General features: G+C 72.7%; 41 protein-coding genes and 1 pseudogene (1 of these 42 running past the window's edge). 18 read left to right on the top strand and 24 right to left on the bottom strand.

Annotated features, from left to right (window positions below; translation table 11 throughout):
* Together AB0F62_RS26055 and AB0F62_RS26050 are read right to left on the bottom strand one after the other, a co-directional pair.
* Positions 1-1,214, bottom strand: partial view of a M4 family metallopeptidase gene (locus AB0F62_RS26055; protein ID WP_361803812.1) — the 5' portion only. 1,057 nt of this gene lie to the left of the window's left edge; the window shows 1,214 of its 2,271 coding nt (coding positions 1-1,214); the start codon lies at positions 1,212-1,214; its stop codon lies off the left edge, out of view.
* 1,147 nt (positions 1,215-2,361) lie between these two features.
* Positions 2,362-4,149, bottom strand: coding sequence for an FAD-binding dehydrogenase (locus AB0F62_RS26050; RefSeq protein WP_361803809.1), 1,788 nt, complete (start codon positions 4,147-4,149; stop codon positions 2,362-2,364).
* A gap of 183 nt (positions 4,150-4,332) precedes the next feature.
* Between AB0F62_RS26050 and AB0F62_RS26045 the strand changes: the two genes are divergently transcribed.
* On the top strand, positions 4,333-5,523 hold the full coding sequence (locus AB0F62_RS26045) for a helix-turn-helix domain-containing protein (protein ID WP_361803806.1): 1,191 nt from the start codon (positions 4,333-4,335) through the stop codon (positions 5,521-5,523).
* A 33-nt stretch (positions 5,524-5,556) separates the two neighbouring features.
* On the opposite strand, the gene AB0F62_RS26040 is transcribed toward AB0F62_RS26045, so the two are convergent.
* From AB0F62_RS26040 to AB0F62_RS26030, 3 genes are all read right to left on the bottom strand, one after another.
* Entirely contained in the window at positions 5,557-5,772 is a 216-nt protein-coding gene (locus AB0F62_RS26040) for a DUF1427 family protein (RefSeq protein WP_361803803.1), read from the bottom strand.
* Positions 5,769-5,918 (bottom strand): DUF1427 family protein, encoded by a 150-nt coding sequence (locus tag AB0F62_RS26035; protein WP_361803800.1) that lies wholly within the window; start codon positions 5,916-5,918, stop codon positions 5,769-5,771. The genes AB0F62_RS26040 and AB0F62_RS26035 overlap by 4 nt, the downstream gene beginning before the upstream one ends.
* An 82-nt stretch (positions 5,919-6,000) precedes the next feature.
* Complete coding sequence (locus AB0F62_RS26030) at positions 6,001-6,732, bottom strand: NAD(P)H-binding protein (RefSeq protein WP_361803797.1); 732 nt, start codon at positions 6,730-6,732, stop codon at positions 6,001-6,003.
* Positions 6,733-8,266: 1,534 nt separating this feature from the next.
* On the opposite strand from AB0F62_RS26030, the gene AB0F62_RS26025 reads away from it, so the two are divergent.
* A complete protein-coding gene (locus AB0F62_RS26025; protein ID WP_361803794.1) occupies positions 8,267-11,923 on the top strand; it encodes a S8 family serine peptidase in 3,657 nt (1,218 codons plus the stop codon).
* A 180-nt stretch (positions 11,924-12,103) separates the two neighbouring features.
* Here the strand turns inward: AB0F62_RS26025 and AB0F62_RS26020 are convergent, their stop codons facing one another.
* Positions 12,104-12,661, bottom strand: coding sequence for an NADPH-dependent FMN reductase (locus tag AB0F62_RS26020; RefSeq protein ID WP_361803791.1), 558 nt, complete (start codon positions 12,659-12,661; stop codon positions 12,104-12,106).
* Between the two features lie 103 nt (positions 12,662-12,764).
* On the opposite strand from AB0F62_RS26020, the gene AB0F62_RS26015 reads away from it, so the two are divergent.
* Positions 12,765-13,415 (top strand): helix-turn-helix domain-containing protein, encoded by a 651-nt coding sequence (locus AB0F62_RS26015; RefSeq protein WP_361803788.1) that lies wholly within the window; start codon positions 12,765-12,767, stop codon positions 13,413-13,415.
* Positions 13,416-13,608: 193 nt separating this feature from the next.
* Here the strand turns inward: AB0F62_RS26015 and AB0F62_RS26010 are convergent, their stop codons facing one another.
* Complete coding sequence (locus AB0F62_RS26010) at positions 13,609-14,952, bottom strand: putative Ig domain-containing protein (protein ID WP_361803785.1); 1,344 nt, start codon at positions 14,950-14,952, stop codon at positions 13,609-13,611.
* A 571-nt stretch (positions 14,953-15,523) separates the two neighbouring features.
* On the opposite strand from AB0F62_RS26010, the gene AB0F62_RS26005 reads away from it, so the two are divergent.
* Both AB0F62_RS26005 and AB0F62_RS26000 read left to right on the top strand, forming a co-directional pair.
* Positions 15,524-19,291: a S8 family serine peptidase gene (locus AB0F62_RS26005; RefSeq protein WP_361803782.1), complete on the top strand. Its 3,768-nt coding sequence runs from the start codon at positions 15,524-15,526 to the stop codon at positions 19,289-19,291.
* 193 nt (positions 19,292-19,484) lie between these two features.
* Positions 19,485-20,216, top strand: a complete 732-nt coding sequence (locus AB0F62_RS26000; RefSeq protein WP_361803779.1) for a hypothetical protein — start codon at positions 19,485-19,487, stop codon at positions 20,214-20,216.
* A 179-nt stretch (positions 20,217-20,395) separates the two neighbouring features.
* Here the strand turns inward: AB0F62_RS26000 and AB0F62_RS25995 are convergent, their stop codons facing one another.
* On the bottom strand, positions 20,396-20,551 hold the full coding sequence (locus AB0F62_RS25995; RefSeq protein ID WP_361803776.1) for a S8 family serine peptidase: 156 nt from the start codon (positions 20,549-20,551) through the stop codon (positions 20,396-20,398).
* 163 nt (positions 20,552-20,714) lie between these two features.
* Here AB0F62_RS25995 and AB0F62_RS25990 point away from each other — a divergent pair, with 163 nt between their 5' ends.
* Together AB0F62_RS25990 and AB0F62_RS25985 are read left to right on the top strand one after the other, a co-directional pair.
* Positions 20,715-21,338 (top strand): hypothetical protein, encoded by a 624-nt coding sequence (locus AB0F62_RS25990; RefSeq protein WP_361803773.1) that lies wholly within the window; start codon positions 20,715-20,717, stop codon positions 21,336-21,338.
* 39 nt (positions 21,339-21,377) lie between these two features.
* Positions 21,378-22,016: a hypothetical protein gene (locus AB0F62_RS25985; RefSeq protein ID WP_361803770.1), complete on the top strand. Its 639-nt coding sequence runs from the start codon at positions 21,378-21,380 to the stop codon at positions 22,014-22,016.
* 30 nt (positions 22,017-22,046) lie between these two features.
* On the opposite strand, the gene AB0F62_RS25980 is transcribed toward AB0F62_RS25985, so the two are convergent.
* From AB0F62_RS25980 to AB0F62_RS25950, 7 genes are all read right to left on the bottom strand, one after another.
* Complete coding sequence (locus tag AB0F62_RS25980) at positions 22,047-24,227, bottom strand: alpha-galactosidase (RefSeq protein ID WP_361803767.1); 2,181 nt, start codon at positions 24,225-24,227, stop codon at positions 22,047-22,049.
* An 86-nt stretch (positions 24,228-24,313) separates the two neighbouring features.
* Positions 24,314-25,663, bottom strand: coding sequence for a sugar ABC transporter substrate-binding protein (locus tag AB0F62_RS25975; protein ID WP_361803764.1), 1,350 nt, complete (start codon positions 25,661-25,663; stop codon positions 24,314-24,316).
* Positions 25,660-26,673 (bottom strand): acetylxylan esterase, encoded by a 1,014-nt coding sequence (locus AB0F62_RS25970; RefSeq protein ID WP_361803761.1) that lies wholly within the window; start codon positions 26,671-26,673, stop codon positions 25,660-25,662. Before AB0F62_RS25970 ends, AB0F62_RS25975 begins: the two co-directional genes overlap by 4 nt.
* Positions 26,667-29,090 carry a glycoside hydrolase N-terminal domain-containing protein gene (locus AB0F62_RS25965; RefSeq protein ID WP_361803758.1) on the bottom strand — a complete coding sequence of 808 codons (2,424 nt, stop codon included), beginning with the start codon at positions 29,088-29,090 and terminating at the stop codon, positions 26,667-26,669. Before AB0F62_RS25965 ends, AB0F62_RS25970 begins: the two co-directional genes overlap by 7 nt.
* Positions 29,091-29,119: 29 nt before the next feature.
* Positions 29,120-30,046 (bottom strand): carbohydrate ABC transporter permease, encoded by a 927-nt coding sequence (locus AB0F62_RS25960; RefSeq protein ID WP_361803755.1) that lies wholly within the window; start codon positions 30,044-30,046, stop codon positions 29,120-29,122.
* Positions 30,047-30,058: 12 nt separating this feature from the next.
* A complete protein-coding gene (locus AB0F62_RS25955; RefSeq protein WP_361803752.1) occupies positions 30,059-31,102 on the bottom strand; it encodes a sugar ABC transporter permease in 1,044 nt (347 codons plus the stop codon).
* A gap of 68 nt (positions 31,103-31,170) precedes the next feature.
* Positions 31,171-33,249, bottom strand: coding sequence for a CBM35 domain-containing protein (locus AB0F62_RS25950; protein ID WP_361803749.1), 2,079 nt, complete (start codon positions 33,247-33,249; stop codon positions 31,171-31,173).
* 399 nt (positions 33,250-33,648) lie between these two features.
* Here AB0F62_RS25950 and AB0F62_RS25945 point away from each other — a divergent pair, with 399 nt between their 5' ends.
* Together AB0F62_RS25945 and AB0F62_RS25940 are read left to right on the top strand one after the other, a co-directional pair.
* The gene (locus AB0F62_RS25945) at positions 33,649-34,803 is read left to right on the top strand and encodes an ROK family transcriptional regulator (protein WP_361803746.1); all 1,155 of its coding nucleotides are present in this window, start codon (positions 33,649-33,651) and stop codon (positions 34,801-34,803) included.
* A 206-nt stretch (positions 34,804-35,009) separates the two neighbouring features.
* The gene (locus AB0F62_RS25940) at positions 35,010-35,648 is read left to right on the top strand and encodes a hypothetical protein (RefSeq protein WP_361803743.1); all 639 of its coding nucleotides are present in this window, start codon (positions 35,010-35,012) and stop codon (positions 35,646-35,648) included.
* Positions 35,649-35,654: 6 nt separating this feature from the next.
* On the opposite strand, the pseudogene AB0F62_RS25935 reads toward AB0F62_RS25940, so the two are convergent.
* A pseudogene (locus tag AB0F62_RS25935) lies at positions 35,655-35,831 on the bottom strand (EamA family transporter); the annotation flags it as partial.
* Between the two features lie 306 nt (positions 35,832-36,137).
* Positions 36,138-36,830, bottom strand: coding sequence for a hypothetical protein (locus AB0F62_RS25930; RefSeq protein ID WP_361803740.1), 693 nt, complete (start codon positions 36,828-36,830; stop codon positions 36,138-36,140).
* 110 nt (positions 36,831-36,940) lie between these two features.
* Here AB0F62_RS25930 and AB0F62_RS25925 point away from each other — a divergent pair, with 110 nt between their 5' ends.
* The 4 genes from AB0F62_RS25925 to AB0F62_RS25910 all read left to right on the top strand — a co-directional run bounded on the left by AB0F62_RS25925 (position 36,941) and on the right by AB0F62_RS25910 (position 40,280).
* Positions 36,941-37,912 carry an aminoglycoside phosphotransferase family protein gene (locus AB0F62_RS25925; protein WP_361803854.1) on the top strand — a complete coding sequence of 324 codons (972 nt, stop codon included), beginning with the start codon at positions 36,941-36,943 and terminating at the stop codon, positions 37,910-37,912.
* 89 nt (positions 37,913-38,001) lie between these two features.
* Positions 38,002-38,376: a hypothetical protein gene (locus AB0F62_RS25920; RefSeq protein WP_361803737.1), complete on the top strand. Its 375-nt coding sequence runs from the start codon at positions 38,002-38,004 to the stop codon at positions 38,374-38,376.
* A 197-nt stretch (positions 38,377-38,573) separates the two neighbouring features.
* The gene (locus AB0F62_RS25915; protein WP_361803734.1) at positions 38,574-38,948 is read left to right on the top strand and encodes a metalloregulator ArsR/SmtB family transcription factor; all 375 of its coding nucleotides are present in this window, start codon (positions 38,574-38,576) and stop codon (positions 38,946-38,948) included.
* 45 nt (positions 38,949-38,993) lie between these two features.
* Positions 38,994-40,280: a GNAT family N-acetyltransferase gene (locus AB0F62_RS25910; protein WP_361803731.1), complete on the top strand. Its 1,287-nt coding sequence runs from the start codon at positions 38,994-38,996 to the stop codon at positions 40,278-40,280.
* Between the two features lie 279 nt (positions 40,281-40,559).
* On the opposite strand, the gene AB0F62_RS25905 is transcribed toward AB0F62_RS25910, so the two are convergent.
* From AB0F62_RS25905 to AB0F62_RS25885, 5 genes are all read right to left on the bottom strand, one after another.
* Positions 40,560-42,398, bottom strand: coding sequence for a CBM35 domain-containing protein (locus tag AB0F62_RS25905; protein WP_361803728.1), 1,839 nt, complete (start codon positions 42,396-42,398; stop codon positions 40,560-40,562).
* Positions 42,399-42,461: 63 nt separating this feature from the next.
* Complete coding sequence (locus tag AB0F62_RS25900) at positions 42,462-43,388, bottom strand: carbohydrate ABC transporter permease (RefSeq protein ID WP_361803725.1); 927 nt, start codon at positions 43,386-43,388, stop codon at positions 42,462-42,464.
* Complete coding sequence (locus AB0F62_RS25895; RefSeq protein ID WP_361803722.1) at positions 43,385-44,368, bottom strand: sugar ABC transporter permease; 984 nt, start codon at positions 44,366-44,368, stop codon at positions 43,385-43,387. The genes AB0F62_RS25900 and AB0F62_RS25895 overlap by 4 nt, the downstream gene beginning before the upstream one ends.
* Before the next feature lie 20 nt (positions 44,369-44,388).
* The gene (locus tag AB0F62_RS25890) at positions 44,389-45,705 is read right to left on the bottom strand and encodes an ABC transporter substrate-binding protein (RefSeq protein ID WP_361803719.1); all 1,317 of its coding nucleotides are present in this window, start codon (positions 45,703-45,705) and stop codon (positions 44,389-44,391) included.
* 8 nt (positions 45,706-45,713) lie between these two features.
* On the bottom strand, positions 45,714-46,889 hold the full coding sequence (locus AB0F62_RS25885) for an ROK family transcriptional regulator (protein WP_361803716.1): 1,176 nt from the start codon (positions 46,887-46,889) through the stop codon (positions 45,714-45,716).
* A 179-nt stretch (positions 46,890-47,068) separates the two neighbouring features.
* Here AB0F62_RS25885 and AB0F62_RS25880 point away from each other — a divergent pair, with 179 nt between their 5' ends.
* Positions 47,069-49,207, top strand: a complete 2,139-nt coding sequence (locus AB0F62_RS25880) for an alpha-galactosidase (protein WP_361803713.1) — start codon at positions 47,069-47,071, stop codon at positions 49,205-49,207.
* A 169-nt stretch (positions 49,208-49,376) separates the two neighbouring features.
* On the top strand, positions 49,377-53,357 hold the full coding sequence (locus AB0F62_RS25875; RefSeq protein WP_361803710.1) for a S8 family serine peptidase: 3,981 nt from the start codon (positions 49,377-49,379) through the stop codon (positions 53,355-53,357).
* A gap of 67 nt (positions 53,358-53,424) precedes the next feature.
* On the opposite strand, the gene AB0F62_RS25870 is transcribed toward AB0F62_RS25875, so the two are convergent.
* Entirely contained in the window at positions 53,425-55,443 is a 2,019-nt protein-coding gene (locus tag AB0F62_RS25870; protein ID WP_361803707.1) for a BTAD domain-containing putative transcriptional regulator, read from the bottom strand.
* 134 nt (positions 55,444-55,577) lie between these two features.
* Between AB0F62_RS25870 and AB0F62_RS25865 the strand changes: the two genes are divergently transcribed.
* Positions 55,578-56,456: an alpha/beta hydrolase gene (locus AB0F62_RS25865; protein ID WP_361803704.1), complete on the top strand. Its 879-nt coding sequence runs from the start codon at positions 55,578-55,580 to the stop codon at positions 56,454-56,456.
* Positions 56,457-56,583: 127 nt separating this feature from the next.
* On the top strand, positions 56,584-57,231 hold the full coding sequence (locus AB0F62_RS25860; protein WP_361803701.1) for a DsbA family protein: 648 nt from the start codon (positions 56,584-56,586) through the stop codon (positions 57,229-57,231).
* A gap of 26 nt (positions 57,232-57,257) precedes the next feature.
* On the opposite strand, the gene AB0F62_RS25855 is transcribed toward AB0F62_RS25860, so the two are convergent.
* Positions 57,258-57,419: a bleomycin resistance protein gene (locus AB0F62_RS25855; RefSeq protein ID WP_361803698.1), complete on the bottom strand. Its 162-nt coding sequence runs from the start codon at positions 57,417-57,419 to the stop codon at positions 57,258-57,260.
* 29 nt (positions 57,420-57,448) lie between these two features.
* Between AB0F62_RS25855 and AB0F62_RS25850 the strand changes: the two genes are divergently transcribed.
* Entirely contained in the window at positions 57,449-57,601 is a 153-nt protein-coding gene (locus tag AB0F62_RS25850; protein ID WP_361803695.1) for a hypothetical protein, read from the top strand.
* Positions 57,602-57,671: the final 70 nt, after the last annotated feature.

Here is a 57,671-nt window from a genome sequence, read left to right as displayed (position 1 = left end):
TTCGCGTGGAACTCGACCATGGTGCCGAAGATGTCGGAGGTGGCCTCGTTCAGGCCGCCGGACTCACCGCTGTAGTTGAGGTCGGCGGTGGCGCTGGTGACGCCGTGGCTCATCTCGTGTCCGGCCACGTCGACGGCGGTGAGGGGGTGGGTGTTGCCCGAGCCGTCGCCGTAGGTCATGCAGCGGCAGGTGTCGCTCCAGTAGGCGTTGACGTAGTTGCTGCCGTAGTGGGTGCGGCTGTAGCGGCCGTCGCCGTCGTTGTAGATGCCGTTCCGGCCGAAGGTGTCCTTGTAGTAGTCCCAGGTGGCTCCGGCGCCGAAGTGCGCGTCCACGCCGGCCGACTGGCGGTTGGCCACGGTGCCGTCGCCCCAGACGTCGTCGGCGTCGGTGAAGAGGGTGCCGGTCCCGGAGGAGGTCGTGTTGTTGAGGTCGGTGGTGTAGTGGCCGCCGCGGGTGCCGTCCCGCAGTTCGTAGCCGCTGCCGGACTGCGTGGTGCCGAGGGGCACGGTGCCGACGAACGCCCCGGTGCCGGTGCCGGTCTTGACGCCTTCGGAGCGGGACAGCTCCTTGCCGCTGCGGGCGTCGGTGACGACGTGCAGTTCACTGGGGGTGCCGTCGGCCTGGGTGGCGGTGACCACGGTCTCCCAGGCCAGCGAGGGCCGGCCGGTCTCGGCCCAGACGACCAAGCGCGGATCTCCGGCGGCACGGGGCGTGCCCTTCCCGCGCGCGGTCGCGGCGAGGGCCTTCTTCTCGGCCGCGGCTGCCGTGACCGCGGGGTGCGTGCCGGGCACGGACAGGGGCGCGTCGGTGGCCCGGTCCTGTGTGAGGCGGCCGCCGGCGCGGTGGACGACGAGGTCGCCGCCGAGCACGGGCAGTCCCGCGTAGGTGCGTTCGTACCGCGTGTGCACGGTGCCGTCGGCGTCCTTGACGACGTCCTTGACGACGAGCTTCTCCTTCTGCCCCAGGCGCAGCGTCCTGGCGGTCGCGGGCGCCGCGGAGGCCGCCTCGCGGATCAGGGACGCTCGGGCGGACGGGGAGAGGCGCGCGGGGAGCGCGCCGGTGTGGGGGGATGCGACGATCGTTGTCGTGCCCCGCTCCGGGCCGGTGGCGATCGCGGTTCCCGACGGAAGCGCCGCGCCGAGCAGTGCGGCGGCGCCCGTCAGGGCGACGGCTGTGGCCCGGGTGTGACGGGGCAGGGTGCGTAAGAAGGACAAGGGGGTTCTCCTCCTGCGATGGTCGGCTGACGGTGGCCGTGCGGTCCCGCGGGCGGGGTGGGCCGGGCGGGGCGGGGTTCGCAGTGCGGGGACGACGCTGTCCGTGCGCGGGTGCGTGCACAGCGTGACATCGGGCGGTGACTCTTGTCATGGCAGCAACAAATCTTGTCCGAAAGTGATCAGCGTTCCCGCCGCGTACCGGACATCGCCGGCGGGACGCCACAGCGGCACGCCGGTCCGTGCCGGTCTGCCGCGGGACCCGCCCCCGGAGGTACACGGCTGGGAGGCGCCGGTGGGTGGGCGGGTGGGTGAGTGCGGGTTCGTCTCGCTCCCTTCGGTCGCAAAGCGGCGGGCTGCGGATGGGAGGGTGGGGGCGGGGCCCTTGTGGCGGTGTGCGGGTGGGGGCGGGGCGAGTGTTCAGGCTCCGGAGCGGGGTGCGTTGTTCATGGGCGCGGGTCTCGTTGCCGTCCGCGGGTAGAGATGACCGCTTCCACGCCATCGGTGCGTGGTGGGCGCGCCCGCCGTAACCGGCGTCTGCGGCTGCTTCGGTGTGCTGTTGAGCCGTTGACGGAACATCGGGCTCGCTTTCGCCGATATGTTCGGCGGAACAGAGCCCGATCTTTGGGCCGGGCAAGATCGGGTCCGCTTTCGCCGACTATGTCTGCGAAACAGAGCCCGATCTCGGAAATCGACCCGCCGAACCCGTTGCCTACAGGGGAATTACCCGCAGACGCCGGTTACGGCGGGCGCGCCACCCACGGAGGGTGGGCGTGGCCACCGGCCATCTCTACCCGCGGACGGCAACGAGACCCACGCCACCGGAGAGGGAACCCGCTCCGGCGCCTGAACCCCGCCGACCGCCAACCCGCACAGCGGCGACGGCCCGACACCCCCACCCTCCCCATCCGCAGCCCGCCGCTTTGCGACCGAAGGGAGCGAGACGGCGGGACAGCCGACCACCGGCATCCCCCGCCCCGGCCTTCGGACCCGGCATGACTGGTGCCCCTACGACCCTCACGCGGCCGGGCGCACGATCGACGCCCGGCAGCGGTCCGCTCGACAACCGACAGTCCACGCCGACGGGGCGCGACAACCACGCCGGAGGCGGCCTCATCGGCATGGGCCGTGGAGACCATCGGTCCGGCCCTCAGGTGGCCGTGGCGGCCGCCGCCGCGCGCCCGGCCTGGCGGCCCGAGAAGAGGCAGCCGCCCAGGAACGTCCCCTCCAGGGAGCGGTAGCCGTGGACGCCGCCGCCGCCGAAGCCGGACACCTCACCGGCCGCGTACAGGCCCGGGACCGGATTCCCGTCCGCGTCCAGGACCCGGCCCGACAGGTCGGTCTGGAGGCCGCCGAGCGTCTTGCGGGTGAGGATGTTGAGGCGCACCGCGATCAGGGGCCCGGCGGAGGGGTCCATGAGTTTGTGGGCCGAGGCGGTGCGGCTGAGGAAGTCACCGGGATACGCGAGTGCGTTGCGGATCCCCATGACCTGGGCGTCCTTGCTGTAAGGGTTGTCGATCTCACGGTCCCGGGCGTCGATCTGCCGCTTGAGGTCGGCCAGGTCGATCAGTTCCTCGCCGGTCAGTCGGTTCATGCCGGCGACGAGCGCGGGCAGCGAGGAGGAGACGATGAAATCGGCTCCGTTCTTCTTGAACCGCTCGATCGGCTCCGGGGTCTGCCACAGGCGGGACAGGGTGAGTGGGATGTCCTTGTTGGTGAGGTCCGGGTTCTGCTCCGAGCCGGAGAGGGCGAACTCCTTGGCCAGGATCTTCTGGGTGGTGACGAACCACGAGTAGTCGTATCCGGTCGCGGTGATCGCCCCGAGCGTGCTGAGGGTGTCGTACCCGGGGAGGTCGGGCGCGGAGAAGCGTTTGCCGGTGGCGTCCAGCCAGAGCGAGGAGGGGCCGGGGAGGATGCGGATGCCGTGCTTGGCCCAGATCGGGGCGTAGTTCTGCAGGCCCTCGGTGTAGTGCCACATGCGGTCCGGGTTGACGATCCGCCCGCCGGCCCGCTCGGTGATGGCGAGCATGCGGCCGTCCACGTGCTCGGGCACCCCGGAGATCATGTTCCTGGGCGGAGCGCCGAGCCGGGCGGGCCAGTTCTGGCGCACCAGGTCGTGGTTGGCGCCGATGCCGCCCGAGGTCACGATCACGACCGGGGCGCGCAGCTCGAAGTCACCGACGACGGTGCGTGAACTACGGGTGCCCCGCGGTGCGTTGCTCGGCTCGAGCACGGCTCCGCGCACCCCCGTGACGGCGCCGCCGGTGCGCACGAGCTCGTCGACGCGGTGCCGGAACCTGAAGCTCACCAACCCCCGCGCGGCGGCGGCGCGCACCCGCTTCTCGAAGGGCTCGACCACGGCGGGCCCGGTCCCCCAGGTGACATGGAAGCGGGGCACCGAGTTGCCGTGCCCGTCCGCGAGGCCGCCGCCCCGTTCGGCCCAGCCGACGATCGGGAACCAGCGCACGCCCTGCTGGTAGAGCCAGGACCGCTTCTCCCCCGCAGCGAAGTCGACATAGGCCTCCGCCCACTTGTACGCCCAGTGGTCCTGGCCGCGGGGGTCGGCGACGCCGCGGTCGAAGCCGGCCGCGCCCTGCCAGTCCTGCCACGCCAGGTCGCGGGAGTCCTTGATGCCCATCAGCCGCTGCTCCGCGGAGTCGACGAGGAACAGCCCGCCGAAGGACCAGAACGCCTGGCCGCCCAGGTTGGTCTCCGGCTCCTGGTCGAGCAGAAGCACCTTGCGCCCCTTGTCCGCCAGTTCCGCGGTCGCGACCAGGCCCGCCAGGCCGTGGCCGATGACGATCACGTCGGCGTCCTGGGCCGCCGCGGCGTGGGCGGGGACCGCCTGGGCGAAGGCGGTCGCGCCCGCGAGCACACCGCCCGCCGCCGTCAGGACGCGGCGGCGGCTGGGCATGACGGGGTCGGTCTCTCTCTCCATGGCGTGCCTTCCGGAGGCTGCGGGGGGATGCGCGAAGGGTGTTGCCGGGATGACCTTGCTGTTACCTTCGGTAGCCGACAGGTAATCAGGTGGTCATGACAATGCGGTAGTGGCCGGCCGCCAATGCGCGCGCGGCTCGTTGTAGCCCGGCCACAGCGCGCGAACACCGAAGGAGCGGAGCTCTTGACGGTCACTCACCAGCCCGAACCCGTGGCCGGGATCCTCCGGGGCATGGCCGGCGACGCGGACGTACGGGGTGAGCTCGTGCACGCCGCCCGGACCCACTCCCCCGACGTGGCCCGGCTCGGCGAGGCGGAGACCCGGCGGCACGTCACCGCCATCGTGGCCGCGGCCGGCCCGTGGCTCGGCACCTTCGACCGGGTCGAGGGACAGGACTTCGCCGCCGCCCTGCTGCTGGGCACCGACCGGGCGGAACAGGGCGTCCCGATGACCTCGGTGCTCCGCGGCGTCCAGGCCGCCCTCACCCGCACCGTCGAGATCACCGTCGACCGCAGCAGGTCCGCCGGGGTGCCCGACGGCGCGCTGCTCTCCGCGGTCCTGCGGCTCAAGGAGTACGGCGATGCCGTCGAACGCAGCGTGATCAACGGATACCGCGCCGCCGAGCGGGACGCGCCGCCCGCGCCCGACGGCATACGGGCGCGGCTCCTGCGCCGGCTCCTGGTGGGAGGCGCGCCCCCGGCCGCCGACGACCTCGCACCGGCCGGACTCGCGCGCGGCGGGGTCCACCACTGCCTCGTCTCCGACGTGCGGGACGGCGCGCACGCCCGCCTCCTCGCGGACCGGATCGCCGCGCTGCGCGGGATCGCCGCGCGGATCGAGGGCCGCCAAGTGGGACTGCTGCCGCGGATGCCGTCGGGCGGGGAACTCGGGCCGGCCGGCGCGGCCGGGCTCGTCGTGCTCTCACCGGCCGTTCCCCTCGACCGGTTGCGCCCGGTCTACCGGCTCTGCGTCCGCGCGCTGGACGCCGGAGGGCGGCGCGGACGGCTCGGGGTGCGGGAGCTGACCGACTTCGCCGGTGAGATCGCCACCGGGGAGCAGCCGCTGCTGGGCTCGTTCCTGGCCGCCCGGCTCCTCGGCCGCCTCGACCGTTCGGACGCCTTCCACCGCCAACTCGCCCTCACGGCACTGGCGTTCCTGGAGCACGGGCGACGTCTGGACCAGACATCGGCGGCGCTGTTCACCCACCCCAACACCGTCCGCTACCGGCTCGGCCGGCTGCAGCAGATCACCGGCGAGCCGCCCGTCGACGGCGCGTCCGGGCCGCTGGCCACGCTCCACTGGTGGTGGGCGCTGACGACATGGCTCGGGCCCGACCGCGTACCGCCCTTCGCGGGTGATGGGCCGCGCGGATAGCCGCGATGCCGTCCCGCCTGTCCGCGCGGCCTCTCAGCCCGAAGCCGGATCCTGCGCCGTGTCGGCGTCGCCCTTCCGGCGGCGGGCCAGGAGGTGCCGCGTAGCGGCCTCCCCGGCGAGGATGCCGAGCAGGCCGACGAGGGAGATCCAGGGCGGGGCCGGGGATCTGACGCCCATGAGCCAGTACAGGACGCCCGCCAGGAGACCGACACCGAAGGACAGAAGGCAGTTGGTGAGCAGGCTCCTCACGCGACCCACTCCAGCACGGCGTAGCCGATCAGCATCCCGGCCAGGCCGATGAGGCAGATGAACGGCGGCGCGGGAGAGGTGACCCTCAGCAGCCCGTACAGGATGCCGACGACCAGGCCGGCTCCGAAGGACGCGGCGTAGCCCACGCCGACCCCTTTCCTTTTGCCAGATTCGGGAATTTCATCCCTTTCTAGCAGCAAGGACCTCGGCTGAGCGCGCCGCGCGGCGTCAGGTGAGCCAGTCCGTGTAGTGGGTACCGCCGATGCGCGCGTCGGCCGGGGCCGTGATCGCGTCCTCGGGGACGGCGGCGAAGATACCCGCGGACTCGTCGACGACGACGTGACGGTCGTCGTGGTGGGCCCGCAGGGTCAGCCTGCCGATCTCGTCCAGGGTGTAGACGTCGGGACCCGCGACGTTGAGGGTGCCGTTCAGCGGGGGGCCGGTCGCGACACCCGCGAGCGCATCGACCACCTCCGCGACCGCGATCGGCTGGATCCGGGTCGTCGGCAGGCGGACCGTGTCGCCCTCGCTGGTCCAGTCCATGATCCTCTCGATGAACTCCATGAACTGGGTGGCACGGACGATGGAGTACGGAATCGGGCCGTTCGCCAGCAGATCCTCCTGGAGGATCTTTGCGGTGTAGTAGTCCACGTCGGTGACGCGGTCGATGCCGACGATCGAGAGCAACACGATGTGACCGACACCGGCATCCGCGGCGGCTCGCAGGAGGTTCTCCGTCGTGGAGTGGAAGAAGGGCCCGGCCTCCGCGTCAAAACTCGGCGCGTCGATGGTGTTGACCACGACGTCTGCGTCCTCCAGTGCGCCCCGCAGCCCATTTCCCGTCAAAAGGTCGACGCCGGAGGACCTGTCGTGCGCGCCGACCTCGTGGCCCATCGCCGTGAGCCGGTCCACGAGCCTGGATCCGACGAAGCCCCTGCCACCGATGACCGCGATCTTCATGGCTGTGGTTCCTTCCGGTGCTGTGCCGGGTGTGGGTCGCCGCCGGGCGCCGGACCCGAGTGCTGGTACGGCGGGGCCCGGGACGTCACCGGGGGCGCTCCGGGACGGGGACAGGTGCCGCCCGCCGGGCGGCGAACCGAAGGGGGCGCCCCAGTCCCTGTGTGCCCCGCGCCGCGGGTCCTTGAGGGTGTCCCGTCGGCGTGCCAGTGGCTCCCGGTCCACGCACGTACGTTCGTACGCGGGAGGCCTCTCCCGCTCCGCAGGCGGCGCCCACCCGTTCGCGGCGGGCCCGTTGCCGTCCTCATTCCATGCTAGCCCGGTGACCGAAGGGACCGCGCGGCGTGCCGTCGTCGGGCGTCGCGATGCAGCCCGGGGTCGCCCTCAGCCCTCGTGACCCGGAGGAAGGCGGCGGGGCCGTGGTCGGGTGCGGGTTCGTCTCGCTCCCTTCGGTCGCAAAGCGGCCGGCTGCGGATGGGGAGGGTGGGGGCTCGGGGCCGGTTGGCGCTGTGCGGGTGGGTGCGTGGCGGGGGTTCAGGCGCCGGAGCGGGTTCCCTCTCCGGTGGCGTGGGTCTCGTTGCCGTCCGCGCGTATAGATGGCCGGTTGCCACGCCCACCCTTCGTGCGTGGCGCGCCCGCCGTAACCGGCGTCTGCGGGTAATTCCCCTACAGGGATCGGGTTCGGATTTCCGAGATCGGGCTCTGTTTCGCCGACATAGTCGGCGAAAGCGGACCCGATCTTGCCCGGCCCAGAGATCGGGCTCTGTTCCGCCGAACATATCGGCGAAAGCGAGCCCGATGTCCCGTCAACGGCTCAACAGCACACCGAAGCAGCCGCAGACGCCGGTTACGGCGGGCGCGCCCACCATCCACCGATGGCGTGGAAGCGGCCATCTATACCCGCGGACGGCAACGAGACCCGCGCCCATGAACAACGCACCCCGCTCCGGAGCCTGAACCCCCGCCACGCACCCACCCGCACACCGCCACAAGGGCCCCGCCCCCACCCTCCCCTCCGCAGCCCGCCGCTTTGCGACCGAAGGGAGCGAGACGACGCGACAGCCGAAAACCCGCAGTGCCGCCCGTCCACCCACCGAGACCCACCCACCCACCGGCGCTTCCCAGCCGCACACCCGGGGTCCGCTCGAGGACCCACAGCCCGCGCCGGCAGGGCGCGACAACCACGCCGCAGGCGGCCTCATCGGCGAGGGCCCGCCGCGACCGTCGGTTCCGGCCCGGTCCCGGGCGGCGCCCCTCCCGCCGTCCGCGCCCCGACTTCCGCACGTTAACGCGTGGTTGACGAATCCAAACCCGTCAGGCCGCGGTACGGGCGTGGGAAAGATCACCTCGCGTGCCCGCACTCCACGCGCGGGATTCGGGCCAGGATGCCAGCCGCCCCCACCCGGGCAGCCAGGAACCGTCCGCGGGCCGACCCGGCCCCACGGAAGAGCCAGGGAATTCCTTGAGACCATCACCCAGACGCCGGGGCGTGTTCGTCGCCGGAGTCGTCCTCCTGTCGTTGGCACAACCCACCGTCGTGTCCGCAGCCCACGCCGCGGCGCCCGCGGCCACCGGCTCCGCCGCCCCGGCCGCGCAGCGCAACGTGCCGCCGGGCGTCCACTCGATCACCCTGATCACGGGTGACATCGTTATCACCCGTCAGTCCGGTGCGTCCGGAGGCACCGTCGAGGTACGCGGCGCCGGCGGCACCAAGGCACGCGCGCACATCATGGAGTCGGGCGGCGACCTGTACGTCTATCCCGAATCCGCCCTCCCCTATGTCGCGGCGGGCACGCTGGACAGGCGCCTGTTCAACATCAGCGAGCTCGTGGCGGACGGCTACGACGACGCGCACCGCGACCAGCTGCCGCTGATCGTCTCGTATGGCACGCAAGCCTCCGGGCTGCGATCGGCGACGCCCGCCGGTGCCACCCGGGTCCGGGACCTCGACAGCGTCCGGGGTGCCGCCCTCACCGAGGACCGGGACCGGTCGGCCGACTTCTGGCGGTCCGTCACCACGCCGTCCGGCGCGGCATCGAAGGCCGTGGCAGGTGCCTCCGACGGCGGTCCCGCCTTCGGCTCCGGCATCGCCCGCATCTGGCTGGACGGCAAGGTCGAGGCCGATCTCGCCGACACCACCGCCCAGATCGGCGCACCGCGGGCGTGGTCGGCCGGCGACACCGGAAAGGGCGTCGACGTAGCCGTCCTCGACACCGGCGTCGACGCCGGGCACCCCGACCTGACCGGCCGGATAGCGGCCACGCGCAGTTTCGTCCCGGACGAGGACGTGACGGACCGCAACGGCCACGGCACCCATGTCGCCTCCACCATCGCCGGCACCGGTGCCGCCTCGGACGGCAGGGAGAAGGGCGTCGCCCCCGGCGCGGACCTCCGCATCGGCAAGGTGCTCTCCGACGCGGGCTCGGGCCAGGACTCCTGGGTGCTGGCCGGCATGGAGTGGGCCGCGGTCGACCAGGACGCGGACATCGTCAGCATGAGCCTCGGTTCCGAGAATCCGTCCGACGGCACCGACCCCCTCAGCGCGGCGGTCGACCGCCTGAGCGCGCAGACCGGCGCGCTGTTCGTGATCGCCGCCGGCAACACGGGCACCCCGGGCGGCATCGGCGGCCCGGGCGCGGCCGACGCCGCGCTCACCGTGGGGGCGGTCGACTCCTCGGACGACGTCGCCTGGTTCTCCAGCCAGGGCCCGCGCGTCGGCGACGGCGGGCTCAAGCCGGAGATCACCGCCCCCGGTGTCGACGTCCTGGCGGCCCGCTCGCAGTACGCGCCGGAGGGCGAGGGCAGCTACCAGACCCTGAGCGGCACCTCGATGGCCACCCCGCACGTCGCGGGCGCGGCGGCCCTGCTCGCGGCCGCCCGTCCCGGGCTGAGCGGCGCCCAGTTGAAGGACCTGCTGGTCAGCAGCTCGAAGCAGACCCCGCAGTACGACGCCTTCCAAGCGGGCAGCGGCCGGGTGGACGTACCGTCGGCGCTGGACGCCGGCGTCTTCGCCTCCGCGACGGCTTTCGCCGGACAGGCGGAGGCGAGCGGCGGCGCCGCCGCGGTCCGGCGCCCGGTCACCTACACCAACACCGGCGGCTCCCCGGTGACGCTCGCCCTGTCCGTCCAGGCCCCGAACGCCCCTGCCGGACTCTTCTCGTTGTCCGCGTCCCAGGTCGTGGTGCCCGCGCACGGCACCGCCGAGGTCACGGTCTCGATCGACGGCTCGAAGGCGACGGGGAACGGCCGCTGGTCCGGCCAGGTCGTCGCGGCCGACACGGCGGGGAAGACGGTCACCCACACCGCGGTGTCGCTCGGCGACGCCGCCCACAAGCTGACGCTGGTCCTGAAGGACAGCCAGGGCCGGCCCATGTCCGGGGTCGTCGAGGTGCTGCGCTCCGGTGACTTCGACCCCGGGTTCTACATCGTCGACCAGACCGGGCGGCTGGAGACCTGGCTCCCCGACGACGTCTACTCGGTGCTGTCCTTCAAGGACGTGCAGGGTGTCCACGGTCCGCACTCGATGGGGATGGCCCTGCTCGGTGACCCCGAGGTCGTCATGGACCGGGACCGGACGGTGAACCTGGACGCGTCGAAGCTGAAGCGGGTCGAGATGACCACGCCGCAGCCGACGGAGGCGACCTACCAGCGCCTGGAGTACAACCGCTCGATGGGCGGCGGCACCTGGCGCGACTACATGGAGACGCAGACCAGCTACGACAGCCTGTGGGCCCAGCCCACCACGCACAAGGTCACCCACGGCGACTTCCACCTGGGCGCCCGCTGGCGCAAGGAACAGCCCGCGCTCTCCGTCAGCGCCGGGAACGACGCCTTCACCGACGTCCTGCGGCAGGAGGACGTCACCCCGCTCCCGCAGGGCCGCCACTCGCTCCGGCTGCTGGCCGCGGGTGACGGCGCGAGCGCGGACTACGCCGGACGCGACGCCCGGGGCAAGGCGGTGGTCGTCCGCCGCAACAGCGCGGTCGGCGACGCCGAACAGGCCGCCGCGGCGGTCGCGGCGGGGGCCCGGCTCCTGCTGGTCGTGAACGACCAGCCGGGACGCCGGTTGCGGAGCTACACCGACGACCCCTTCACGCCCGCACGGATCGACGTGGCGCTGCTCAGCACGGACGAGGGCGAACGGCTGATGCGCCGCGCCTCGGCACGTGGCGCCGTGCTGAAGGTGGACTCGCAGCCGGTCAGCCCCTACGTCTACGACCTCATGTGGACGTGGCACAACGAGATCCCGGGCGACCTCGTCGTCAAGGGCGGCCCGAAGAACCTGGCCCGGGTGGACGTCACCTTCGACAGCCCGGACCCGGCGACCGGCGGCGGTGAGTTCCGCTTCGACTGGCCCGTGTACTCCAACTGGGGCATCGGCCTCACGATGCGGGAGCCGGTGAACTCGCGGCGGATCGACTGGGTCTCCACCGGACCCGGCTACTCCTGGGGCCAGGAGGCGTACATCGACGGCCTGCTCTACGAGATCGAGCCGCGCACCACGTACCGGCCGGGCAGCACGCACGAGCAGGAGTGGTTCAAGCCCGTCGAGCGGCCGCACCTCAACAACAACTACAAGCTGCCGACCCGCAGCGGGAGTTGGCTGGCCTTCGACATCCCCGCCTGGGGCGGCTCGGACCACGTCGGCATGTCGATGGACTACCAGCGCAGCCGTCAGACGCTCACGCTCTACCAGGGCGGAACGCGTCTGGGCCAGAGCACGACCAACACCAGCATGGGGGGCACCGCCCCCGGTGCGGGCCGGCTGCCCTACCGCCTGGTGCTGGACGCGAGCCGGGACGCCTCGGTGAGCCCGTACTCCTCCACCACGCACACCGAGTGGGAGTTCACGTCCAAGGCGCCGGAGGGCGACGACGCGGCGGTGCTGCCGCTGCCGCAGATCGACTACGGCATCGCCACGGACACGGAGGGCCGGGCGCCGCGGACCGCCTCGCTGTCCGCGACCGCCGCGCATCTCCCGGGGGCCGTCGGCGCGGGCACCCTCTCACCCGTCACCCTGGAGGTCTCCTACGACGACGGACGCACCTGGCGGAAGACCGCCTGCGGGCACGACGGCCGCTTCAGGCTGTCCGCCCCGAAGGGGGCCCGGTTCGTCTCGCTGCGCGCCCGGGCGCACGACTCGGCCGGCAACACGGTCACGCAGACCGTGAACCGGGCTTTCGGGCTCCGCTGAGGCGGAACGGGTTCTGATCGCCGCCGGTGGGGGCGGGCCGCTCCGGGCCCGCCCCCACCGGCGTCATCGGGGCCCCTACACTCCCGCACCGGTCACCGCCCGGTCCCGGCGGTGGTGCCGGGAACACCGGGACCCCGTGGGCGAAGGCTCACGGGGTCCCGGGGCGCCGGCGGAAGGGGGTCAGGCGGCGGCGGTGCCGGCCAGGGTGAGCTGCTCGATGACCTGGGTCAGCCCCTCGACGACCTCGGAGTCGTCGGCCGGGTGGGTCTCGGCGAAGCGGCTCACGGAGCCCGGGATGGAGAGCTTGGCGTCCGCGAGGACCGCGGCACCGGCGATACCCGCCGCCTTGCGGGCCTCGTCCTGCGCCCAGACGCCGCCGTACTGGCCGTAGGCGGTGCCGACCACGGCGACCGGCCTGCCGGACAGCGCGCCGGCGCCGTACGGGCGGGACAGCCAGTCGATGGCGTTCTTCAGGACGGCCGGGATGGTGCCGTTGTACTCGGGCGAGAAGAGCAGGAAGGCGTCGGCCGCGCCGGCAGCGGCCCGCAGGCGCGCGGCGGCCTCGGGGACGGAGCCCTCGACGTCGATGTCCTCGTTGTAGAAGGGCACCTCGGCCAGGCCCTCGTAGAGCGTGATCTCGACGCCCTCGGGCGCGTGCTTGACGGCGGCCTCGGCGAGCTGGCGGTTGTGCGAACCGGCGCGGAGGCTGCCGACGAGGGCGAGGATGCGGACGGACATGGGTGATCTCCCTGGTTGGCAACAAGCGGACCGTGGTCCGGTTACATGTCTACCAGCCAAACGGACCACGGTCCACTTTCATTCCCACCGCTAGGCTGTGGCCATGACCGAGCCGCCCCGCGCGACCTTCCCCGCGCGTGACGCAGCCGCCGGACCGGCGGACCTCACGCTCACACCGATCGGCGAGCCGACCCGGCTCCGCGCCGACGCCGCGCGGAACCGGCGCCGCCTTCTGGAGGTGGCGGCCGAGCTCGCCGCCGAGTACGGCGTCGCGAACGTGACCATGGAGGCCGTCGCCACCGCGGCCGAGGTCGGCAAGGGGACGGTCTTCCGGCGCTTCGGCGACCGGGCGGGACTGATGCTGTCGCTGCTCGACCACATCGAGCAGCAGCTCCAGGCGGCCTTCCTCACCGGCCCGCCGCCCCTGGGCCCCGACGCCCCGGCCGCCGAGCGGCTGCGCGCCTTCGGGCCCGCCGTGCTCCGCCACGAGCACGCCCACCGCGATCTGTACATCGCCGCGCGCAAGGAACAGACCCGCCGCTTCAACCCGTCGTACCAGCTCAGGCTCACCCACCTCACGCTGCTGCTGCGCGCCGTGGGCGCCCCGGGCGACGTCGATCTCGTCGCGCACACCCTCCTCGGCTACCTCGACACCACGCTCGCCGACCATCTGCTCACGGCCCAAAGGCTGCCCATGGAACGGCTGGACGCCTGCTGGCACGACCTCGTCGACCGCCTGGGCGCGCCGGCGTAGCGAACGCCGCGCGGTCCGGGGTACGCGTATCCCGGTCGATCCCGGTCACTGCAGGGGGCCGCGCCGCGAGGCCGCGACCGCGGTGCCCACCCCGCGCCACGGTGCGGTTCCCGGACCGGTCGACCCCGTTGAGCCGCGCGCCGTACTCGCGGATGTCCGGCCCGCCGCCGTGGCGGCGGGCCGGTGCGCGCGGTCAGGGATTGCAGCCGGGACCGGCGGCCGGATTGGTGCAGACGTCGATGCCGGTTCCGCCGTCGTTGGTGTTGACGCCGGAACCGCCGGACAGGACGTCGTTGCCGGCATTGCCGAAGAGGGCGTCGTTGCCGTCGCCACCGGTCAGGACGTCGTTGCCGTCGCCGCCTTCGACGCGGTCGTTGCCGACGCCGCCGGCCAGGGTGTCGTTTCCGGCCCCGCCGCAGATCAGGTCGTTGCCGCCGCGGCCGTCCACGACGTCGTTGCCGCCCAGGGCGAAGATCACGTCATCGCCAGGGGTGCCGAAGATGACATTGGCGCTGTTGGTCCCGGTGATGGTCGGGGTGCCGGTGGCACACGTCGCGGCGGAGACCGTCAGCGTGAAGGTCTGTGCGGCCGTTTGCGCGGGGTCGGTCTGGGAGGCGGTCACGGTGAAGGTGAACGCGCCGGACGCGGTGGGGGTCCCGCTGATCTGCCCCGTGCCCGGGTTCAGGGTGAGGCCGGGAGGCAGCGCGCCCGAGGTCACCGCGAAGGTGGGCGCGCCGACGCCGCCGGAGGTGGCGATCGTGGCCGAGTAGGGGGCACCGGTCACGCCACCGGGGAGCGAGGTGGTCGTGATCACCAGGTCGGGTACCTGGTAGGTGATCGTCACCGATGCGGGGCCGGACGCCGTCGCGGACGTCCCGCCCGCCGGGACCCGGTTGGAGCCGCCCCCGCCGCCGGCGGCGCCCAACGAGTCCGAGCCGCTGACCGCGCAGCTCCCTCCGCCGCCCCCGCCGAACCACCCGCCGCCGCCCCCGCCGCCGCCGAATCCGATACCGCCTCCGGCACCGCCGAGCCCGGCCGTACCCGGGCTCCCGGTGCCGCCGTTGACGCCGACGCATGCCGCACCGCCCACCCCGCCCGCGGCCGCGGTTCCCCCGCCGCCGCCTCCGGCGGCATTGACGACCGCCCTGGTCACGCCGGGCTCGCCACTGTCGCCACCGGCGCCGCCGGCTGCCCCGCCGCCGGAGACGGCCGCGCGTCCGCCGCCTCCGGCGGCCACGATCAGGCGGGGATCGGTGGCCGGATCACCGGTCAGGACGCACCCGGCGCCGGCCGAACCGCAGGTGGCCACATCGCTCGCGCCACCACCCGCTCCGCCGCCCGCGGTGGACGCCGCGCCGCCCGTCGCAACGTTGGCGTAGAGAGTGCTTCCGCCCGTCACGGCGACGGACCCGGTCACCGTGGCTCCCGATCCTCCCGCGTTGCCTCCGCGGGCTCCGACGGCGGTGATCGTCACGGTGGTCACCCCCGTGGGGACGGTGAAGGCGTGCTCCCCCGGGGAGGTGAACGTGATCGTCACCGGCACGCTTGCGGCGGCTTCCCCACCGGGGACGAACAACGGACCGGCGGCCAGGAGCCCCGCGACCGCGAGCCACCCGTACCGGCGGGAGCGGCCCCCCTGCCGTATTCGGCCGCTCGGACCCCAAGGGCCTTGATCCCTGGGCGAGGACGGATGGAATCCACGGTCACGAGACAAGGAAAGTGCGAACAAGTGTGCTCCCGGTGATCGGAGGGCAGTGACCGCGGCTCACAATCCAGCCGATCCGGTCATTTCGGGAAAATCGTAACTACGCGCGAGGGCGGCGACCTTCGGCCGATCCGCTCGTTGGGCCGTCCGTGGCTTCGCGCACGCGGTCGCCGCCCCTCGCACGCCGACCTCCACGAGCCGACGGAAGGGCGGCACCGGCCGACCGCGCCGGCGAAGACGGCGACAGTGGCGGCGAACCGGTCACGCGCGATCCTCGCGCTGGCGTGATCGCGACAAGCGGCAGAAAGACGCCACCGTTCGACCCCTGTTTCCCCACCCGTTGAAACGTTTAACTCGCTAGCATGCGGCGGACATTGGATGGATCTAACGTGAAGGATCCCCTGTGAGACCGCTCTTCCCGGGCCGAACCGGCCTGCCGATCGTCGCGGGTGTCGCGGCAATGCTGATGGCGATCCCACCGGCGTCTGCCAGTGACCACGCCACCACCTCCTCCTCGACGGACAGCGTGGTCGTGACCGGCCGGGCCCACTCGGGCTCCACCCCGCGCACCGTCACCCTCATCACCGGCGACCGGGTCACGGTCACGCCGGGCGGCGACGGCCGCTCCTCCGTCACCGTGCAGGGCCCCGGCGGCCACCGCGCGGACGCCCGCATCACCACGCGGGACGGCGACACCTACGTCTACCCGTTCGCCGCCGAGCGGTACGTGGCGGCAGGGCTGCTCGACACCGACCTCTTCAACGTCACGCGGCTCATAGCCGACGGCTACGACGACGACCGGTCCAAGGGCCTGCCCGTCATCCTGACCTACTCCTCCGACGCCCGGCGGAAGCTCGCGGCGCCGTCCCTCCCCGAGGGGGCCACCGGCGCACGGGCACTGACCAGCATCGACAGCACCGCCACCACCCAGGACCACGACCAGGCGGCGGAGTTCTGGGCCGACCTGACCCGCCAGGCCGCCCCGCAGACGGCCGCGAGGGCCAAGGCGAGCGGCCTCGCGCTGAGCGGCGGCATACGCAAGGTGTGGCTCGACGGCAAGGTCAAGGCCGACCTGGCGGACAGCGTCGCGCAGATCGGCGCCCCCGAGGTGTGGAAGGGCGGCAACACCGGCAAGGACGTGGACGTCGCCGTCCTCGACACCGGTTACGACACCGGCCACCCCGACCTCGACGGCATCGTCACCGACTCCCGCAGCTTCGTGCCCGGCGAGGAGGTCGACGACCACCACGGCCACGGCACGCACGTGGCGTCGACCATCGCGGGCAACGGCGCCGCGTCCGGCGGCAAGGAGAAGGGCGTCGCCCCCGGCGTGCGGCTGCACGTCGGCAAGGTCCTCAGCAACGCGGGCAGCGGTTCCGACTCCTGGATCATCAGCGGCATGGAGTGGGCCGCCCGCGACGCCAAGGCCCGCGTGGTCAGCATGAGCCTCGGCAGCGACCAGCCCACCGACGGCACCGACCCGATGAGCCAGGCGGTCAACGAACTCAGCGCCGAGACGGGCGCGTTGTTCACCATCGCCGCCGGCAACTCCGGCCCGTACGAGGGCACCGTGGCCGCGGCCGGCGCCGCGGACGCCGCGCTCACCGTCGGCGCCGTCGACTCCTCCGACGCCATCGCCGACTTCTCCAGCCGCGGCCCCCGCTTCCGGGACGACGCGATGAAGCCGGAGATCACCGCCCCCGGCGTCGACATCCTGGCGGCCCGCTCGCAGTGGGCGCCCTTCGGGACCGGCTCGTACGCCACCCTCAGCGGCACCTCGATGGCCACCCCGCACGTCGCGGGCGTCGCCGCCCTGGTGGCGGCGGAGCACCCGGACTGGGACGGGGCCCGGATCAAGGACGCCCTGGTCTCCACGTCCGTCGCGACCCCGGACATCCCCGCGGACTCGGGCGGCAACGGACGCGTGGACGCGGTGGCCGCCACCAGCAGCACGCTCGTGGCCTCCGCCAAGGCCGACGCCGGCATCCACCCCCCGGGCGGCGCTTCCGGCGGTACCGTGACCCGGACCGTGGAGTGGGCCAACTCCGCTGACACCGCCGTCACCGTGACCCCGCGGGTGGACGCACCGGGCGCTCCCGAGGGCCTGTTCACCGTGGCGGACGCCCCGCTCACCGTGCCCGCCCACGGCACCGCCTCCACGACCGTGACCACCACGCTCGACAAGGCCCCCGCGGGCTCCCGCTTCACCGGGCACGTCGAGGGCGTCGTCGGCGGCAAGGCCGTCACCCGCACCCTGCTCGCGGTCAGCACCCGGGACGAGTACCACCACCTGCGCGTCCACGTCACCGACCGGGCCGGCGACCCGATGGTCGGCATGGTGATGTACCAGCGCAAGGGCGACGAGTTCGCACAGTCCCTCTACACCGACCTCGACGGCGTGCTCGACACCGTCGTCCCGCCGGGCACGTACACCGTGTGGACCTGGGGCGCCGTCCGCGGCGTCCACGGCGAGTCCTCCTTCGGGCGGGCGCTGCTGGCCCGCACCGGCGTCGTGGTCGCGGACGCCGACACCGACACCACGCTGGACGGGACGAAGCTGCGCAGGACCCGGGTCGTGACGCCGAAGACGTCCACGGACAGCGACATCCGCATGGACTTCTCCCAGTCCTTCAAGGACGGCTCCCCGGCCATCACGGACACCGCGACCGTCGGCGACGGCTTCGACAGCGTGTGGGCGCTGCCCATGCCGAAGGCGTCCGGTGGCGACCTGGCGTACACGGTGCGCTGGCGCATGCAGCAGCCGCTGCTGGCGCTGTCCTCCGGCGACCAGGTCTTCGACGACCTGTGGCTCCAGCCCGGTTCCGGCCGCCCGGCCGAGGGCACCAAGACCCTGCCCGCCGTCTTCGCGGGCAACGGCACCGCGGCGGAGTACGCCGCCGCCGGCGCCAAGGGCAAGGTGGCGGTGGTCCGCTTCGTGGCGGACGACGACGACCGGGTCGCCGCGGCGGCGGCCGACGACCAGTTCACCGCCGCGCAGAAGGCCGGCGTCGCGCTGCTGGTCGTGGTGAACGACCAGAACGGCCGGCTGCGGGAGCCCGTCCGCCGCACCGACCTGGTCATCGCGGGCGTCTCCCGCACCGAGGGCGAGACCCTGATCGGCCGCATCCAGGCCAGCCGTACCGGCTCGGTGCCGATGCGTGTCGTCGGCCACGCCGAGACGGACTACCTGTACGACCTGGTGCACACCTGGCACGGCACGATCCCGCAGACGCAGACCTACGCGCCCGCCGAACACCGCCTCGCCCGCGTCGACGTCGGCTTCCGCAACGAATCCGGCACGGCGGTCGACGAGTTCCGCTACGACATCCAGCCCTACCTCGGGGTCAAGGTCGGCGGCACCCGGCTGTCGACGGCGGGCGCCGAGCGCACCGACTGGGTCACCCCGGCCGGTGAGGCGACCTGGATGGAGGAGGCCGCCAACGGCATCCGATCCATCCAGTTCTCCGGGCTGGTCGACTACCCGGCGGGGCGCACCACCGACGTCCAGTGGTTCGGGCCCGTCGAGCACCCGCGGATGAACGAGAGCCAGTGGCTGCCCCAGCGCAGCGGTGACGTCCTCGACGTGACCATCCCGGCCTGGGGCGACGGCGGCCGCGACCACGCGGGTGTGGTCGGCCCGGGCACCACCTCCCAGGTGAACGAGCTGTACCGGGGCGGCGATCTGGTCACCCGCACCGAGGGCGGCTGGCTGGGCGGGGACGTCCCGGCGGCCTCGGGCCGGTACCGGCTGGTGACGTCCACCGAGCGGACGGAGGGGTACCCGTACTCCACCGCGACCCGCACCGAGTGGGGCTTCACCTCCGGGACCCCGCGTTCGGACGACCCGCAGGTGCTGCCGCTCCTGCAGCTCGACTACGGGATCCGCACCGACGCGGGCGGTGCCGCGCGACGCGACGCCGAACTCACGGTCGGCGCGTCCCCGTTGCGGGGTTCCTCGGCCGGGCGGGCCGGCACGGACGCGGTCGAGGTCTCGTACGACGACGGCCGGACGTGGCACAAGCTCGCGCTGCGCGGCGCGGACGACGGCGCCGCCCGGGTCCGTCTGGACGCGCCGCGGCGGGCCGAGTTCCTGTCGCTGCGCGTGCGTGCCTCCGACAAGCGCGGCAACACGGTGACGCAGACGGTGATCCGGGCGACCGGTCTGTCCTGATCCGCCTCCGCACCAAGCGCGGCCGGTCCCTCCGCACGGAGGGGCCGGCCGCGTCGCCGTTCCACCGGTGTCCCCTCCTTGCCTTGATCCGGCAAGCCGGCGCGTCCCACGCTGCCGGCCGCGGGCCTGGGCGGCCCTCGGCACGACATGATCGGATGGTCGTCGCGGGGGCGCACGGGGGTGAGGAGACGCGGTGGGATCGGCGGAACAGAGGTCACGGGCCGGGATATGGCTGCTGATCGCCGTGGCGGCGCTGGCCATAGGGGTGGCGATGGTCTTCCTGACGCGCGGTGCGCTAGAGCGGGAGCGGGAGTTCCGTGCGGCGCCGCCGTGCGTCTCCGTACCCGTCGAGGTGTCGGACTGCCGGTGGGAGCAGTCGTTCACCGTGCGGTCGGTGGACACGCACAGCGGCGAGCGGGAGTCGCCCGAGGCAGAGTTGTCGCTGCCGTCCGGCAAGCCGTGGCATCTGACCTTCCGTTGGCCCGGTCCCGTGCTGTCGCAGTTGGAGCCGGGCGACAAGGTCGTCGGCCTGATCTGGCGGGGGCAGGTCGTCGAGGTGCGGAACGCCGCGGGGACGTGGCAGGAGACGAGCGACGGGCCTCTGGAGTGGCCCGAGGACCGCCTCGGCGGCGCGCTCGCCGGCCTCTCGTTCGGCCTGGTGGGGCTCGTCGGGGCGCTGTGGTCGCTCTTCGCGCCGGGGCCGCGTCACGCGAACGCCGCGAAGGCCGTGCGGTGGCACGGCGTCGCCATGGGCGTCACGGCGATCGTGACGCTCTGGGTGCAGTCGGCCAACGACTGGCCGATGTGGTCGATCCCGGCGGTCTGGGGGCCGCTGGCGCTGGCGCTGCTGGCCTCCGCGGTGGCCTTCGCCCGGGCAGGGCTCCGCGGCGAACTCGACGGCGGCGCCGTTCCGTCCACCACGTGACCGCCCCTGAGATCGAAGGGCCTGCCGGGCGGGCCCTCGGGGCCGGGGGTCGTACGCCCAGTACGTACCCGAACCGGACGGCGCCCGGAACGGACCGGTGCCGGCTCCTCCCTCGTGACGAGGGGGCCGGTACCGTTGCGCGGGGCCGGCCCGGCTCGAACATCCCGGTCGGCCGCACCTCACCGGCGCCCTGCGCGCAGAGGCCGGGACCAGGTGGGGTGCTCGGCCAGGTAGAGCGCCGCGGGACCGGCGATGTGCGGGGTCGCCATCGACGTGCCGGTCATGAAGTCGTAGTCGTGGCCGAAGTTGGAGGCGGGCGCGACGGCCGCGAGCATGCCGACGCCAGGGGCCGCCTCGACGCGAAGACCCGTTTCCAGGCCGGTGTGGAAGCGGGTGCGCGTGGCTGGATCTGATCCTTCCTGACGGCACATCGCACCGGATCCGATCACAAGCGGTCAAGTGCACACGGAGCGGACCGTGGCGGGCCACCATCGGGGCATGACTGCATCCGCGACCGCCGCCCTCACCCCGCTCCCCGACGGAGTCTGGTCCACCCTGTCCGCCGCGCGCGACGCCTACCGCGCCGCCGTACCGGCCGCGTACGACGAGGTGCTGACGGAGATCGCGGAGCGCGCCCGGGAGCACGGCAGTCTCGGCAAGGCCGACATCGCCGCGCTGGTGGTGTGGAAGCGCCTGCAGGCGAGCACCGCGTGGGTCGTCGAGCTGATGAACCTGCCCGACACGGAGGTCCGGGCCGTCACGGCCGGGGCGGTGCGCGCGGTCCGCGACACGGATGCACCGCGCGGCGCGGCCGCCCGCGAGGGCCGCAGGGCCCTGCTCCCCCTGCCCGGTTGCCGCCACGGCGACGCGCTGGCCTCGGCGCTCCTCACGGCCGCCGCCCCGGACCGGATGGCCGTCTACGACCGGCGGGCCCAGTTCGGCCTCGAGCAACTGGGCTACCAGCTCTCCGCGGCCCCCGGGCGCTACGGGCGGTACATGGACCTCCTCGACGACCTCCTCGTCCGTTCCGGCCCCGGCGCGGACGGCTGGACCGCCCGCGACGTCGACACCGCCCTGTACTGGCTGGGCCGTCAGGCGCCGGTGGACGCCGAGGAGGAGTAGCGGGCCCGTCCGTCGGTTCCCGGCCCTACGGTGTACCGGGTGAAGACCACCTCGTCCATTCTCGGGCAGTTCGACCTGTGCGCGGATCAGGCCACCTTCCCCGACCTGCTGAACGGCTACTACTACCCGGTCGACACCCGGATCCACCTGTTCGGTGACTCGACTCGCTGGGCGATGGTGGCCGAACTGCTGGGGTACTGCCCTCGCGTCGGCAACCTCATCGACGTCGTGCACCGGTTCGGCAACTGCCTGACCCATGGCGAACCGGGGTTCGGCGAATTCCTCGACCGGGTGGACAACATGGGGGAGATCGTCCTCGGCGACGACGAGGTCTACGCCGGAGGGGTTCCGGTGGTGGTCCGCGGACAGGCCCTTCCTGTCGCCGACCCCGGCGGAACACCGCTGGAGGAGGTGTTCCGCCGGCTGGTGCCCGCGCACCGCGTGCTCTTCCTGGCCGACGGCGCCGAACTGCGCGCCGGTGTCCCCGCCGACCTGCCGGTGCTGCTGCGGCTGGACGAATGGCACCAGCCGGAGGACCTCGGAGACGTCACTCCCGGAGGATGCGAGGCGTTCCGGATGATGGCCGAGGTCCTGGACTCCGGGGACCCGTCCCGCTACCGGCCGACGCTTCCTCCCAACACCCATTGGTCGCACTGGCCCGATGCAGGAACGCTGTAGGCCGGCCCACGGAACCGGGGCACGGACGGGTCAGTCGGCCTGGCGCACCTCGATCAGGAGGGCCTGTTCGGGGTTGAGCTGCGGCATCGGCACACCGGCGGTGGCCAGCACCATGCCGGGGAGGGTGAGCCGGCCGTCGATCGCCTCGGTGAGCCAGGCGGGACCGCTCGTCTGGTGGAAGGACGGCAGCCCGAGCTCGGTGCGGACGCGTACCCGGTAGCGGAGGCCGGGCTCCAACCCGGGGAAGGGCACCCGGCCCGGCTGGCCCTCCGGGGAGGTCGCCACCCGGGCCCAGCAGTACAGCGCGGCCGTGCCGTCGTGGGCGACGACGCCGTGCAGCAGGGTCGCGTCGCCGGGGAGGTCGGCGCGGACGGTGCGCCCGCCGTGCAGCAGTGGGCGCAGCTCCCGGTACAGGGCCGTCCAGGCGGTGAGCCGGGCCAGTTCCTCCGGGGTGCAGCGGGTGATGTCCTGCTCGATGCCGGGGTGTCCGAAGAGCGCGGTGGCCAGGCGGAAGCTGTCCGGGCTGACCCGTGCGGTGGTGTGACTGGGCGTGGGACCCACATGGGCGCCGACGAGTTCCGGCGGGAGCAGCTGACCCGTCCACCGCTGGATGGACTGCCGCTCCACCGGGTCGTTGCAGTCGGAGGCCCAGACCCGGTCGGTCCTGGCGAGGATGCCGAGGTCGACCCGGCCGCCGCCGCTGGCGCAGCTCTCGATCTCCAGGGCGGGGTGGCGCTCCTTGAGGGAGTCCAGCAGGCGGTAGAGCGCCTCGACCTGGGCGCGCGCCGCCGGGCGGTCCGCCGGGCCGCTCACGGCCTCGTGCACCTCGCGGTTGTGGTCCCACTTGAGGTACGCGATGCCGTACTCCTTGACGAGCGCGTCCAGGGCTCCCAGCAGATACGCGCCGACGCCGGGGTGGGAGAGGTCGAGGACGTGCTGGTGGCGGGCGGAGGGGCCGACGCCGCCCGCGGGGGCGAGAACCCAGTCCGGGTGCTCGCGGGCGAGCTCCGAGTCGAGGTTGACCATCTCGGGCTCGACCCACAGGCCGAACTCCATGCCCAGGGAGCGCACATGGTCGGCGAGCGGCGCCAGCCCGGCGGGCCACACCAGCGGATCGACCGTCCAGTCGCCGAGCCCCGCCCGGTCGGAGCGGCGGCCGCGGAACCATCCGTCGTCCAGGACGAAGCGCTCCACGCCGACCTCGGCGGCGCGGTCGGCGAGCCGCAGCAGGCGGTCCGGGTCGTGGTCGAAGTACACCGCCTCCCAGCTGTTGAGGATGACCGGGCGCGGGCGGCGCGGGTGGGCGGGGCGGTCCCGCAGCAGGGTGTGGAAGCGGTCGGCGAGCCCGTCGAGGCCGGCGCCGGACCACGCGTAGTGGCAGACCGGGGTGCGGTGGGTGTCACCGGGTGCGAGCCGGACCTCGCCCGCGCGCAGCAGCTCGCCGCCGCCGAGTACGGAGGCGTGGACACCTGCGCCCTCGGGCAGTTGCTCCACGAGGTACCGCTGGTCGCCGCTCCAGGCGACGTGCAGGCCCCACACCTCGCCCTCACGGAAGCCAAAGCCGGGTACGCCGACGGCGACGAGGTACGGCGAGTCCAGACCGGGCTTGCCGCGCCGGACGTCGCGGGCGTAGGTGCCGTGGGCGAGGGGCCGGCGTTGCGGGGAGCGTTCACGGCTCCACTTGCCGGTGAAGTCGAGGATCTCGCCCGCCCGCCGGGGCAGCGGGAGCAGGGCGGTGACCTGCGCGAGGTCGTACGGGGCCGGGTCCGCCGTCGGCTGCCGGGTGATCTCGCTGTGGACGGCGAGCACACCGGAGGGCTCCAGCCGGTAGGTGATCGTGATGTCGAGGCCCGCGGCGGCGTCGGTGAGGAAGACGGCCAGTTCACCGCCCTCGGCGTCGCCGCGGAACGCGGTGCCGGTCGTGACCGGGCGCGGGGCGGCGGCGGCACCGTCGAGGTGCCCGTGGTGCGCGGGGGTGCCGGCCCAGCCGTCCGCCTCGGTGGGCCAGACGGTGAACCGGCGCGGCACGTCGATGGAGTTGTTGAGCACCGCGGGCTCGGCGGTCAGGACGAGGGCGGCCAGGTCGTCGTCGGACAGCGGGCCGAGGTCGGCCCCCCAGTGGAGGACCCGGGGCACCGGTTCGGTGAGCTCCACGACGAACGCGGTGCCGGCCGCGCGCAACGAGACGACCCGCGCGGTGGTGTCGGCCATGGAAGTCCTTTCGATGTGCCCCGCCGCCGGAGCGGCCCCGGTCGGGGGCCGCTCCGGCGGCGAGGGCTCGGTTCGCTGTCGGTGGCTCAGTTCTTCGCGAGCAGGGTCTTGCTCTGGTTCTGCATGTCCGCGAAGACGGAGTCGTCCTTCTGGCCGGCGAAGTACCCCTCGAAGAGCGGGTTCAGCGCGTCCTGGACGGCGGCTCCGTTGCCGTAGACCGGGGACGGGTAGAGGACCTTGTTCTTCAGCATGTCCGTGAAGACCGTCAGGTCGACGCCGTCGGCGGACAGCGCCTTCGCCGAGGCCTCCATGGAGGCGGGGATGGACGGGAAGAACGTGCCCGTGCGCGAGGCCTTGGTCTGGCAGTCCTCGGAGCCCATGTAGGAGACCCACTTCCAGGCCAGCTCGGGGTTCTTGGTGCCCGCCCAGATGTTGTTGCCGTTGGAGTTGCTCATCACGGCCCGGGTCTTGCCGTCGGGGCCGTACGGGGGCGCCGCGATGCCGGTCTTGACACCGGGGATCTTGGCGAAGGTGGAGGCGGACCAGGAACCGCCCAGCTCCATGGCCACCTTGTGGGAGGAGAGCAGGTCGACGTCGCTGACGCTGGAGGTGAACTCGCCGATCTTCGGCGCGTACCCCTTCTCCGTCAGGGAGCGAGCCCACGAGAGCGTCTTCACCAGGCGCGGATCGCCGTAGTTGAAGACCGTCGGCCAGCTCTCCTTGTCACCGAGCCGCCATCCGGTGCTGGAGGCGAACGGGCTCCAGGAGGTCTGGCCGATGAAGTCCTTGGCCGCGATCTGGCCGAAGCCGAAGGTCTTGACGTGGGCCTTGTCGAAGCCGCGCTCGTCGCCGCGGCGGCCCTTCTCGTCGATCGTGAGGTGGGCGATCATCTTGCCGAACTCGCCGCCGTCGTCGGGGTTCCAGGTCACGGACTCGACGTCGCTCTTGCTGTAGCCGGCCTTGGTCAGGGCGTCCTGGTCGTAGTAGAGGCCGGCCGCGGCCCAGTCCAGCGGCAGCGCGTACTGCTTGCCGTCGGTGAACTTCCAGGCGCTCACGCCGACGGAGAAGCGGGACAGGTCGAACTTGTCCTTGGCGATGTAGTCGTCCATCGCCAGCAGCTGGTGCTGGCTCGCGTACGCCTGGAAGAACTGGACGCTGTTCTGGAAAGCGTCCGGTGCGTTGCCCGCCACGAAGCCGGCGGTCAGCTTGGTGAAGTAGTCGTCGACGTTGTACTGCGAGATCTTCACCGTCGTGCCGGGGTTGGCCTTCTCGAAGTCCGCGGCGCAGGTCTTGTACGCGGCGGCCTGCTTGTCGTCCCAGGTCCACCAGTTGACGGTCTGCGAACCGCCCGCGGAGTCCGAGCCGGAGGAGCAGGCGGACAGCACCGCGGCGAGGGTGAGCGTGGCCCCCAGCGCGACGACTCTGCGAATTCTCATGATTCCTTCTTTCGGGACGGTTCCTGGTGAGGGTGGTGGGACGACGTCTTGAGGAGCGCGCGGAAGGCGCTCAGGGAGATGGCCAGGTCCTCGGGGCCCCCGGCGTCGTGGCCGTTGAACTCCCACAGCCGCATCTGCTTGGGCCCTCCGTAGGCGTGGTAGGCGGCGAGGGTGGTGGCGGGCGGGCAGACCTCGTCGCGCAGCCCGGCGGAGAACCAGGCGGGCGCGGTGGCCCGGCGGGCGAAGGCGAGCCCGTCGAAGTAGCCGAGGGTCCGGAAGGTCTGCTCGACCCGGTCCCGGCGGGCGGCGAGATAGCCGATGAGCTCCGCGTACGGCTGCTCGCCGGTGAGCCGGGTGGCCTGCCGGACGTCGCACAGGAACGGCGCCTGGAAGTGCGCGGCGCGCAGCCCCGGGACGAGTCCGGCGACCGCCAGCGCGATGCCGCCGCCCTGGCTGGGTCCGGTCACCGCGATGCGGTCGGGGTCGGCGTGCGGTGAGGTGCGCAGGGCCTCGACGGCCCTGACGGCGTCGGTGAAGACCCGTCGGTAGACGTAGGAGTCCTTGTCCTCGATGCCGCGGGTGAGGAACCCGGGGTGCGAGGGCCCGCTGCCGACCGGGTCGGCGGTGGCGCCGCCGCCCGCCCAGGCGCCGCCCTGGCCGCGGGTGTCCACGAGCAGGTGGGCGTAGCCGGCGGAGGCCCACAGCAGGTCCTCGATGGGGGCGCCGCGTCCGCTGCCGTAGCCGTGGAACTGCACGACCGCGGGCAGGGGGCCGCCGCGGTGGCGCGGCAGGCGGAGCCAGCCGCGGACCGGGTGGCCGTCGAAACCGGGGAAGACGGCGTCGTAGACGTCCACGGTCTCCAGGCCGGTGTCCACCGCGGTGAGCTCCAGCCGCGGCCGGTGCGCGCGGGCGGCGTCGAGGGTGTCCTTCCAGAAGGCGTCGAAGTCGGCGGGCTCGCGATAGGCGCTGCGGTAGGCCCACAGTTCGGGCACGTCGTTCTCGGTCAGCACGGCGGGGCCTCCTCGCGCGTGATGAGGTCGGCGTCGAGGGTGACGGCAGAGCCGGTGGCGACGCGTACCCGCACGACGCGATCGCGGTGGCGGAGGGCCACCGGTTCGGCGTCGTCCCCGGCGTGCCGGCGCAGGGTCACGGAGGTGAGGGCACCGTCGCGCCAGGCGAAGTCGGCCGCCAGGCCGCCGCGGCAACGCAGGTCGGTGGCCTCGCCTTCGGGCCATTGCGGGGGCAGCGCGGGCAGCAGGTGGATCGCCCCGCTGTGGCTCTGCAGCACCATTTCGGTGAGCGCGGCCATGAAGCCGTAGTTGCCGTCGATCTGGAACGGCGGGTGGGTGGAGAAGAGGTTGGGGAGCAGTCCGCCCCACTCCGAGCCGTCGACGGGCGCGTCGGTGTCCGGGTCTCCGTCGTACGGGCGGGTCGCCTCGAGAAGGAGCGTACGGGCCGTGGCGGCGTCGCGCAGCCGGGCGCGCAGGGCGATCTTCCAGGCCCAGGACCAGCCCATCGCGCCGGGTCCGCGCCGGTCCAGCAGGGCGGTGGCGGCGACCGAGAGTTCCGGGGCGGTGTCCGGGTCGACCTGGCCGAGCGGGTGAACGGCGACCAACTGCGAGAGGTGGCGGTGGTGGGGGTCCTGCTCGGGGAGGTCGTCGGCCCACTCCTGGAGCCAGCCGCCCGCGGCGATCCGGAGCGGGTGCAGTCGCGGCAGCGTGTCGGCGATGCGGCCGCTGAGCGGGGTGCCGAGGCCGAGCAGCTCCGCGGCCCGCAGGGTGCGTTCGAGGACGGCCCGGGTGAGTGCGGTGTCCATCGCGGCGGAGCGGGTGAGGGAGGCCATGGAGCCGTCGGGGGTGAGGAAGTGGTTCTCCGGCGAGGTGGAGGGGAGGGTGCCGAGGTGTCCGGTGCCGTCGTCCACCAGCCAGTCGAGCAGGAACTCCGCGCAGCCGCTCAGCAGGGGCCAGGCGCGCTCGCGCAGGAAGGCGGTGTCCTGGGTGAACTCCCAGTGGTCCCACAGGTGCTGGACCAGCCAGGCGCCGCCCATCTGCCAGATCGCCCAGGACGCGGCGCCGTGGCCCATGCCGACGGGCAGCGCCCATCCCCACATGTCGGTGTTGTGGTGGGCGACCCAGCCGCGGGCGCCGTACAGCTCCGCGGCAACGCCCCTGCCGTGCGCGGCGACACGGTCCAGGAGGTCGAACAGCGGCTCGTGGCAGGGACCGAGACCGGCGGCCTCCGCGCCCCAGTAGTTCATCTGGGTGTTGATGTTGATCGTGTAGTTGGACGACCAGGCCGGTCGGAGGTCGGCGTTCCAGATGCCCTGGAGGTTGGCCGGCGGGCCGGCGTGCGGGCGGGAGGCGGAGGCCAGGAGGTAGCGGCCGAGCTGGAACATCACCGTGGCGGTGAGGAGTTCGTCGTCGCCGCCGAGGATGTCGCGGGCCACGTCATAGGTGCCCGAGCGGCGTGGTCCGATGCGCAGGGAGGTACCGCCGAGCAAGGCCCGCAAATCGGTCTCGTGGGCCTTGAGCAGTTCCCCGGTGCCGCGTTCCGCCGCCCGGGCCGCGTCGCCCGCCGCGGTGTCGAGGTGGGCGGCGCGGTCGGCCGGTTCCGTGCGGCCCTGCCAGTGGCGGCGGGCCTCGGTGGAGCTCGCCACGACGGCGAGGAGCCGGGTGGCGCCGGTGACCAGGAGGGCGTCGCCGTCCGCGGTCACCTCGCCGTCGGTGGCCACACGCAGGGCGAGCGCGCCGAAGGGGTCGTGGCCGTCGACGGGCCCGTCCGCGTAGCGCAGCGGTTCCTCGACACCGGGTTCGTGCGCGGGCGCCCCGTCGACGGGGATCTCCACGCCGATGACGACACCGTCCCGGCCGGCGCTGCGGTGGACCTCCCGGAGGGGGGTGGTGAGCTCCAGGCGCAGGTCGACGCGGCCGCCGTGCGTGGCGAGGTCGGTGCACAGCGTCCCGGAGGTGGCGTCGGCCCAGGTACGGCGGCGGACCGAGGTCGCCGAGGGCAGTTCGAAGGCGTCCTCGGCGATCCCGCTGTCGAGGTTGAGGGTCCGGCCCCGATAGACGGCGTCCCGCGCCCCGGACACCGTGAGCCACAGGTCGGCGTAGGGCAGGTACTCCTGGCTGTACGGGCCCTCGAAGGCCATCAGGAGTTCCTCGGCGCGGTGCGGGTCTCCGGCCCGGAGCGCGTCGCGGACCTCCGCGAGCCGGCCCGGGCCGGCGCCGGCGGCCACGACGTCGGCGAGCGCCTTCGCCGGCCCGCCGGGGGTTCCGGACCACACGGTGGAGTCGTTGATCTGGATCCGGGCGCGGTGGGTGCCGCCGAAGACCATGGCGCCCAGGCGGCCGTTGCCGACCGGGGCCGCCTCGTTCCAGTCGGCCGCGGGCGCGGGCCAGCCGAGCAGCAGGTCAGTGGAGTTCATGAGGGTGCCGTCCAGGTGCGCGGGCGCGGTCACTTGAGCCCGGAGAAGCCGATGGAGTTGACGATCCGCTTGCCGAAGGCGAGGAAGAGCAGCAGCATCGGCAGTGCCGCGATGAGGGCGGCGGCCATCAGCCCGGCCCAGTCGGGGGCGGCCTGCGGCGAGGACTGCTTGAACACGCCGAGCGCGAGCGTCAGCGGCTGCACACTGGAGTCGTTGGTGACCAGCAGCGGCCACATGTAGTCGTTCCAGGCGTTGACGAACATCAGCAGCGACACGGTGGCGATCGGCGCCGCCGACATCGGCAGGATGATGCGGTAGAAGATCCGCAGCGGTCCCGCGCCGTCGATGATCGCGGCCTCCTCGATCTCGCTGCTCAGACCGAGCATGAACTGCCGCAGGAAGAACACCGTGAACGCCTGGAACAGCCCGCCGGGCAGGATGAGTCCGGCGAAGGTGTTGGTGAGGCCGGCGTCCTTGACGAAGACGAAGTTGGGCAGCAGCGTGAAGACGCTCGGCACCATCAGCGCGCTGATGAGGATGCCGAACACGAGGTTGCGGCCGCGCCAGTGCAGTCGTGAGAAGGCGTAGGCCGCGCAGGCCGAGAACAGCACGATGAGCACCGTCTGCACCGACGCGTAGATGACCGAGTTGCGCAGGTAGAGCGCGATGTCGAGGGAGGCGCCCGAACCCCCCTGGGCCTGGGCCTCGGCGAGGGAGGCCAGGCCCAGCGCCCGCTTGAAGGCACCGAAGGTGAAGCCGACGGGCAGGGGCGAGGAGGGGTTGGTGGCCAGCTGGTAGTTGTTGGACAGCGCGGTGCGCAGGATCCAGTAGAAGGGGAACAGGGTGATCAGGGAGACGAGGCCCAGGTAGCACCAGGCCACGATCCGGCCGGGCGTGGTCTTGCGGGTGCGGGGGCGCCGCTCGGTCGTCGAGCGGGGCGCGAGGGTTGCCGCCATCGGGGGCCTCCTTCAGTTCAGGTCGGATTCGTCGGCCCGGGCGAGCCGCAACTGGGTGAAGGTGACCGTGATGAGCAGGACGAACAGGGCCAGCGACATGGTCGCCGCGTAGCCGAAGTCGAACTGGCGGAAGGCCTTGTCGTAGATGTACATCTGCAGCACGTTCGAGGCGTTGGCGGGTCCGCCCTTGGTGGTGACGGCGACGATGTCGAAGACCTGGAAGGCGTTGATCACCGTCAGGACGACCACCATCACGAGGATCGGCCGCAGCAGCGGCACGGTCAGGCGGCGGAACATCTGGAACTCGCTCGCGCCGTCCACCCGGCCGGCCTCGTAGATGGTGGACGGGATGGTCTGGAGTCCGGCGAAGATCAGCAGCGCGTAGTAGCCCATCCACTTCCACACGCTGATCGCGGCGAGCGAGGGGATGGCCCACGGGCCGCTGCCGAGGAAGAGGACCGGGTGGCCGATGACGTGGTCGAGCACGATGTTGATGACGCCGAGGTGCGGGTCGAGCATCCACTGCCACACCAGTGCGGCGATCACGTTGGAGATCAGGAACGGCAGCAGCATCACGCCGCGAAGGGCGGAGGAGTCGGTGACGCGGTGCAGAACGACCGCGGTCACCAGGGAGATCAGGGTGCCGAAGACGACGGAGAGGACCACGAACCAGAGGGTGACGAGGAGGGAGTGCCAGAAGACCCCGTCGCCGAACATCTCGCGGAAGTTGGCGAGTCCCGCCCAGCGCGGCGGGGTGAGGACGTGGAACTCGGTGAAGCCCAGGTAGATGCCGCGCAGGGTCGGGTAGGCGTAGAAGATCGCGAATCCGACCACGGCGGGCAGGATCAGCAGCAGCGCGACCGGCAGGTCCCGCCGCCGGGCCGCCGCGGACCGGGTCACGGTCACGCGCCGAGGGCGGCGGCCCGCGGTGTTCTCACGGACCTTCAGGGGTCCGCGGGTCTTGGGGGTGGAAGAGGCCGTGGCGGCCCCCGCGCCGGCTGCGCCGGACGGTGGTGTCACCGGCGTCGTGTGGTTGTCCTGCGATGTGACCACCACGGCACTCTCCTTTGCGTGTGTCGGGTCGGACGGGTGGGGCGGTGTCCCGCTGCCGGGCCGGCCGTCGGTCAGACGGTGATCCGGTCGACGTCGGACACGTAGTCGGACGGGTTGCCGAAGGCGATCGTGTTGGCGCCGGCCTTCAGGTGGACGGGCACGGTGACGGACCGCGGGCGGCCCCAGTCGTTGTCGTTGCCGCCGTGCAGCGGGAGCTGGAAGGCGGTGCCGTTGACGGTGACCACGGCCGTACGCCCCGAGGAGCCGTCGGTGAAGTCCAGGGTCATCAGGTAGGTGCCGTCCTTCGGCGCCGTCACGTCCTTGATGGTCACGGAGGCGTCGCCGCCCAGGTTGCCGACCTTCTTGCCGCCGGAGCACCGGGAGCAGTCACCGACGCTCGCGTTGCCGGTGCGGGGGTTGCCTGAGGCCTCGGCCTCGTAGGCGGTGGGCCCGCCGGCAGCGGGGGTGGTCAGGGAGACGGCGTTGCCCGGTGCGGACTGCCGGCCCCTGGCGTCGTGGGCGACCACGGTGAACGAGTAGCCGGTGCCGGCCTGCAGTCCGGTGACGGTGGCGGAGGTGCCGTCGACCACGGCGACCTTGGCCTCGCCCGCGTAGACGTCGTAACCGGTGGTGGCGGTGCCGGTGTTCACCGCGTCCCAGGCGAGCGAGACGCTGCCGGCCGTGGAGGCGGTGGCGCGCACGCCGAGCGGGACGCCGGGCCTGCCGGTCACGTTCGCCGGGGTGACGCGCAGCAGCCGGGAGCCGTGCGGGGGCAGGTTGTCGGTGAACCCTTCGGCCACCTTGCCGAGGTTCTTGCGGCTCCACAGGTCGCGGACGGCGGGCTTGCCGGCGATGCCCAGCTCGCTCCAGTCGGCGGTGACGTCGGAGTAGCCCTTGCCGAGGTTGAACAGGGCCACCGTGTAGCTGCCGTCGGCGTTGCGGGCGTACCAGACCTGCTGCGGGGTGTCCTGGCTGAGCGGCTTGGCGGGGTTGCCCGCCTGGTCCACCGCGATGACCTCGTCGTTGGTCAGCAGGGACAGCCCGTACGGGTCGAGCTTGGTGAGGTCGTCACCGATGTACAGCGGGGCGCTCTCGATCGCCCAGAGCGTCATGTAACTCTGCCGCTCGACCTCGTTGAGGCCGTCGAGCGGTCCGGCGCCGACGTCGAGGGAGTCGAGGTTGTTCCAGTGCCCCGGTCCGGCGTCGTCGATCCACGGGACGACGTCGTTCCACCGCTGCTTGACCGAGTTGTTCCAGGTCACCAGGGTGTCGCAGTAGCACTCGACGTCGGTGTCCACACGCCAGCCGTTTGAGTTCTCCTTCCAGACGTCGACCTTGTCGTGGCTGAGCGACCAGGACAGGATGAACTCGATGGGGCGGCCGGTCCGCTGCAGCGCGGCGTGCCAGGTCTTGATGTCGGGGACGTTGTCGTGCGCGGCGTCACCCTGGTTGGAGCCGGGGCCGACACCGTCGATCTTCAGGAAGTCCACCCCCCAGCCGGCCAGCTGGTCCGCGACGGACTGGATGTACTTCTCGGTGCACGGGCTGGCGAAATTGAGCTGGTAGGAGACGTTGTCCCAGCCGCTGGTCTTGCGGAGGTCGGGGTAGACGATGTCCTTGGTCGTGCAGCCGGGTGCGCCGTGGATCGGGGTCTTGCCGTCGTTGTACGTGTCGATGTAGAGGCCGACCGCCAGGTAGAGGCCGAACTTCAGTCCCTTGGCGTGCAGTTGGTCGCCGAGGTACTTCATCCCGTGCGGGAACTTGACGGGGTCCGCGACGGGCCGGCCGTACTCGTCGGAGAGGCTCTTGTTCGTCTCGCTGCCGACGTTCCAGCCGGCGTCGACGTTGACGTACTCGTAGCCGTGCCGCTTCAGCTTCGAGGCCAGGATGTCGGCCTGCTGCAGCACGTGCGACTCGGTGAGCCAGGAGCCGCCGTAGCCGGGGAAGTTGGTGGACTCCAGGCTCCAGCTGCTCCACCCCATGTAGGGCTTGGCGGCCACCGCCGGAGCGGGCTTGGATCCGGCCGCGCCGGAGGGCGACGCCGGTGCCGCCGGCGACGCGGCGGCGGGGACGGCGAGGGCCGTCGCGAGCGCGCCGGCGACGAGCGCGGGCAGGGCAGCCCTGCGCAGGCCGCCGCCGGTTCGTGTCACGGGCCATCCGAGACGTGCGAGTAGAGCTGAACGAGCCATGGGGGCACTCCATCCCGGCGCGACGGCGTCCGCTTCGAGTGGGCAGGGGTACGAAAGGCAGGGCGTCCCTCGGTGGCGGTCGTCCCGGAACACCACCGAGGGCGGGCGTGCTGCGACCGGGGGGAGGCTCCGGTCGCGCTCCTCGGCCGGGGGCGCTTCGTCCGCTCCGGGCGAGGAGTGCGGCGAATGTAGCCAGGGTTTCCTTCCAGCGTCAACATAATCGGAGGCAAAAATCGGATGTCTGCCTTGCTGCGTTGCGGAACGAGCCGGAAAAGCGTGCTCAGATGCCATGTCATGCACCGAAAGATGGGATGAGTAGGCCCCTTCCTTACTTTCCCTTGGAAAGGTATGGTCCGGGGCATGAGCCTCGCCGACCAGCCCCCCGCCGCCGTCCTGGTTTTCCAGACCCTGCTCGCCCACGGCCCCCTCACCCGGGCCGAGATCGGCAGGCGCACGAGGCTGTCGGCGGGCGCGGTGACGAAGGCGGCCACTCCCCTGCTGGCGGACGGCTGGATCACGGAACTCGGCAGACCGGCCGGTGAGCGGGCCAGCGGCCGTCCCGCGACGCCGATGGCCGTCCGCGCCGACCGCGCGCGATTCGTCGGCGTGAAGGTGACCGGCGACGAACTCATCGGCGTGCTCACCGATCTGACCGCCCGGCCGCTGGCCTCCCGGCGCGCGGCCCTGGACTCCCGCGACGTCGGGACCGTGGTGCTGGCGATCGCCCGGCTCATCACGCAACTGCGCGCCGCCGCGGGAGCGGAGGAGGACGACGCCGTTCACAGCGTCGGCGTCACGATCTCCGGCGACGTGGACGGACAGACCGGCACGGTGCAGTTCTCGCCGTTCCTCAATTGGCGCCGGGTGCCGCTCGCCCAGCTGGTCGAGTCGGCGTCCGGCATCCCCACGGTGATCGAGAACGACGTGCGCGCGCTGACCGTCGCCGAGCAGTGGTTCGGCGCCGGGGTGGGGCTGTCCTCGTTCGCCCTGGTCACGGTGGGCGCCGGCATCGGCTGCGGGCTCTCCATCGGTGGCCGGGTGGTGTCGGGGGCGCACGGCGTGTCCGGAGAGGTCGGACACCTCCCGGTCGGCGGCACCGACCGCGTCTGCACCTGCGGCAACACCGGCTGCGTGGAGACCATGGCCTCCACCCACGCCATCACCGAGCAGGCCCGCCAGGCCACCGGCGAGCCGGCGCTCACCATGGAGGAGGCGGTGCGGCTCGCCCATGCCGACAACGCCGCCGTCCGCGCGGTCTTCTCCCGCGCCGGACATGTGATGGGCCTGGCCATGGCGTCGGTCGCCAACCTCATCGGCCCGGAGCGCATCATCATCTCCGGCGAGGGCGTGGCCTCCTACGACCTGTTCGCCGACCAGATCCGGCAGACCTTCGCCGACCACGCTTTCGGGGCCGCGGCCGACTGCGACCTCGTCGTGCGTCCGCTGCCCTTCGAGGAGTGGGCGCGCGGCGGCGCGGCGGTCGCCGCCCAGCGGGTGTTCGCCCCCGCCAAGTGACTCCCCCCGTCTGAGCGTCCGCCGGGAAGGCCGGTCGCCGCCATGAGCCGGATTACGCAGGCCGCCCCCGCGGGGCGTGCCCCGGTGGGCGAGCACGACGAACTCGGGCGAGGGTCAACCCCGTTCGGCCCGACCGGCCCCAGACCGGACGGCGGACCGCCGGAAAAGGGGAGCGGCGCGGCGGCGCGGCGGTGCAGACTCGGGCGGTGATCGTCGTACAGCCCGTGCTGGACATCGGAACCCGGGACGGCTTCGCCCTCTGGCCGGTGGCCGAGAGAGAGCCGTTCACCTTCATGCCGCTCCACGGCACGCTGTCGGCGGCCGAGATCGGCACGGCCGTGATGACCGTCGCCGCGTACAACAACGTGCGGCCGGACGCCGAGGACGCCGAGTGCCCGCCCGCCCGGCCCGGCGACCCGGTCGAGGACTTCCTGCGGGGGTTGCTGACCGAGGAGGACGTCCAGGCCCCGGGCGGCCTGCGGGTCACCGACACGGCACGGGACATGGCGTTGCTGCCCGGCTGCTGCAACGGCCTGGAGGAATGGCGCGATTGGCTGGACGTCCTCGACGGTGCCGGTCACGCGGGGTTCGGGCACGACCCCTCATCTTTCGCCGAACGGCACGGTGACGTCGTTCGGTTGACCGTCGACGCGCAGCGGGACGACAGCCCGGTGCTCGAGGTTCCCGTCGACGTGCTGCGGACGGGGATCGCCCGCGCCGAGCGGGACCTGGCCGGATTCCTGCGTGCGGCCGCCGGCTGGGCCGCCGTGCGTCTGCCCGCACACGCCCCCGCAGTGGCCACCGCCCTCGCGCGCAGCCTGGACATGCCGCCGCCAGGGGCGTAGCCGGACGGCGCCCGACCGCGTGAGCCCGACCCCGACGAGGCCGACCGGCTTGCCCGCCACCACCCGGGCACCCACCGACTCGTCCAGGACGAGCGCGCCGAGCCGCACCGACCCGACGGGGAGGAGGCAGCCGACGGTTGCCGCATGCGTCGGGCCCTCGGCGGCGATGACGCGCACCGTCAGGAGGCCCGCGCGGCGGCCGGGTTCGACCCGGACGTGGTGCACAGCGAGGACTGCGCCACCGCGAAGGGGTTCGCGGCCGCCGGGCTCGGGGTGAGCCTGCTGCCGCCGGCCGCCCTGGCGCGCCACCACCCCGGGGTCGCCGTACGGAGTGTGCGGGGCCCCCCGAGCCGGTCCGGGCGATCCATGCCGCGGTGCGGGAGACCTCGTTGCCGCAGCCGGCCCTGCGAGGGCTGCTCGACGCGCTGCGGGACGTGGCGCGGGGCACCACCGTCGGCGCGACGAAACCCGCGCGTCGTTGACGGACCGTCAGGCAGGGCTCTGCGGGTAGCCGATGCCCGCGATGTCCTCGGCCAGCCGCCCGAGCGTGACCTCCCCGTTCAGCGTCGCGACGATCTCCGGGGTGAGCGGCCGCAGCGCGTACACATGGCGTACGGCCTCCAGGTCGACCGGCACTTCGTAGTAGTCCTCGGCGAAGGCCCGGAACGCCTCGGGGGAACGGTCGGTCAGCAGCTCGAACAGATACGACGCGCCGTCGGCGTCCTCACGGCCCTCCGGCAGGGCGACGGAACCGTGCCGCCACGCCTCGTCCCCGGCGCCGCGCCACAGGCAGACGGTCGCGACCGGCACGCCGTCCTCGTCACAGAAGGCCGGCTCCTCGAGGTACGGCCGGAAGGCCTCGGGAACCTCGTCGACCACACCCGGCCAGGGCTCGTGGTCCTCCGACGCGTAGGGGCTCATGGACGACTCGTGGTCGAAGCCGCGGACGAAGGCCCCGGCGGCGGAGAACACGATCGCGTACTCGTCGCCCGAGCCGTTGCGCAGGGAGCCCATCTCCTCGCCCGTGTCCCATGCGGCGTCGAAGGAGTGATACCGCATCTCCCATTCGGGGCTGAGGATCGCGTCGAGCATCGCCAGGGCGCGGCAGTGGTCGCGCAGTTCGGCGATCGAGGGCAGTCGGGGGGCAACGTCTTGAACGGTCACGCGCACATCCAAGCCCATGGCCCGGACACCCGCTCACCCCGGGGCTCCGGGCGCACGGAAAACCCGCTGCCCCGCACGCTCCCGGTGCTGCTAAGCATGGTCCGGTGAGCTCACTTCGAAAGGCGGACATGCCCCCACGCACCCTGCATCCCGACGAGCCCGAGATCGACGTGGCGCTGGTCCGCCGGTTGCTGCGCGAGCAGTTCCCCCAGTGGGCGGACCTCGCTCTCGCCGCCACCGGATCGGCGGGCACCGCGAACGTCATGTACCGCCTGGGCGCGGACATGGTCGTACGGCTGCCCAGGGTCGCGGGCGCCGCGAGCGACGTCGAGAAGGAGCACGCCTGGCTGCCGCGGCTCGCCCCGCGGCTCCCGGCGTCCGTCCCCGTGCCCCTCGGCAAGGGGGTTCCGACCGACCGCTACCCCTGGCCCTGGTCGGTGTACGGATGGCTCGACGGCGAGAACCCGTCCGCGGGCCGGGTCGCCGATCCCGGGCCGCTCGCCCGCGACTTGGCGGAGTTCGTCGCCGCCCTCCACCGGATCGACACAGCCGGAGCGCCGCCCGCGTACCGCAGCGAGCCCCTTCCGGATCGCGACTCCGCGACGCGCTCCGCGATCGACGCGCTGCGCGCGGAGGTGGACGCGGCGGCGGCCACGGCGGTGTGGGAGGCCGCGCTGCGAGCCCCGCGGTGGCCGGGGGCACCGGTGTGGATCCACGCCGACCTCCAGCCGGGCAACCTGCTGGTGGCGGCGGGACGGCTCGGCGGGGTCATCGACTTCGGGTGCATGGGCCTGGGCGATCCCGCCGTCGACACCATCGCCGCGTGGTACGTGCTGCCCGCCGCGGCGCGGGGGGCCTTCCGCGCCGCGCTGGGGTACGACGAGGCGACCTGGGTACGCGGCCGCGGCTGGGCGCTGTCGATCGCCCTCATGGAACTGCGGCACTACCGCGGCACCCACGAGCGGATGGCGGGGATCGCACGGCACGTCCTCGGCGAGCTGCTCGCCGACGGGGAACGCCGACCCGAGGGAGCGGCGCATCCTACCCGGGGCCGACCGGAGCGCTCCCCCGCATCGGTGATTCCCCCACCGCGGCGGTGACGTTCAGTAGCTTCTGCGTCACCGACCGGGACGGCGACGTGCGGACGCGCGGACGCCGGCGACGAAGCGACGGCAAGGAGCGAGCGCCGATGGCGAATGTGGAGACCTCCCTGAAGGAGACGATGACATCGATCGAGGGCAGCGTGGGTGCCGCCCTGGTCGACTACACCAGTGGCATGGCGCTGGGCACGATCGGCGGCGGCAAGGACCTCGATCTGACCGTCGCGGCCGCCGGCAACACCGACGTGATCCGGGCCAAGGCCCGCACCATGAAGGAACTCGGCCTCAAGGAGGAGATCGAGGACGTCCTGATCACCATGGGCACCCAATACCACCTCATCCGGCTGCTCAAGAGCCGTGACGGCAACGGGCTGTTCCTGTACCTGGTCCTCGACCGGCGCAACGCGAACCTCGCGATGGCCCGTCATCGCCTCAGGCAGATCGAGGCCGATCTCGAGCTGTAGCCGTCCGCCCGCCCTCGGGGCTCCGTGCGCCGGTGAATTGAAGAATCCTTCAATTCGGCACATCCTGATCAGGACAAGCACGGCGGTGCACGGGCCCCGGAGGGGGAAGGATTGGACCGCAGCGTCGCGCCGGCGGCGGGGGCGGCGACCGCCGGCGCAGGAAAGGGCCGTCGAATCCGGGCAGGAGCGATCACACGATGCAGGTACCCCTGTACCAGGCCAAGGCGGAGTTCTTCCGCATGCTCGGGCACCCGGTGCGGATCAGGGTCCTCGAGCTGCTCCAGAACGGCCCGGTGCCCGTGCGGGACCTGCTGAACGAGATCGAGATCGAGCCCTCCAACCTGTCCCAGCAGCTCGCGGTGCTGCGCCGCTCCGGCATCGTGGTGTCGATCCGCGAGGGCTCCACGGTCAGCTACGCCCTCGCCGGAGGGGATGTCGCCGAACTGCTGCGCGCGGCCCGCCGAATCCTCACCGAACTCCTCGCGGGGCAGACCGAACTGCTCGCCGAACTCCGTCAGGCGGACGCCCCGGCCGCCCACGCGGAGGAGCACATCACCCACCCAGCCGGCTGAGCGCCCCGGCGCCACCTGGGCCAGAATGGTCGGGAGGTGACCGCGATGACGCCTTGGCGGGTTCGTAATCTGGAGGAAGGCGACCTGGACCAGGTGGTGCGCATCTGGGAGGAGTCGCGCGACACGGCCGCGGATCCCGCGGTGACCCTCGCGGAGGTGGTCAGCGCCCTACGGGTGGGCGCCCCCGCCGTCGTGGCGATCGTGGGCAACCGGATCGTGGGGGCCGCGATGTCCTCGACCGCCCAGGAGCGGGCGTGGGTGCTGCGGCTGGCCATCGCCCGGCAGTGGCGCCACCACGGATTGGGCTCGGCCCTGCTGGCCGCCCTGGAGGACGGCCTCGGCCAGGCGGGGGTCCGCCGGATCGGCGCGCTGCTGCCGGCGGGCGAGGTCGGCGAGCAGGCCTTCAGGAACTCCGGGTACTCCTGCCGCCCCGGGCTCAGCTACTTCGAGAAGCTGCTGTCCGCCGACTCCGCGGAGGCGACCCTCCTCGACCAGCTCGGCGGTGCGGTGCCCGCGGACGGCCTCTGGGACGGCATCGCGGGCATGGCCGCGGAGAAGGAGCTGATCGAACGGCGCCTGGTGCTCCCGCTGGAGAACCCGGAGGTCGCGGAGCGTTACCATCTGGTGCCGCCGCGTGCGGTGGTCCTCTTCGGCCCGCCGGGCACCGGCAAGACGACCTTCGCCAAAGCGATGGCCTCCCGTCTGCGCTGGCCCTTCATCGAGGTGCTCCCGTACCAGTTGGCCGAGGACGCGCACGGGGTCGCGGACGGACTGCGCCGGCTCTTCGCCCGGGTCGAGCACCTGGAGCAGGTCGTGCTGTTCTTCGACGAGGCCGAGGAGATCGCCTCCGAGCGGCAGGACCCGTCCACCCTCGCCCACCGGGTGACCAACGAGCTCCTCAAACTCATCCCGCAGTTCCGGCGCGGCGAGCGCAGGCTGCTGATCTGCGCGACCAACGCGGTGCGCTCGCTGGATCCGGCCTTTCTGCGGCCGGGCCGCTTCGACTTCCTGATCCCGGTCGGCCCGCCGGACCCGGAGGCCCGCCGGGCCATCTGGATCCGCTACATCGGGCCCGACCGGGTGGCGGGCATCGACCTGGACGCGCTGGTCGAGGCGAGTGACCGCTTCACGCCCGCGGACATCGAGTACGCGGCGCAGGCGGCCGCACAGACCGCCTTCGAGCGGCATCTGGCGGCCGACCCGCGTACCGCGGGGGACCTGGCGCACCGGACCGAGGACTATCTGCAGGCGGTCGCCCGCACCCGCACCACCCTCACCCCCGAGGACATCCGCGCCTTCGACCACGATCTGCGGTCCGCCGCCCGCGTGTGAGACGCGGCCGGTCCCGCGGGCGGCCGCGGCCCGTCCGTCATGGCCGAAACCGGCGGACATCCCCGATGCCCGGGCGGCGCACCCCGTCCGGGCCCTATGGTGATCGAGGGTCGGCAGATACGCGCTCCCCCGTCCGTGTCTGCCGGCCCGTCGTGCCCCGGCCCGCGGAGCGGCGCTCGGAACCGCCGAACCCGCCCCGCACGCCCCCGGCCGTCGCCCGGGCCGATCTCGCCCCCGAATGGGGTGCGGGGCCCGGCGCGTGCCGGGCCCCACGAGATGTCAGGACAGCGTGGGCACGTCGATCCGGTCGATGTCCGGGGCGTACCAGTCGGCGCTGTCGAAGGTGATGGTGTTGGCGCCCGCCTTGAGCGTGACGGGGACGCTGACCGTCTCGACGGTGCCCCAGTCGCCCGTGGACGCGAACTTGTGGCCGGTGGCGGCGCCGCCGTTGGCCGAGACCCGCACGGTGCGGGCGTCACCGCTGACGTAGGCGACCTTGACCAGGTAGGTGCCGGGCTTGTTCACCACGACGTCGTTGAAGCGGAGCGAGCCGCCGAGGTAGAGGTTGCCGACCTTCCGGCCCCCGGAGCAGGCGCCGCAGTCGGCGAGGGAGGCGTTGCCGGCGAGGGTGTTGGCGGCGGCCTCCGCCTCGTAGCCGGTCGTCGGCACGACCGGGCCGTGCGGGGTGACGGTGAACAGGCGCGAGCCGTGCGCGGGGAGGGACTTGGCGACCTTGCCCTTGAGGGAGCCGAGGTTCTCGTGGCTCCACAGGTCGCGGACGGAGGCACGGCCGGAGAAGCCGAGCGAGGCCCAGTCGGCGGTGACGGCGGCCGGGGCGTCGCCGAGGTTGAACAGGGCGACGGTGTAGCTGCCGTCCGCGTTCTTCGCGGCCCAGACCTGCTGGTCGTCGGCGGGGGTGACCGGACGTGCCGGCGGGGTGCCGGTCGCCTGGTTGAGCGCGATGACCTCGCGGTTGGTCAGCAGCGACAGGCCGTAGTCGTCGAGGCGGGTGAGGTCGTCACCGGTGTAGAGCGGGGACTTGGCGATGGCCCACAGCGTCATGTAGGTCTGCCGCTCGGCCTTGGTGAGGCCGTCCATCTCGCCGTTGCCGACGTCGAGGGAGTCCAGGTCGTTCCAGCCGCCCGGGCCGCCGTGCCGGCTCCAGGCCGCGGCGTCGTCGAAGCGGTCGTCGACCGAGTTGTCCCAGGTGACGAGGGTGTCGCAGTAGCACTCGACGTCGGTGTCGATGCGCCAGCCGTTGGAGTACTTCTTCCAGTCGGCGACGTGGCCTCTGTCGAGCGACCAGGACAGCTCGAGGTGGATGGGGCGGCCGGTGTCGGCGATGGCCTTCTGCCAGGCCGCGATGTCGGCACGGTTGTCGTAGTTGTCGCCGCTCTTGAAGGAGCCGGGGCCGACGCCGTCGATCTTCAGGAAGTCGTAGCCCCAGTCCGCGATCATCCGCGCCTGCGAGTCGACGTACTTCTGGGCGCAGGGGTTCGAGAAGTCGATCTTGTAGGAGCTGTCCCAGCCGTTGGTGGTGCGCAGGTCGTCGTAGACGATGTCGGCGGTGGTGCAGTCGGTGGTGTTCCAGATCGGCACCTTGCCGTCGCCGTACCCCTCCTTCTCCAGGCCGACGGGCAGGTAGATGCCGGCCTTGAGGCCCTTGGCGTGGATGTGGTCGGCGACCGCCTTCATGCCGCGCGGAAAGCGCTCGGGGTCGGGGGTCTGCCGGCCGTACGCGTCGAACTCGGGCTTCCAGGACTGGTCGCGCCACCAGCCGGCGTCGAGGTTGACGTAGCTGTAGCCGTACTTCTTGAGCTTGGCGGCCATGGCGTCGGCCTGCTTGAGGACGTTCTTCTCGGTGAGGTAGCTGTAGTCGCCGGTGGGGTTGAGCCCGGGGTACTTCGAGGACTGCATGCTCCAACTGGACCAGCCCATGTAGGGCTTGGCGGCGACCTGGTGCGCGGTGGCGGTGGTCGCGGCCGTCGTGGTGGGCGCACTGCCGGGGCCGGTCGCCTGGGCCGCGGGAACGGCGGCCGACACTCCGGCGGTGAGGGCCAGCACGAGCAGTGTCCTGGCGGCGGTCGAGGGCAGGGCGGAGCGCGAGGGTGACCGCATGGGTCGGGCCTCCTGGGGGTGGGGGTACGGCGGGTGCGGTGCGGGTGTTCCGGGCCTGGGTCGTCAGCCCTTGCCGGAACCGATGGTCAGGCCGCTGATGAACTGCCGCTGGAGCGCGAAGTACACCAGCAGGGTGGGGACGGCGGTCATCAGGGCACCGGCGGCGATGAGGTTGGGGTTGGTGAAGTACTGGCCCTGCAGGTTCGCCAGGGCGGAGGTGATGGGCCGTTTGTCACCCGTCTCGATGAGGGCGAGCGGCCAGAAGAAGTCGTTGTAGATCCAGATCGACTCCAGGGTGGCCAGCGCGGCGAAGGCCGGCCGGCAGAGCGGCAGGATGATCTGGAAGAACTGCCGCCACACGGGCGCGCCGTCGACGAGCGCGGCCTCGGTGATCTCCTTCGGGATCGTCTTCATGTAGTTGCTGAGCACGAAGGTGCAGAAGCCGCACTGGTAGGCGATGTGGATCGCGATGATGCCCCACGTGGAGTTGTAGAGCAGCAGGGAGTCGCTCATCCACGGAGGCAGCGGGACCAGCAGGTAGAGCCGGTAGAGCGGGGTGATGAGGACCTGGGCGGGCAGCAGGTTGCCCGCGGTGAAGAGCATCAGCAGCGCGATGTTCCACCGGAAGTCGAAGCGGGAGACGAAGAAGGCGACGGCCGCGGAGAACAGCAGGGTGCCCAGGACGGACGGGACGGTGATGAGGACCGAGTTCCAGAAGAAGTGCGGCATGCCGGACTGGTTCCAGGCGTCGGTGTAGTTCTGCAGGCTGATGCCGCGCGGCCAGGACAGGTAGCCGTTCTCGCTGGTGTCCGCGTAGGGGCGCAGCGAGGTGTAGACGGCCCAGAGCAGCGGCAGCAGCCACAGCAGCGCGATCGTGGCGAGCAGCAGATGCCGGCCGGTCTGCCGCGGCGGCCGGGAGGGCCTGGTGCCGGGCGGCGGTTCACGGCGGGGCGGGGCCGGGGTGACGGGCGGGGCGGCGGTCGTGGTCACCGGTCCTCCTTGCGGAAGTTCTGGACCAGGAAGGTCCCGATGGCGGTCAGGGAGACCAGGAGCAGCACGACCGCGAGGGCGGAGCCGTAGCCGATGTGGCTGGATTCGCCGATGATGTTGTCCGTGATCAGCAGCGACAGCAGTTCCATGCCGGGTTTGCTGCCGACGCCGCCGCCGAGGACGTAGACGACGTCGAACGCCCGCAGCGACTCCATGACGGTGACGACCAGGATGATGACGTTGACCGGCTTGAGGGCGGGGAAGACCACCTTCAGGAAGGTCTGGCGGCCGTTGGCGCCGTCGAGGGCGGCGGCCTCCTTCAGGGCGGGGTCGAAGCTCTTCAGCCCGGCCAGGTAGAGGATCATGATGTAGCCGGTGTGCCGCCAGGCCGAGGCGACCAGGACGGCCCACAGGTTGAGGTCGGGGTCGCCCAGCCAGTCGATGTGGTGGCCGGGGGCGGCCGCGCCCAGGATGCCGTCCAGCAGGCCCGTGTCCGGGTTGTAGATGATCTCCCAGATGAGGCCGACCACGGCCAGGGAGAGCACCATCGGCAGGAAGATGGCCGTCTGGTAGACCCGGGTGAAGCGGAGCTTCCGGTCGAGCTGGTAGGCGAGGAAGATGCCGAACGGGGTGGGCAGCAGCGCGGTGAACAGCAGCCAGATGACGTTGTGCCGCACCGCCGGCCAGAACGGCGGGTAGTTGGTGAGGATCTGGTGGTAGTTGTCGAGTCCGACCCAGTGGATGTCGGACAGGTGGATGCCGTCCCAGCTGGTGAACGACAGGCCCATGGAGGCCAACGCCGGAAGCCAGACGAAGACGAGGAGGGCGAGCAGCGGCACGCCGATGACGGCCGCCAGGAAGACCCGGTCACCGGCGCCGAGCCGGCGGGGACGGCGGGCCGCCGCGGCGACGGGGGCTCCGGGCGCGGGGGGTGCGGCGGGGGATGCCGAGGGGGACGCGGAGGGGGACGCGGAGGGCACGGTGAACCTTCCCGGTCCGGTCAGGAGGTGAAGAAGCGCGAGCGCTGGGACTCGATGCGCTTCAGCAGGGCCGCGCCGTCGTCCGGGTGGCCGAGCCACTGGGTGAGTCCGGGCAGGACCACCGTCGAGATGAAACCGGGGTCGCTGTCACGGTCGGCGAACTGGGTGATGTGCTTGGCGGAGGCGATGAGTTCGGCGGACTTCTTCTGGAGCGGGTTGTACGAGCCGGTGTCGGCCTTCGCGTGGACCGCCACGTTGCTGGGGTCGACTCCCATGTAGAGGCCCTCGGCCTTGGCGCTGCCGAGGAACTCCAGGAGTTTCTTGGCGCCCTTCTCGTTCTTGGGCTTGCGGCTGAGCATGAAGCCGTCCGTGGGCGCCTCGACGGCGTCCTGGCCGTTGGCCGGGTCGATCTCGGGGAAGGGGAAGAAGTCGATGTCGGCGCGGAGCGCCTCGTCGGAGACCTGCTGGCCGAGGAAGAGGCCGATGACCGCCATGCCGGACTTCTTGTCCAGCAGCGACTGCGCGGCGTCCTGCCACGAGCGTCCGCCGGCGCCCTGCTGGTAGTACGGGCTGATCTCGCGCCACAGGTCGAGGGTGGTCGCGGCGCGCTTGTCGGTCCAGGAGACCTCGCCGCGCATCAGGGACATGTGGAAGTCGTAGCCGTTGGCGCGCAGGTTGAGGTAGTCGAAGGCGCCGAGGATGCTCCAGGCATCGCCGCCGCCGTAGCCGGAGGCGATCGGCGAGAGGCCGTCCTTCTTCATCCGCTTGGCGAGCGCGGTGAACTCCGACCAGGTGCGGGGGACGGTGTAGCCGCGCTCCTGGAACAGGCTCTTCCGGTAGAAGACGCCCCAGGGGTAGTTGTAGAGCGGGACGAAGTAGAACTTGCCGTCCTCGCCGCGGGAGAGCTGCTTGGTGGCCTCGCTGAAGCCGCCGCCTATCTTCTCCCACACGTCGTCGAGGGGGGTGGCCAGGCCCTTCTTGGCGAAGTACTGCATGCGGTAGCCGGCGAACCAGGTGAACACGTCGTCCGGGGTGCCCTGCAGATAGCTGGAGATGCTCTTCTGGAAGCTGTCGTGGTCGACGGTGTTGGTCTTGACCGTCAGGCCGCTGTCCTTGGTGAAGGCCTTCGTGACGGCCGCGTAGGCGGACTTGGGCGTGGCGTCGGCCCCGTTGGATCCGAAGGTCACCGTCTTGGGGTCGGCCGCCGCTCCTCCCCCGCCGCAGGCGGTGAGGAGGGGGGCGGCGAGTGCCGCGGCTCCGAGTCCGAACATTCCGCCGACCACGGTGCGGCGGCTGGGCTGGGGCGCGGTCGGGACGGTGCGGCTCTGCAGCGTCATCGCTACTCCTAGTACGTGTCTGATCTGATGAAGGACTGGATCGCGGTGGCCGCGGCCCCGCGCGCCCACTCCTCGAAGGGCAGCGGTCGCGTTCGCAGGTCGCACTGCCCGGCGGTGCCGAAGGCGGAGGCGGCGAACGCCTCGCAGATCTGGTCGGCGAACAGGTCGTAGGCGACCAGGCCCTCGCCCGAGATGATCACTCGCTCCGGGCCGAAGAGGTTGGCCACCGAACCGATGGCCCGGCCGATCGCCTCGCCGGCCCGCGCGTACACCTCCCGGGCCCCCGGGTCGCCCCCGTGGGCCAGTCGCAGCGCCTCGGCGGCGTCGGCCACGGGGGTGCCCGTCGCCTCGCGGACGGCGCGGACGATCGCGGGGTCCGCCGCGATCGCCTCCACGCAGCCGTGGTTGCCGCAGTGGCACAGCGGTCCGGCCGGGTCGATGGACAGGTGCCCGATCTCGCCGGCCACCCCGTACGCGCCCGAGACCACCCGCCCGTGCACGACGAGGCCGCAGCCGATGCCCGCGCCGACCGTCACGACGGCGAAGTCCGACAGGCCCACGCCCGCGCCGAACCACTGCTCGGCCACGGTGAGCGCCCTGACGTCGTTGTCGACGGTGACGGGCAGGCCCGTCACCGCCCCGGCCAGCTCGGCCAGCGGGATGTCCCGCCAGTCGAGGAAGGGCGAGTAGCGCACCACACCGCCGGCCCGGTCCACATCACCGGAGACGGCGACGCCCAGGCCGCTGACGTGAACGCCGAAGCCGTCAGCCTCCGCCAGCAGTTCGTGCACCAGCGCCGCGGCCGCCTCCAGGACGGCCCTGGGGTCCGGGGCGGCCAGCGGCACATGGCGGGAGGCGCGGATCCGGCAGCACAGGTCGGTCAGCACGCCGATGATCTCGTCACCGGTGATCTTGAGGCCGATGAACAGCGCCCGGCCGCCGTCCACCCGCACGGGGTTGGCCGGCCGCCCCAGGGAGGGTCGCGCCTCCTCGTCCACGTCCTCGACGAGGTAGCCGGCCTCGATGAGCGGCCGGACCGCCTTGGTGACCGCGGCCGCGGACAGCCCGGCACGTTTGGCGATCTCGGTGCGGGTGAGCGGACCGTGGCACAGGACGGTGGTGAAGATCTGGGCGGCGGCCGGCGTGTGGGCCGGGAACGCCTCCTCCGGCGGGATCGAGCGCATGGCCGGGAACCTAGAGTGGTTCTTTTCTGCTGTCAATAAAAGAAGCAAGGTTCCTCGGAAGTCGCCTCTGTGAGCTGCCGTCAGCTTGAAAAGGTCGGATCAGAGTGGGTGTTGACATCTGATCCAAGGTAAGGATTGGCTGCCGACTGTCTCCTGGCGCCACCCGAACGTGAGGACCCATGCCCGTGATCACCCATGCCCCGGACACCGGGCTCTGGCTGCTGAGCACCCCGCGCACGTCGTACGCCCTGCGTATCGACGCCACCGGTGCCCCCTGCCACGTCGCCTGGGGCCCGCGGCTGAGTCTCGAGGAGGCGGGCGAACTCGCCGTTCCCCCGGGGCCGGACGCCAGCAGTTTCGAGGGCCGCCCGCCGGTGGGCGAGGAACTCCCCGTCGACGGCGGCGCGCGCTTCGGGCCGCCCTCGCTCCAGGTCCGCTTCGCCGACGGGACCCGGGCCTTCGAGTGGCAGCCGACGGGGCATCTCGTGCGCGAACCCGAACCGGGCGTGTGGGAGCTGTCGCTGCGCTTCCGCGACCGCGTGTACCCGCTGGAGGTCGCGCTCCTCTACCGTGTCCACGACGACGCCGACGTCATCGAGCGCCGCACGGTCCTGCACAACGCGGGCCACCGGAACCTCACCGTGCTCCGCGCGGACTCCGCCGCCTGGACCCTGCCTCCCCTTCCCGACTACCGGCTCAGCCACGTCACGGGCCAGTGGTCGGCCGAGAGCCAACTGCGCCGGGACCGGCTGCCGTACGGCGAGACCGTGCTGACCAGCCGCCGCGGCATCACCAGCCACCACGCCAACCCCTGGGTGATGCTGGACGCGGGCGACGCCACCGAGACCCACGGCCGGGTGTGGAGCGCCGCGCTGGCCTGGAGCGGCAGTTGGCGCGTCACCGCGCAGCGCACCCCCGACGGGCGCGCCGGCCTCACCGGGGGCGCCGGCCACGACGGCACGAGCCTGCCGCTCGCCCCCGGCGAGGAGTTCACCACACCGCCGTTCGTCGGCCTGTGCACCGACGGGGGCTTCGGCGCCGCCAGCCGCGCATGGCACGCCTACACCCTGGCCCACGTCCTGCCGCACCCGCGGGAGACCGCCCCGGTGCTCTACAACTCGTGGGAGGCCACGGGCTTCGACGTCGACGAGCCCGGCCAGATGGCACTCGCCGCCCGGGCCGCCGCGCTCGGTGTCGAACTCTACGTGGTCGACGACGGATGGTTCGGCGCCCGGCGCAACGACCGGGCGGGGCTGGGCGACTGGACCCCGGCCGCGGAGCGCTTCCCCTCCGGGCTGGCCCCGCTGGCCGACGAGGTGCACCGGCTCGGAATGCGCTTCGGGCTGTGGGTGGAGCCCGAGATGGTCAACCCGGACAGCGACCTGTACCGCGAGCACCCGGAGTGGGTGCTGCACGTCCCGGACCGGACCAGGACGGAGCTGCGCAACCAGCTGGTGCTCAACTTCGCGCGACGGGACGTCGCCGACTGGGCGTACGAGTGGCTCACCCGGCTCGTCGCCAAGAACGGCGTGGACTTCCTCAAGTGGGACATGAACCGCGCCTTCAGCGAGGCCGGCTGGCCCGGCCGGGAAGATGGCGCGGACCGGCTGTGGACCCGTTACGTGCACAATCTCTACGGGGTGATCGACCGGCTCCGGGCCGACCACCCCGGGCTTCGCATCGAGTCGTGCAGCGGCGGCGGGGGCCGGGTGGACCTCGGCATCCTCTCCCGCACCGACCAGGCCTGGCCCTCGGACAACACCGACGCCGCCGACCGCGTGGCGATCCAGCACGGCTACGGCCAGGTCTACCCCGCGCGCACCATGGCGGCCTGGGTGACCGACGTGCCGAACCAGCTCACCCACCGCACGGTGCCGCTGCGCTTCCGGTTCCACGTCGCGATGGCGGGCCTGCTCGGCATCGGCGGTGACCTCACCCGCTGGTCCGAGGAGGAACTGACCGCCGGGGCGGAGCTGGTGGCCGAGTACAAGCGGGTCCGCCGGCTCGTCCAGCACGGAGCGCTGCACCGGCTGCGCGGTCCTGGGGACGACGGTCCCACCGTGGTGGAGTACGCCGCGCACGACGGGAGCGAGGCGCTGGTGCTCGCCTGGCAGCGCGCCCAGCGGCACGGCAGCCCGCGGGGGCCGGTCCGGCTGGGCGGCCTCACGGCCGGGGCCCGCTACCGCGACACCCGCACCGGAACCGTGCACCACGCGACCGTGCTGGGCGAATACGGGCTGTCGCTCGAACTGCCGCCCGGGGACTGGGCCAGCGCGGCGGTGCACCTGGTCCGCGTCACAGAGGGCGGCAACGGCTGACCACCCGTCACACCCGGTCGCCGGACGCGCATGTGGGCAACTGCGCAAACCCGCAGCAGCCGGATCTTGTCCAGCATGACGTGTCGCCGTCAAGGTGAGCTCCGTCCGCCCGCCTCGAAGACCCGCCGGCCCTCTGCACGTTCCTCACCCGATCATCGAAGGGCGTTGCATGTCCATTCGCTCCAGACGAGTACAACGAACGCGGCTGACGGCGCTCGCCGCGCTGTTGTCCACGATCATCGCGCCTCCCCTCGCCCATGCCGCGGACCCGGACGCTCCGGCGTCGAGAGCCGCGGCGGCCGCGGCTCCGGGGACGCACTCCCTCACCCTCTCCGACGGCTCGACGGTGCGCTGGTCCGACGACGGGTCGGGCACGCTGACCCGCAAGGACGGCACCACCAGGGCCTTTCCCGTAGCGGGGACCAAGGGCCGCAGCGCCTTCGGCGGCCCCCTGACCCCCTCCGCCGAGATCCTCCAGCGGCGTGCCGACGCCTCGGCCATGACCCCGTTCACCCTGGGCGGCGGATCCGCGGACGCCCGGTCGGCGGTCCGGCCCCGGACCATGAACTCCGGTGCCGTGGAGCTCCCGAAGGCGGTCCGCGCCGCCATCGACGGCATCGGCGAACGGAGTTCGGCCCGCACGGCCGCCCCCTCCGCCGGTGCCAAGGACCTGCCCGCCAACGAGGGGCTGACCACGTCCTTCCAGTCGTACCTCAACGCGGGTGGGGTCAACGCGGTCGGTGCCTTCCAGGACACCGCCACGTATCTGAAGGCGCTGCCCGGCCAGGGCCAGATCATCACCAACGTGTCGCTGGGCGACCTCACCGACCAGGGCATGGCGGACGCGGGCGACGACTACGTGCGCCTCAACGGCCCCACCACGGTGCTCCGCGACGGCAAGCGTTACCTGGACTTCCCCTCGCTGCCGCTCATACCCACCTACACCAGCGACAACAAGGGCCGCCTCGATCCGGCCGGATCCATCAAGGGGCAGGACCCCAACCTCGCCGAAGTGCTGCTCGACTTCTCGATGATGGCCCCGCTGCCGCACGACCGGCAGCGCCCGGAGGCCACCGGGAGCGGCGCCACCGATCTGCTGGGCATCGCACCCGGCGCGCGGTACCGCCTCGTGATCCCCGAGGAGCCCTCCGCCGTGGGCATCGCCGCCGCGCTGCGGGCCGCGGCCGCCCAGAAGCCCAGGCCGAACGTCATCACCGCGAGCCTCGGCTTCGGCACCGACGGCTCGATCGGCTTCCCCTCGCGGTGGCTGGAGGACGACCCGGAGATCAGGGACACCCTGCGCTCGATCGTGGACTCGGGGATCGTCGTGGTCGTGTCGTCCAACGACGGCACCCGCCTGGGCCTGCCGGTGTCGGTCGGCCCCGACGGCGGCAGCACGCCGACCGACCTGACGGCGAGCAGCCGCGCCCAGACGTCCATCGACGACGTCGCCCCCACCACCACCCCCACCCTCGTCCGTGACACCGGGGTGATCGCCGCCGGCGGCACCACCGTCGACGACACCCTGAGCTCGGACGACGTGCGCACCGCCGTCTACCCGACGACCCGCTACAACGGATCCGCCGGCTACTCCTCGGGGTTCGGCACCCGGATCGACCTGGCGGCGCCCGGTGACAACCTGCCGTCGCTGATCCACACGCCGGAAGGACCGGGCGTGGTGCTCAACGGCGGGACCTCGGCCTCCGCCCCGATGATCGCCGCCGCCGCGGCCAACGTGCTGGCCGCCGCCAAGGCGACCGGGCAGAAGCTCAGCCCCCGGGAGGTCAGGAAGCTGCTGGTCGCCACCGGCCGCCCGATCGCCCAGCCCCCGCAGGCCGACCGCGAACTGCGGATGGGCCCGCAGCTGGACGTGACCGCGGCCGTGGAGAAGGTCCTCGCCAAGAAGCATCGCCTCACCCCGGCGGCGGTACGGCTGTCCGTCGCCGAGCGCCAGCTCCTCTCGGTGAGCCCGACCACCTCGTTCGTCGAGGCCACCGATCCGTCCGCCATCGATCTGGCCGGCCCCTCGGACGCCTGGGGCAACCCGTCCGGGCAGAACTCGCTCGCGCCCCTCACCTTCGGGCTCGACCTCGCGGGCGGCGACCGGAAACTGACGTACCGTCTGCGCGTCGGCGACCACGGCACGATCCCGTCCGCCGGCCCCAGCCTGCGCGTCCTGCCACATGAACTGCTCGGCGCCGCCGGTCTGCCGTTCGCCTCGGACGAACCGCGCAGTTTCAACGTCACGTTCGAGGCGCTCGACGGGAGCAGGGTGGTCGCCTCGGCCGGCAGGCGGCTCACCCTCGGCGCGGCCGACGGCACCTATGTGCAGCCGAAGGCGCCGACCACCCCTGGCTCCGCGCCGCTCGGCAGGTCCGTCACCGTACGCTACGACCTGACCGGACTGCGGGACGCCACCGCGCCCGAGCTGGTGCTCTCCTCGGTCGGGCACTGGACGCCCTTCACCACCAGCGACAAGTGGCGCGCCCAGTGGCGGACCCCGCTCACCGGCACCAAGGGCACGGTGACCATCCCCGCCTCCGCGTTCGCGCCGGGCGGCGCCGGGCTGTACGGCGTCGGCATCACGCTCTACGACGGCCAGGTCTTCGGGGACTTCCGCGCGCTGCGCATCGGTCCCGGCGCGGACCAGCGGCCGCAGGCGCCGCTGCTGGGCACCGGGCGGACCGCCACGGCGCACTCCGCCGAACGGACGCTGGCCGAGCCCGGGCTGACGGTCTCCTGGGACGCCTCCTCGGTGCGCCACGCCGACGGCGCGGCCGTCGAGTTCCTGACCCCCGCACCCACCCTGTACGGAGCCCTCAACACCGCCACCAACCAGAACGGCAGCGGCCGCGACGACAACGGCGTCGACCACGCCTCCACCCTCTTCCGGCCCCTGCCGTCGGTGAAGGGCAGGACGGTGCTCGACCTGAAGGCCCTCGGCCTGCCCACCGGACTGCAGTATCCGGTCCGGGTCTTCGCCACCCGCCACGGCAAGCCCGTCGGCCAGGCGTCACCGACGTCGTTCCTGCAGTACCTCGACGGTGACACCGTCTCGGGAACCCTGGAGAACATCGAGGTCGGCAACGGCACGGCACTGCTGGCCACCGACGACTTCGCCGAGGGCGAGGACGGCTGGATCCATCTGAAGGGCTCCGCCACCACCGCGTACTCCCTCTCCACGGGACGCCTCGGCACGAAGGTGTCACAGCAGACCGGCACCTCGATGATGCAGGAGGTGCTGGGGGCCGACCCCGCGACGGGCCACACGCTGATCGGCCACCGGCCGTTCGACGGCGGTGTGCTCCCCGAGGTCGACCTGCGCGACACCAGGACCGGCGGGCGCGTGAAGCTCAGCGCGCTCGACCCGGGCAACGGCTCGACGTCGGTGTACTTCCAGGGCGGTGCCGTCGACCCGGCCCGGCACCGGGCGGCCGTGGCGACCTTCGACGGGGTCTCGGGCGTGGCCCAGCTGTGGATCGTCGACATGGCCACCGGCACGGTCTCCGCGCCGATCCCGGTCAACGCGGACAACCCGGGGCGGGCCTTCGGCAACGTCTCCGTCGACGCGTCGACGGGCACGTTCTTCGTCGCCACCACCGGCACCATGGGGGCCTGCCTGTCCGGGCGCGTCCCCTACTGGGCCGTGTCGGTCGACCCCGGCACCCGGAAGGTGTCGCCGCTGACCACCATGCCCGCCTGCGCCGCCGGGCTCCTGCCCGACGGCAAGGGCGACCGGGTTTACGTCGCCGCCGGGCCCGCCACCCCCAGCTACACCACGGGCGAGTTCCCCACCAGCACCTGGCGTTCGGCCGACCAGAAGACCCTGGCCGCCTCCGCGCCGAGTGACCTGGGCACCCGGGGAGTGATGTGGCCCGCGCTCGACACCAAGAACCACCTCGCCCTCGTCGCCCACCTGTACGAGGAGGCCACCACCGGCGACAACAACGCCCTCAGCGAGATCACCGTCCTCGACCCCGACACCGGGAAGGTGCTCGCCCGGCACCCCGTCGCCAACCTCGTCAACTCCACCCTCAGCACGTCCAACTTCGACTTCACCAGCCGGCGCGGTCTGTTCCTCGACCCGGGGACCCGCACCGTCTTCCTGGTGAACCCCTGGGCCAACGGCCTGCAGCGGTTCCACTACTGAACGACCCGGAGGCCGGGTCCGCCACCCCACGGGTGGCGGACCCGGCCTCCGGCCTTCCCGGCCCGGATCAGATGCCGAGCGCCTCGGTGACGGCGGCGAGGTACCGGTCCACCGGGCCGGCGGTGAGCAGCCCGCTACCCGCGCCCGCGAGTTCACCGGCGGCGGGGAGGAGGCGGGCACGGAGCTCCACCAGGACGTCCCTGTCGCCGAGTTCGACCGCGGCCACGGCCTGCAGGCAGCAGAGCGCCTCGTACAGCAGGTCCGCGGGCGGCTCCGGCGCGGCGCGCAGTGCGGACAGGGCCTCGGCACGGCGCCCGGCGCGCAGCAGCAGAAGGGGCTCGACCCACGACCGGTAGGGACCCCAGTCCGCGGCCGGATCTGCGCCCTCCGCCGCGACCGCCGCCGGGGCGGAACCGTCCGCCAGCCCGAGGCAGAACAGGGCGAGCGGCAGCAGGCCCCGCTCCACGCCCGGCATCCCCGCGCCGTCCAGCCGCGCGGCGGCGGCCCGGTAGGCGGCCTCGGCCCGCGCTCCCCGTCCGGACGCGGCCAGCCGCAGTGCCCGGTACCACTGGGTGAAGACGCCCGCCAGGGGCAGCTCGTGGCGTTCGGCCAGCACGTCGACGGCGGCGGCGTGCTCGTCGGCCGCTGTGAAGTCGGCGAGCGCGCCGCGCGACTGGATCCGGATCAGGTGACCGAGCACCTCGTACGTGGTCAGGCCGTGCCGCCTGGCCACCGCCACCAGTTCCGCGCCGATCGCGTCCCGCCGCGTCGCGAGCCCCGCCCGGGTGCACGACTGCATGAACACCCCGTTGAGGGCGAACGCCAGGAGCGCGGGGTCGTCCAGCCGGCGGGCGATCTCCTCGGCCTGCCGTGCGGCGCGCGGTCCGCGCGGGGAACGGGTGCCGCGCATCTCCACCGCGACCGTGGCCAGCAGCCGGCAGCGTGCCGCCTCGTGCCCTGCGTCGTCCGGCAGGGCGGCCAGCGTGCGTCCGGCCGCGGCGACGATGCGCCGGGACTGCTCGGGGTCGTCGCTGCGCGTCCAGATCGCGGGCACGTCGTAGGCGCCGATCACCCGGGCGGTCAGCTCCGGGTCGCCGAACTCCTCCGCCGCGGTGACGGCCGCCAGGCGGTGCTCTCGGGCCGCCGTCAGGCCGCCGCCCCCGGTCACCGCGAGATTGCGGATCAGCCCGACCGTCGACTCCAGCCGGGCGCGGGCTCCCGCGGCGACCGTACGGTCGTACGCCTCGGCCGCCCGTGCCCACACCCGGTCCGCCGCCTCGCCCGGTCCGGCGGCCGGGTGCGCACCCGGGTGGTGCTGGTACCGGTGCGGGTCCAGACGCGGGTCCTGGGCGAGCATGTCCGCCTCCAGGCGCCGCAGCGCCGGTCCCGGATCGAGCCCCAGCCCCTCCGCCAGCATCGCCCGCGCCCGGCGCAGCACGGCGAGCGCGTCTCCCTGACGGCCCGACCGGTACAGCGCGAGGGCCAGCAGGCGCCATGCGTCCTCCCGCCACGGGTGCCCGGTCAGATGCGCGTCCAGGTCGGGTACCGCCTCGGCGGGCCGGCCGAGCGCCAGCCGCGCCTCCGCGCGCTGTTCCACCGCCCGCAACCGCAGTTCGGCGAGGCGGGAGCGCTCGCCCCGGGCCCACTCCTCGTGCGCGTACTCGCCGTAGGACGGGCCGCGCCACAACTCCAGTGCCTGCGCGAGCCGTTCCAGCGCCCGCGCGGGCGGCAGTCCGGCGGCGGCCTCGACCGCCGCCTCGAATCGCCATGCGTCCACCGCGTCCGGGGCCGCCCGCAGCGCGTACCCGGGGCCTTCGGTGACCAGCAGCCGGGCGGGGGCCCGGGGCGGCCGCTCCGGCTCCAGCACCCGGCGCAGCGCCCCGACGAAGGTCTGCACGGCGCCGACGGCACCGTCCGGGGGCTCCTCCCACAAGTCCGCCACCAGGCGGGACACCGGTACGACACGGCGGCGTGCCACGATCAGCCGCGCCAGCACCTCCCGGTGCCTCGGGCCCTTCAGCGCGAGCGCCCGGCCGTCGTCGTCCCAGGCGACGACCGGCCCGAGCACTCCGAACGCGACGCGCACCTCGCCCACCTCTCCGGCCTTCTCCCCGGCTGCCACGGTACGCGCTGACCGGACGCTGATTCGCGGGCGGGAGGCTCGGGGCGTCCGCCGCCGGCGGGCACCCCTCATCCACCACGGAACGAGAGCAGCGCACCATGACACCGGTCATCCCCGGCTTCGCCCGCCATCGCGTCCCCGTCGCCGACGGCGTCGCCCTCAACGTCGCCGTGGGCGGCTCGGGCAGCCCCGTCGTCCTGCTGCACGGCTTCCCGCAGACCCATCTCATGTGGCGCCACGTCGCCGCCGACCTGGCCGCCGACCACACCGTGATCTGCCCCGACCTGCGGGGTTACGGCGCAAGTGACAAGCCGGCCGCCGCCGGGCCCGCCACGTACTCCAAGCGCGCCATGGCCGCCGACGTCGTCGCCCTGGCCCGCGCGCTCGGTCACGAACGCTTCGCGCTCGCCGGCCACGACCGGGGCGGCCTGGTCGCCTTCCGGGCCGGACTCGACCACCCCGCCGCGATCTCCCATCTGGCCTGCCTCGACGTCCTGCCGACCCTGGACATGTGGGACGTCATGCGCGGCCCCACCGCGGCCGTCGGATTCCACCTGTATCTGATGGCCCAGCCGCCGGGGCTGCCCGAACGAATGATCGCCGCCGCTCCGGACGCCTTCTTCGGGCACTTCCTCGACGCCTGGAACCACTCCCCCGACGCCGTCCCGCCCGCCGTCCGCGCCGCCTACCTGGACGCCTGCCGCGCGGCCGTCCCCTCCATCGTGGCCGACTACCGCGCCTCGGCGACCGTCGACATCGACCACGACCGCGCCGACCGCGCCGCGGGCCGCCTGCTCCGGATGCCGGTCCGCGTGCTCCAGCAGGACTGGGGCGCCGCGCTCGGCTACGACGCCCGCGGCCTCTGGCGGGCCTGGGCCCCCGCGTTGACGCACACCACGGTCGACTGCGGCCACTTCATGGCCGAGGAGGACCCGCGACTCGTCGCGACGGCCCTGCGCGAGCTGTTCGCCGGCTGAGGCGTCACGCGCCCGCGGGGCGGCGCGGGATGCGGGGGCGGGATGCGGGATGCGGGATGCGGGATGACATCCGGATCGATTTACATTACAACTAGAGTATGTAACGAAATAAATAGAGGAGGATCGCATGCCTCTCGCCCCCGCTCCCGAAACCGGCCGGCCGTCCCGCGGTGTGACCGCCGAGCACTGGTTCGACTTCATCTGCCCCTACTGCTACGTCGCCCGGGACCGCAACCGGATCCTCCGCGGGCACGGGATCCGCGTCGTCGAGCACGCGCTGCAGATCCACCCCGAGATCGGGCCCGGCGGCATCCCGGCCGGTCCGCGCAGGGGCCCCGCGTACGCGTTCGTCGCCGAGGAGGCCGCGGCCGCCGGCCTCCCGCTGCGCTGGACGGACCGCATCGCATCCTCGCGCCCGGCGCTGGCGGCGTTCGAGTGGCTCGCCGCGAACGGACCGCGGACAACCTCCGTACGCTTCGCCGAGGCCGTGTTCGCCGCCAACTTCGCCGAGGGCCGCGACATCGAGTCGGAGGACCTGCTGCTCTCGCTGGCCGAGGACGCGGGCGGCGACGCGGAGGGCCTGCACCGCGTGTGGAACCCCGGGTCGATGACCGAAGCGCTGGCCCGTTCGAGGTCCCTCGCCTCGCGATACGGCGTCCACGGCACACCCACCTGGGTCTCCGGGCGCCACGGGATCTCCGGCCTGCGTCCCCGGCAGTGGTTCCACGACTGGGCCACCGCGCTGACGCCCCCGATCGCGACGGCGGCGGAATGACGCCGCGGCCGGCCCCGTTCCGTCGGTCAACCCCGCAGCGCGTCCATGTGGGCTGCGGCGTCCCCGGCCGCCTCGTCGGGACTCCGGCCCCGCTCGCGGGCGACCATGTACGCGGCGTACCAGTCCGACCACCGGTGCTCCGGGGCCGTCGCCTCGTAGGCGCCGTGCCGCTTGCTCCTCGGTCTCACGCAAGAGCTCGGCCAGGTGAGAGACGTCCATGGCGGAACCTCCTCGCTCGTGCGGCCCCGTCACCGTCCGGTTCGCCGCACCGGGCTCTCCGGCCCGGAATCCCACCGTCCGCGAGGACGCCGCGACCGCGCAACCCGGGGCGGCCGGACGGCTCGGTGTCGAGCTGTACTTCGACATCTAGGAAGCCCGCAGGTCAGGGCCATACTTCCCTGACCTGGGCCGTCCATGGGCCGTGGGCCGTGCCTCCCCTC

The sequence above is a fragment of the Streptomyces sp. NPDC026673 genome, from assembly GCF_040638135.1.
Classification (GTDB): Bacteria; Actinomycetota; Actinomycetes; order Streptomycetales; family Streptomycetaceae; genus Actinacidiphila.
This window is presented reverse-complemented; position numbering and strand designations above follow the sequence as displayed.

Excerpts from the sequence above, each read along its gene's own strand:
- AB0F62_RS25910 (WP_361803731.1), top strand. The coding sequence starts at position 38,994 with ATGACGCCTTGGCGGGTTCGTAATCTGGAGGAAGGCGACCTGGACCAG.
- AB0F62_RS25995 (WP_361803776.1), bottom strand. The coding sequence starts at position 20,551 with ATGCTCGCGGCCGTCGCGCCCGCCTCCAACTTCGGCCACGACTACGAC.
- AB0F62_RS25880 (WP_361803713.1), top strand. The coding sequence starts at position 47,069 with ATGCCCGTGATCACCCATGCCCCGGACACCGGGCTCTGGCTGCTGAGC.
- AB0F62_RS25975 (WP_361803764.1), bottom strand. The coding sequence starts at position 25,663 with ATGAGAATTCGCAGAGTCGTCGCGCTGGGGGCCACGCTCACCCTCGCC.
- AB0F62_RS25905 (WP_361803728.1), bottom strand. The coding sequence starts at position 42,398 with ATGCGGTCACCCTCGCGCTCCGCCCTGCCCTCGACCGCCGCCAGGACA.
- AB0F62_RS25925 (WP_361803854.1), top strand. The coding sequence starts at position 36,941 with ATGCCCCCACGCACCCTGCATCCCGACGAGCCCGAGATCGACGTGGCG.
- AB0F62_RS25945 (WP_361803746.1), top strand. The coding sequence starts at position 33,649 with ATGAGCCTCGCCGACCAGCCCCCCGCCGCCGTCCTGGTTTTCCAGACC.
- AB0F62_RS25865 (WP_361803704.1), top strand. The coding sequence starts at position 55,578 with ATGACACCGGTCATCCCCGGCTTCGCCCGCCATCGCGTCCCCGTCGCC.
- AB0F62_RS25915 (WP_361803734.1), top strand. The coding sequence starts at position 38,574 with ATGCAGGTACCCCTGTACCAGGCCAAGGCGGAGTTCTTCCGCATGCTC.
- AB0F62_RS26050 (WP_361803809.1), bottom strand. The coding sequence starts at position 4,149 with ATGGAGAGAGAGACCGACCCCGTCATGCCCAGCCGCCGCCGCGTCCTG.
- AB0F62_RS25920 (WP_361803737.1), top strand. The coding sequence starts at position 38,002 with ATGGCGAATGTGGAGACCTCCCTGAAGGAGACGATGACATCGATCGAG.
- AB0F62_RS25885 (WP_361803716.1), bottom strand. The coding sequence starts at position 46,889 with ATGCGCTCGATCCCGCCGGAGGAGGCGTTCCCGGCCCACACGCCGGCC.
- AB0F62_RS25860 (WP_361803701.1), top strand. The coding sequence starts at position 56,584 with ATGCCTCTCGCCCCCGCTCCCGAAACCGGCCGGCCGTCCCGCGGTGTG.
- AB0F62_RS25890 (WP_361803719.1), bottom strand. The coding sequence starts at position 45,705 with ATGACGCTGCAGAGCCGCACCGTCCCGACCGCGCCCCAGCCCAGCCGC.
- AB0F62_RS26015 (WP_361803788.1), top strand. The coding sequence starts at position 12,765 with ATGACCGAGCCGCCCCGCGCGACCTTCCCCGCGCGTGACGCAGCCGCC.
- AB0F62_RS25980 (WP_361803767.1), bottom strand. The coding sequence starts at position 24,227 with ATGGCCGACACCACCGCGCGGGTCGTCTCGTTGCGCGCGGCCGGCACC.
- AB0F62_RS26020 (WP_361803791.1), bottom strand. The coding sequence starts at position 12,661 with ATGTCCGTCCGCATCCTCGCCCTCGTCGGCAGCCTCCGCGCCGGTTCG.
- AB0F62_RS25960 (WP_361803755.1), bottom strand. The coding sequence starts at position 30,046 with ATGGCGGCAACCCTCGCGCCCCGCTCGACGACCGAGCGGCGCCCCCGC.
- AB0F62_RS25850 (WP_361803695.1), top strand. The coding sequence starts at position 57,449 with ATGGCGGAACCTCCTCGCTCGTGCGGCCCCGTCACCGTCCGGTTCGCC.
- AB0F62_RS26030 (WP_361803797.1), bottom strand. The coding sequence starts at position 6,732 with ATGAAGATCGCGGTCATCGGTGGCAGGGGCTTCGTCGGATCCAGGCTC.
- AB0F62_RS25875 (WP_361803710.1), top strand. The coding sequence starts at position 49,377 with ATGTCCATTCGCTCCAGACGAGTACAACGAACGCGGCTGACGGCGCTC.
- AB0F62_RS25990 (WP_361803773.1), top strand. The coding sequence starts at position 20,715 with ATGACTGCATCCGCGACCGCCGCCCTCACCCCGCTCCCCGACGGAGTC.
- AB0F62_RS25930 (WP_361803740.1), bottom strand. The coding sequence starts at position 36,830 with ATGGGCTTGGATGTGCGCGTGACCGTTCAAGACGTTGCCCCCCGACTG.
- AB0F62_RS25965 (WP_361803758.1), bottom strand. The coding sequence starts at position 29,090 with ATGAACTCCACTGACCTGCTGCTCGGCTGGCCCGCGCCCGCGGCCGAC.